51 protein-coding genes, 1 tRNA gene and 1 other RNA gene (1 of these 53 running past the window's edge) are annotated in these 57671 nt (G+C 68.2%); 31 read left to right on the top strand and 22 right to left on the bottom strand.

Annotated elements, in window-relative coordinates; translation table 11 throughout:
* The 9 genes from IU459_RS11720 to IU459_RS11680 all read left to right on the top strand — a co-directional run.
* Positions 1-594: the 3' portion of a hypothetical protein gene (locus IU459_RS11720; RefSeq protein WP_195129518.1), read on the top strand. It extends 432 nt beyond the left edge of the window; the window shows 594 of its 1026 coding nt (coding positions 433-1026); its start codon lies beyond the left edge, outside the window; its stop codon occupies positions 592-594.
* A gap of 63 nt (positions 595-657) precedes the next feature.
* Complete coding sequence (locus IU459_RS11715; protein ID WP_195129517.1) at positions 658-1140, top strand: hypothetical protein; 483 nt, start codon at positions 658-660, stop codon at positions 1138-1140.
* Positions 1137-2945: a hypothetical protein gene (locus IU459_RS39300; protein ID WP_195129516.1), complete on the top strand. Its 1809-nt coding sequence runs from the start codon at positions 1137-1139 to the stop codon at positions 2943-2945. The genes IU459_RS11715 and IU459_RS39300 overlap by 4 nt, the downstream gene beginning before the upstream one ends.
* 12 nt (positions 2946-2957) lie before the next feature.
* A complete protein-coding gene (locus IU459_RS11705; RefSeq protein WP_195129515.1) occupies positions 2958-3320 on the top strand; it encodes a hypothetical protein in 363 nt (120 codons plus the stop codon).
* An 85-nt stretch (positions 3321-3405) separates the two neighbouring features.
* Positions 3406-4698, top strand: a complete 1293-nt coding sequence (locus tag IU459_RS11700; protein ID WP_195129514.1) for a peptidoglycan DD-metalloendopeptidase family protein — start codon at positions 3406-3408, stop codon at positions 4696-4698.
* Complete coding sequence (locus IU459_RS11695) at positions 4695-4925, top strand: hypothetical protein (protein ID WP_195129513.1); 231 nt, start codon at positions 4695-4697, stop codon at positions 4923-4925. The genes IU459_RS11700 and IU459_RS11695 overlap by 4 nt, the downstream gene beginning before the upstream one ends.
* Complete coding sequence (locus tag IU459_RS11690; protein WP_195129512.1) at positions 4925-5365, top strand: hypothetical protein; 441 nt, start codon at positions 4925-4927, stop codon at positions 5363-5365. Before IU459_RS11695 ends, IU459_RS11690 begins: the two co-directional genes overlap by 1 nt.
* Positions 5352-5801 carry a hypothetical protein gene (locus IU459_RS11685; protein ID WP_195129511.1) on the top strand — a complete coding sequence of 150 codons (450 nt, stop codon included), beginning with the start codon at positions 5352-5354 and terminating at the stop codon, positions 5799-5801. Before IU459_RS11690 ends, IU459_RS11685 begins: the two co-directional genes overlap by 14 nt.
* Entirely contained in the window at positions 5794-6156 is a 363-nt protein-coding gene (locus IU459_RS11680; protein WP_195129510.1) for a hypothetical protein, read from the top strand. The genes IU459_RS11685 and IU459_RS11680 overlap by 8 nt, the downstream gene beginning before the upstream one ends.
* A gap of 44 nt (positions 6157-6200) precedes the next feature.
* On the opposite strand, the gene IU459_RS11675 is transcribed toward IU459_RS11680, so the two are convergent.
* Positions 6201-6869, bottom strand: a complete 669-nt coding sequence (locus tag IU459_RS11675; RefSeq protein ID WP_195129509.1) for a hypothetical protein — start codon at positions 6867-6869, stop codon at positions 6201-6203.
* A 126-nt stretch (positions 6870-6995) separates the two neighbouring features.
* On the opposite strand from IU459_RS11675, the gene IU459_RS11670 reads away from it, so the two are divergent.
* Complete coding sequence (locus IU459_RS11670) at positions 6996-7937, top strand: recombinase zinc beta ribbon domain-containing protein (RefSeq protein ID WP_195129508.1); 942 nt, start codon at positions 6996-6998, stop codon at positions 7935-7937.
* Here the strand turns inward: IU459_RS11670 and IU459_RS11665 are convergent, their stop codons facing one another.
* The 3 genes from IU459_RS11665 to IU459_RS11655 all read right to left on the bottom strand — a co-directional run bounded on the left by IU459_RS11665 (position 7938) and on the right by IU459_RS11655 (position 10164).
* Positions 7938-8732 (bottom strand): hypothetical protein, encoded by a 795-nt coding sequence (locus IU459_RS11665; RefSeq protein ID WP_195129507.1) that lies wholly within the window; start codon positions 8730-8732, stop codon positions 7938-7940. It abuts the gene before it with no gap.
* Positions 8733-8802: 70 nt separating this feature from the next.
* Positions 8803-9942, bottom strand: coding sequence for a tyrosine-type recombinase/integrase (locus IU459_RS11660; RefSeq protein WP_195129506.1), 1140 nt, complete (start codon positions 9940-9942; stop codon positions 8803-8805).
* Positions 9943-10076: 134 nt separating this feature from the next.
* Positions 10077-10164: transfer RNA gene (locus IU459_RS11655), tRNA-Ser, on the bottom strand.
* A 128-nt stretch (positions 10165-10292) separates the two neighbouring features.
* On the opposite strand from IU459_RS11655, the gene ffs reads away from it, so the two are divergent.
* The 4 genes from ffs to IU459_RS11635 all read left to right on the top strand — a co-directional run bounded on the left by ffs (position 10293) and on the right by IU459_RS11635 (position 12539).
* An RNA gene (gene ffs, locus IU459_RS11650) (signal recognition particle sRNA small type) lies at positions 10293-10387 on the top strand.
* A gap of 178 nt (positions 10388-10565) precedes the next feature.
* Entirely contained in the window at positions 10566-11855 is a 1290-nt protein-coding gene (locus IU459_RS11645) for an aminotransferase class I/II-fold pyridoxal phosphate-dependent enzyme (RefSeq protein WP_195129505.1), read from the top strand.
* A 64-nt stretch (positions 11856-11919) separates the two neighbouring features.
* Positions 11920-12144, top strand: a complete 225-nt coding sequence (locus IU459_RS11640) for an antitoxin (protein WP_195129504.1) — start codon at positions 11920-11922, stop codon at positions 12142-12144.
* A complete protein-coding gene (locus tag IU459_RS11635; RefSeq protein WP_195129503.1) occupies positions 12141-12539 on the top strand; it encodes a TA system VapC family ribonuclease toxin in 399 nt (132 codons plus the stop codon). Before IU459_RS11640 ends, IU459_RS11635 begins: the two co-directional genes overlap by 4 nt.
* A gap of 40 nt (positions 12540-12579) precedes the next feature.
* On the opposite strand, the gene IU459_RS11630 is transcribed toward IU459_RS11635, so the two are convergent.
* Positions 12580-13020 carry an SRPBCC family protein gene (locus IU459_RS11630; protein WP_195129502.1) on the bottom strand — a complete coding sequence of 147 codons (441 nt, stop codon included), beginning with the start codon at positions 13018-13020 and terminating at the stop codon, positions 12580-12582.
* Between the two features lie 9 nt (positions 13021-13029).
* The gene (locus IU459_RS11625; RefSeq protein WP_195129702.1) at positions 13030-13836 is read right to left on the bottom strand and encodes a methyltransferase domain-containing protein; all 807 of its coding nucleotides are present in this window, start codon (positions 13834-13836) and stop codon (positions 13030-13032) included.
* Between the two features lie 213 nt (positions 13837-14049).
* On the opposite strand from IU459_RS11625, the gene IU459_RS11620 reads away from it, so the two are divergent.
* The 3 genes from IU459_RS11620 to IU459_RS11610 all read left to right on the top strand — a co-directional run bounded on the left by IU459_RS11620 (position 14050) and on the right by IU459_RS11610 (position 17078).
* Positions 14050-14625, top strand: a complete 576-nt coding sequence (locus tag IU459_RS11620) for an HhH-GPD-type base excision DNA repair protein (RefSeq protein WP_195129501.1) — start codon at positions 14050-14052, stop codon at positions 14623-14625.
* 125 nt (positions 14626-14750) lie between these two features.
* Positions 14751-15461, top strand: coding sequence for a hypothetical protein (locus IU459_RS11615; RefSeq protein WP_195129500.1), 711 nt, complete (start codon positions 14751-14753; stop codon positions 15459-15461).
* Between the two features lie 342 nt (positions 15462-15803).
* Positions 15804-17078, top strand: coding sequence for an ROK family transcriptional regulator (locus tag IU459_RS11610; RefSeq protein ID WP_195129499.1), 1275 nt, complete (start codon positions 15804-15806; stop codon positions 17076-17078).
* A 63-nt stretch (positions 17079-17141) separates the two neighbouring features.
* On the opposite strand, the gene IU459_RS11605 is transcribed toward IU459_RS11610, so the two are convergent.
* On the bottom strand, positions 17142-18773 hold the full coding sequence (locus IU459_RS11605) for a DUF2207 family protein (RefSeq protein WP_195129498.1): 1632 nt from the start codon (positions 18771-18773) through the stop codon (positions 17142-17144).
* A gap of 156 nt (positions 18774-18929) precedes the next feature.
* On the opposite strand from IU459_RS11605, the gene IU459_RS11600 reads away from it, so the two are divergent.
* Positions 18930-20051, top strand: a complete 1122-nt coding sequence (locus IU459_RS11600; RefSeq protein WP_324198838.1) for a neutral zinc metallopeptidase — start codon at positions 18930-18932, stop codon at positions 20049-20051.
* A gap of 64 nt (positions 20052-20115) precedes the next feature.
* Here IU459_RS11600 and IU459_RS11595 read toward each other — a convergent pair whose 3' ends face one another.
* From IU459_RS11595 to IU459_RS11585, 3 genes are all read right to left on the bottom strand, one after another.
* Positions 20116-20805 (bottom strand): TetR/AcrR family transcriptional regulator, encoded by a 690-nt coding sequence (locus tag IU459_RS11595; protein WP_195129497.1) that lies wholly within the window; start codon positions 20803-20805, stop codon positions 20116-20118.
* Positions 20802-23048, bottom strand: coding sequence for an MMPL family transporter (locus tag IU459_RS11590; protein ID WP_195129496.1), 2247 nt, complete (start codon positions 23046-23048; stop codon positions 20802-20804). The genes IU459_RS11595 and IU459_RS11590 overlap by 4 nt, the downstream gene beginning before the upstream one ends.
* A gap of 82 nt (positions 23049-23130) precedes the next feature.
* Positions 23131-23952 (bottom strand): hypothetical protein, encoded by an 822-nt coding sequence (locus tag IU459_RS11585; RefSeq protein ID WP_195129495.1) that lies wholly within the window; start codon positions 23950-23952, stop codon positions 23131-23133.
* Positions 23953-24392: 440 nt separating this feature from the next.
* Between IU459_RS11585 and IU459_RS11580 the strand changes: the two genes are divergently transcribed.
* The 5 genes from IU459_RS11580 (at position 24393) to IU459_RS11560 (ending at position 36329) form a co-directional block, all read left to right on the top strand.
* Entirely contained in the window at positions 24393-27185 is a 2793-nt protein-coding gene (locus IU459_RS11580; protein ID WP_195129494.1) for a DNA polymerase III subunit gamma and tau, read from the top strand.
* A 292-nt stretch (positions 27186-27477) separates the two neighbouring features.
* Complete coding sequence (locus tag IU459_RS11575; RefSeq protein WP_195129493.1) at positions 27478-28692, top strand: acetyl-CoA C-acetyltransferase; 1215 nt, start codon at positions 27478-27480, stop codon at positions 28690-28692.
* Positions 28693-28808: 116 nt separating this feature from the next.
* Positions 28809-30959, top strand: coding sequence for a 3-hydroxyacyl-CoA dehydrogenase NAD-binding domain-containing protein (locus IU459_RS11570; RefSeq protein WP_324198837.1), 2151 nt, complete (start codon positions 28809-28811; stop codon positions 30957-30959).
* An 82-nt stretch (positions 30960-31041) separates the two neighbouring features.
* Entirely contained in the window at positions 31042-32136 is a 1095-nt protein-coding gene (locus tag IU459_RS11565; protein ID WP_195129492.1) for an esterase-like activity of phytase family protein, read from the top strand.
* Between the two features lie 605 nt (positions 32137-32741).
* Positions 32742-36329, top strand: a complete 3588-nt coding sequence (locus IU459_RS11560) for a serine/threonine-protein kinase (RefSeq protein WP_195129491.1) — start codon at positions 32742-32744, stop codon at positions 36327-36329.
* 4 nt (positions 36330-36333) lie between these two features.
* On the opposite strand, the gene IU459_RS11555 is transcribed toward IU459_RS11560, so the two are convergent.
* Entirely contained in the window at positions 36334-37650 is a 1317-nt protein-coding gene (locus tag IU459_RS11555) for a class I SAM-dependent methyltransferase (RefSeq protein WP_195129490.1), read from the bottom strand.
* Positions 37647-39089 (bottom strand): FAD-binding oxidoreductase, encoded by a 1443-nt coding sequence (locus IU459_RS11550; RefSeq protein WP_195129699.1) that lies wholly within the window; start codon positions 39087-39089, stop codon positions 37647-37649. The genes IU459_RS11555 and IU459_RS11550 overlap by 4 nt, the downstream gene beginning before the upstream one ends.
* Positions 39090-39411: 322 nt before the next feature.
* Between IU459_RS11550 and IU459_RS11545 the strand changes: the two genes are divergently transcribed.
* Positions 39412-39846: an SRPBCC family protein gene (locus IU459_RS11545; RefSeq protein ID WP_195129489.1), complete on the top strand. Its 435-nt coding sequence runs from the start codon at positions 39412-39414 to the stop codon at positions 39844-39846.
* A 66-nt stretch (positions 39847-39912) separates the two neighbouring features.
* Here the strand turns inward: IU459_RS11545 and IU459_RS11540 are convergent, their stop codons facing one another.
* The 3 genes from IU459_RS11540 to IU459_RS11530 are packed head-to-tail and all read right to left on the bottom strand — an operon-like array spanning position 39913 to position 41811.
* A complete protein-coding gene (locus tag IU459_RS11540) occupies positions 39913-40263 on the bottom strand; it encodes a VOC family protein (protein WP_195129488.1) in 351 nt (116 codons plus the stop codon).
* A 14-nt stretch (positions 40264-40277) separates the two neighbouring features.
* Positions 40278-41090, bottom strand: a complete 813-nt coding sequence (locus IU459_RS11535) for a MerR family transcriptional regulator (RefSeq protein WP_195129487.1) — start codon at positions 41088-41090, stop codon at positions 40278-40280.
* Between the two features lie 49 nt (positions 41091-41139).
* Complete coding sequence (locus tag IU459_RS11530; RefSeq protein WP_228837769.1) at positions 41140-41811, bottom strand: hypothetical protein; 672 nt, start codon at positions 41809-41811, stop codon at positions 41140-41142.
* A 192-nt stretch (positions 41812-42003) separates the two neighbouring features.
* Here IU459_RS11530 and IU459_RS11525 point away from each other — a divergent pair, with 192 nt between their 5' ends.
* From IU459_RS11525 to IU459_RS11515, 3 genes are all read left to right on the top strand, one after another.
* Positions 42004-42336, top strand: a complete 333-nt coding sequence (locus IU459_RS11525) for a YbaB/EbfC family nucleoid-associated protein (protein ID WP_195129486.1) — start codon at positions 42004-42006, stop codon at positions 42334-42336.
* Between the two features lie 13 nt (positions 42337-42349).
* Positions 42350-42958 (top strand): recombination mediator RecR, encoded by a 609-nt coding sequence (recR, locus tag IU459_RS11520; protein WP_195129485.1) that lies wholly within the window; start codon positions 42350-42352, stop codon positions 42956-42958.
* Between the two features lie 62 nt (positions 42959-43020).
* Positions 43021-43638: a LysE family translocator gene (locus IU459_RS11515; RefSeq protein WP_195129484.1), complete on the top strand. Its 618-nt coding sequence runs from the start codon at positions 43021-43023 to the stop codon at positions 43636-43638.
* A gap of 42 nt (positions 43639-43680) precedes the next feature.
* On the opposite strand, the gene IU459_RS11510 is transcribed toward IU459_RS11515, so the two are convergent.
* A complete protein-coding gene (locus IU459_RS11510) occupies positions 43681-44325 on the bottom strand; it encodes a hypothetical protein (protein WP_195129483.1) in 645 nt (214 codons plus the stop codon).
* Positions 44326-44856: 531 nt separating this feature from the next.
* Here IU459_RS11510 and IU459_RS11505 point away from each other — a divergent pair.
* From IU459_RS11505 to IU459_RS11495, 3 genes are all read left to right on the top strand, one after another.
* On the top strand, positions 44857-47511 hold the full coding sequence (locus IU459_RS11505; protein ID WP_324198836.1) for a circularly permuted type 2 ATP-grasp protein: 2655 nt from the start codon (positions 44857-44859) through the stop codon (positions 47509-47511).
* The gene (locus IU459_RS11500) at positions 47508-48416 is read left to right on the top strand and encodes a transglutaminase family protein (protein WP_195129481.1); all 909 of its coding nucleotides are present in this window, start codon (positions 47508-47510) and stop codon (positions 48414-48416) included. The genes IU459_RS11505 and IU459_RS11500 overlap by 4 nt, the downstream gene beginning before the upstream one ends.
* Before the next feature lie 181 nt (positions 48417-48597).
* Entirely contained in the window at positions 48598-49122 is a 525-nt protein-coding gene (locus IU459_RS11495) for a hypothetical protein (RefSeq protein WP_195129480.1), read from the top strand.
* 19 nt (positions 49123-49141) lie between these two features.
* Here IU459_RS11495 and IU459_RS11490 read toward each other — a convergent pair whose 3' ends face one another.
* From IU459_RS11490 to IU459_RS11470, 5 genes are all read right to left on the bottom strand, one after another.
* On the bottom strand, positions 49142-49852 hold the full coding sequence (locus IU459_RS11490; protein ID WP_195129479.1) for a type 1 glutamine amidotransferase: 711 nt from the start codon (positions 49850-49852) through the stop codon (positions 49142-49144).
* A gap of 43 nt (positions 49853-49895) precedes the next feature.
* Entirely contained in the window at positions 49896-51134 is a 1239-nt protein-coding gene (locus IU459_RS11485; RefSeq protein ID WP_195129478.1) for a MurT ligase domain-containing protein, read from the bottom strand.
* A 65-nt stretch (positions 51135-51199) separates the two neighbouring features.
* The gene (locus tag IU459_RS11480) at positions 51200-51841 is read right to left on the bottom strand and encodes a pyridoxamine 5'-phosphate oxidase family protein (protein ID WP_195129477.1); all 642 of its coding nucleotides are present in this window, start codon (positions 51839-51841) and stop codon (positions 51200-51202) included.
* An 80-nt stretch (positions 51842-51921) separates the two neighbouring features.
* A complete protein-coding gene (locus tag IU459_RS11475) occupies positions 51922-53697 on the bottom strand; it encodes a hydroxysqualene dehydroxylase (RefSeq protein ID WP_195129476.1) in 1776 nt (591 codons plus the stop codon).
* A gap of 242 nt (positions 53698-53939) precedes the next feature.
* A complete protein-coding gene (locus tag IU459_RS11470) occupies positions 53940-54887 on the bottom strand; it encodes an EamA family transporter (RefSeq protein ID WP_195129475.1) in 948 nt (315 codons plus the stop codon).
* A gap of 111 nt (positions 54888-54998) precedes the next feature.
* Between IU459_RS11470 and IU459_RS11465 the strand changes: the two genes are divergently transcribed.
* Positions 54999-55925 carry a LysR family transcriptional regulator gene (locus IU459_RS11465; protein WP_195129698.1) on the top strand — a complete coding sequence of 309 codons (927 nt, stop codon included), beginning with the start codon at positions 54999-55001 and terminating at the stop codon, positions 55923-55925.
* 66 nt (positions 55926-55991) lie between these two features.
* Here the strand turns inward: IU459_RS11465 and IU459_RS11460 are convergent, their stop codons facing one another.
* Entirely contained in the window at positions 55992-57614 is a 1623-nt protein-coding gene (locus tag IU459_RS11460) for an AAA family ATPase (protein WP_195129474.1), read from the bottom strand.
* Between the last annotated feature and the right edge of the window lie 57 nt (positions 57615-57671).

Genomic DNA, 57671 nt, shown 5'->3' with positions numbered 1-57671 from the left:
CACAAGGCGCTCGCCGCGGCGATCGTCACCGGTGGGCACTCGCCCGACTGGGTCAATACCGGGCTCAAACTATTGGCGAACGCGATCCTCGGCTACATCGGCGCGATCTTCGGCAACCCGGGCCTTACCTTGGGGATCTTCGATAGCCAGCTCGAAGACGTTGTGCTCGCGTTCCATCGTGTGGGTAATCCGATTCGGTTCTCGCAGATGGGTATCCGCGGCCCCGCCTATGGCGAGTACTGGGAGTCCACCGGCGGTACCGGCGCAAGTCTGTCTGCGCTGCAAGCGATCCGGACCGGATTCGATCGGACGAAGGCGTACCGGTCCTACAAAGTGTCGGTCGTCAATGGGTCGCCCTATTGGGTCGGTAGGCACTTCGATGTGGGCGACCGCGTCGCCGCCGAAGTCGGCCGCAACGGCCGCTGGTACGTCGACCACGTGTACGCGTTGAAGTACGTGATCGGCCGCGACACCCCCGCGCACTGGGAGATCAGCATTGGCGATGACCGCGCCGAGGATCAGCCCGGTGCGATGCTGGCCCGCCAGATCGCGCAGGTGAAGAGCATCGTGCAAATGATCGGCGTGAGTTCGTGATCGAGTAAGCATGGATACAGTCACACAGTCACCAGTGTCGAGTGTCGAGTGTGGAGGTTGGGTATGGCGAAGCAGCAGCGTAGGCCGCGGCGGTCCTGGTCGGAACGCGCCGATGCGCTCGACGGCATCCGCCGCGACAAGGCCACTGGAATCGTGCTCGCGCGTGAGCACCGGCATCCGCTCGCGGACTGGTTCCGGTCGGTGCCGATGGGCACCGGCCTGCCCGGGATGCAGATGCCGCCCGAGGCCGAGCACCTGCTCGCCATCCACGTGTTCGACAACCTGCGCCTGCCCGCGCCGAAGAATCCGCTGTACAAGCCGCGCGTGGACAGGGAGGCGAGGCGCGGCGCGGGAATCGAGGCCGTGATCTGGGTACCGGTCGGTGCGCCCGAGGAAGACGCGACCGAAGCGCTCGCCGAGCCGGTGGAGGTCGTCGACATCTCCCATTACAGCCCGGCGCAGCTGGAGGCGATGAAGGCACAGATTCGTGACGTCGAGGTGACGCGGAAGCTGATCGAGCAGTCCGACACCGGCGGCACGATGTGACCTCGCCCGACTTCCCCGACGCCCCACTGCCGGCGAAAACCTGGACTGCCTCGACCGTCTTCAATCTCCAAAACGTCGACCCCGAACAGTGGGCGATCGACGACAACCAAGCGACCTACGACATGGCCGAGGCTGCGCGGCAGGCGTTCTTCACCGTCATCTATTCGGCGGTCGAGCAGATCCCGATCATCGGCGGACTGATCGGCGACGTCATCGAGATCATCACCGGCGTCGAGGACGGCGACCTCGATGACCTCGCGTCGTGGATCAACAACCTCGGCGACTTCGTCGACAGCTTCATCGCTGCCGCGCTACACGCCCTCGCTGAACTGCTCGACATGGTGCCGCTCGTCGGCGACACCCTCGCCGAGATCATCGAGGGAATCGCGGACGGGATCAACGGCACCAACGAGACAGCGACAACGGCGCAGGAACAGGCCGCCGCCGCAGCGTCGAAGGTCAACTTCACCGAGATCTACAACTTCGAGACCGCAGCGGTCCGGGACAAGTACCCCGCCAACACCGCCGCCGGGTTCTCGTATGTGAACGATTCGACCATCGCCGCGTCGGGGAGTTGGGTGCTGCGGCTCGACCCCGATGCAGGTTATGCGGCGTACGCGAACCAGCCGCTGAGTCAGAAGGTTGATGTAGCGGCTGGTGAGGCGCTGTATGTCGAGTGGAAACAGCGCCGGTTCGGCTCGCCGAATTTTCGGGCCGCGGTGTTGATGTATTTCTACGACGCGGCCGATACGTTCCTGGCCTACGCGAACACCTCGGCCGTACCGGCGCTCGACGTTCCGGTCGACGAGTGGGTGACCTACGCCGCGCAGATCACTCCGCCCACGGGGGCGGTCAAGGCAGATGTGCGGGCGATCCTCTACGAGGACGCCGGGCTCACCCCGGCTACGGGCGGCTGGGATTTCGACGACGTGGTCGCGGGCCGCATGGTGGCGCAGGCCGGCGTGAAGGGGCTCGAACAGGATCTCGCCACCACGCGTGGGATCGCCGAGGCGGCCAACGCCGCGGTCGCTGGACAAGAGACCGTGGTCGGCGACCACGAGAACCGGATCACCTATCTCGAGTCCGGCAATCAGATCGCCGAATTCGCCCTGGACGGGACGTGGACCAAGCCGTCGGGCATGTCGTACCACAAGCCGATCCTCATCGGCGGCGCTGGCGGCGGTTGTGGCGGCTGCACGGCCGCAGCGGCACCGCGCGGGTACGGCGGCGGCCCGGGTGGATGGGCCGAGCAGGTGTTGACGAACGCGTCGCTCCCGGCGACAGTGCCGGTGACCATCGGCGTCGGCGGCGCTGGTGGCGACCGGCGCTCGGGCAACACCCCGGACTACGGCGACTCGGGCACCGCCACCTCTTTCGGGTCGATCCTGACCGCGGGCGGCGGTGGTGGTGCCAGTAACAACGCTCCCGCGACGGCGGGAACCGGTACGCGCACCGACTTCCAACCGTTCGGCGGGCGCGGCGCTGGAACGTCCGGCAATGGCGACCCGGGCTCGAATGGGTATTTGTCCGAGGCCGGTGCAGGTGGAACCGGCAACGGTGGCCGCGGTGGGAATGGGGTGTCTCCCCCTCCCGGACAGAGGGGAATCGGGTCGGGCGGCGGAGGTGGCGCCGGCAACAGCGGCGCTGGCGGAGACTGCCGAGGTGGGGATGGCGGATACCCGGGCGGTGGCGGTGGCGCCGGGGGTGGCGCGATTCCGTGGTTCGGCACCGAGCAGGGCGGCGAAGGCGGTAAGGGCGGCAACGGCAAGGCGTGGGTTATCTCCTCGCCCGGATTCCTCTCGTGAAGAAGGAGTGAAATGGCCACGGCAGTAATGATCTTGGACAAAGTGCCCGGATACCCGGGTTTGGCTCGGGTGTACAAGCTGGATCCCCCGCTGGTCTACGACAACCAGGAGCGGGAGTATGCGCTGATCTGGGTACCGCAACCGTCGCCGCATGTGGATGTCACGGTGAGCGTGATCCCCTCGACGCGGACCGGAGTGCCGATCGAGGGCAGTATGCGCGCCAGGCCGGGCACGTTCGTCGCGCACGGAAACCCGTTCGCGCGACCCGATTACCTGGAGGGCTGTTTCGCCTGGGCGCTCGCCGGTGCTGGACAGGCCGCCGTTCTGGGCGCGGGCTCAGGCGAGGGATACACGATCGCGCAAGGCGAGGTATGAGCACGCCGTAACTACAGGGGGATATCCTCGCGGTAGTGCTGCTGGCCTCGGGCCGGGCTTGGATCCCCGCCGTCAGGAGCGCCGTATGCCGACCCGGTACCTGCCGCTGGCTGTCGGCACCTACACGATCTCCTCCCCGTACGGGCCCCGCGAGGACGGTTTCCACTACGGTCTCGACTTCGCCGCCCCGAAGGGCACCCCGTTCTACGCGCCGCTCGACGGGATCGTGGTCGAGGGCGCCGAGCGCACCGGCGTGCAGGGGTTCGGGCGGTGGGTGTGGCTGGACTGCCAGCACGCCGCTGGCGTCGACATCATCATCGGCCACGGCGACCCCGCCGTCCGCAGCGGCGACTCCGTCCGGGCCGGGCAGCTGATCGGCTACGTCAACTCCCACGGTCAAAGCAGCGGCCCGCACGCGCACCTCGAGTTGTGGACCCCACCCGGCCGCGTCGGCGGCCGAGCTGTCGACCCTGCAACGTGGTTCGCCCATGCCCTCGACCCCGGCGCCGCCACCGGAAGGACGCGCATGGACAGACCCGTCACCCGCACCGACCTGTCGCCCAACTGCCACGGCGGCGGCCGCGATGTCGATTGGATCGCGATCCACACCCAGGAGGGGCGCGGCAAAGCATCCGCGATCATCCGGTATCTGAAGGACCCGGCACCCGCCGGTGACCCTGGCCGGGCCGTGTCTTACAACGCCGTGGTCGACGACCGCGAGACCGTGCTCGTGGTCCCGTGGGATCACAACCCCTGGTCAGCCTCCAACGCCAACAACCGTGCCGATCACATCCTCATGGCCGGGACGTTCGCCGGATGGTCGCGCGGCAAATGGCTGGAGACCGACACTGCCGACGGTGTCGACGAAAACCTGATGCTCACCCGCACAGCGGCACTCGTGGCGTGGCGGTGCACCGAGCGCGGCATCCCGATCGAGTACGTCGGCGGCACCGGCAGCAGCGCTCCACCGCGGCGACCAGGTATCTGCGGGCACGTCGACTTCGGGCAGTGGGGCGGCGGACACACCGACCCCGGGCGTGATTTCCCGTGGGACGAACTGATCAGGCGCGCCCGCGCTTTCGCAGAAGGAGACGACATGTCAGCGATCCGGTTCACCAACTACGAAGGCACGGAAGTCGACGCGGCGACAGCGCTGAAGTTCATCGACCAGCGGGTCTGGCAGAACGAACGCATGCTGATGGCGGTACTCGATCAGCTGCTCGGCAAAGGCGCCGGAAAGAAGATCCGCGACGACGCCGCCGCCGAGTTCGAGGCATGGCCGCAGAATGGCGGCCGGTCGCTCAACGACATGGCCGCGGCCATCGGCGCGCACGTCGGCGTCCCGAATGCCGTCGACAAGAAAGCGGTGACCAAGTGATCCAGTTGACGAAACTGCCTGAACCCGCGCTGATTCGATCAGCGGGCATCACGATCACCGGCATCGCCGCCTACCTGCTGGGCCGCGAGGTGTCGACCGAGTGGGTCGAGACCGTCACCACCATCTACGGCCTGATCGCCCCCCTCGTCGCCGGATACTTGATCCGCCGTGTCGTCTCCCCGACCCCGGAATACATCGGGAAGCACCGGCCGAAGGAACTGCAGTGATGACCACAATCACGAGAGTGCAGCGACCGGACATGAATCCTTTTGTCGCGGTGACTTTCACGCGATTCGTCGCGATCGTGCTACTGCTGTTCGCCTCGGTCTACGGTGCGATCACCATCATCGGCGGTGCGTCGCGCTGGTCGAGCCCAGCCTACGAGGTGGCCCTGCAGGTGCCCGGCGCACCGGAGTCCTGGGGCGCGGCGTTGCTCGGTGCCTCGGTGATGGGGCTAGTCGGGTTCGCGACCCGCGTCCTGCCGGTCATCGCGGTCGGGTTCGGTGCATGCGCGGCATGGTCGACTGCCTTCGCGTTCTCGATCGGCGTAGTCGCGGCCCGCAACCCGGGCGTCGGCTGGGGCGGTGTAGCGACGTGGGTGTTCCTCGCGCTGCTCTACATGGCATGCACGGCGGCCGGGGCGGGCCGGTTCCATGCCCCTGCGTAGAGCGCGGCGGCTGCTACTGGACGACGAAGGCGTGCGGTCGTATCAGACGACCATGTACGCGTTCATCCTGCTTGCTGGGCTGTGGGCGATCCGCGCCGGGGAGATCCCCACGGCGGTATCCCAGATCCTCGGACGGTGGGCGCATTTTGGGTGGGTCGGCCTGCTGATCGTCGGGCCGCTGATGGTTTTCGCCGGGATGGCGTTGGAGCTGCGGCGCCCGGTCGGGCTGTGGTTGCAGCTGTTCGGCAACACGGCGGTCGCGTTCGCGCTGGCAACATACGTGCTCGCGCTGTCGCGGACCGTGTATGCCGGGCGCGCGACGTTCGCGCTGTGGGTGGTGTTGGGGTTGGTGGTATGCGCGTGCCGCCTGGTCGTGCGCGATGTGCGCAAGGTCCGGGTGGTCGCGAGGGTGGTGAGGAGATTAGACGGTGACTAGCCTGCCGGCCATTGGCAACCTGCTGGTCGGGGGTGGTGTGTCCACTGTCCTGGTGGCGTTGATTGTGGGGTTCTTCGCGCGCTCGACTCGCCGCAGCGACTATGCGCGTGCGATCGTCGAGGCGTCCGGCGAGTTCGCCGACCGCGCCGACCGGCGCAACGAGATCGCCGAGGCCAAGCTCGAAACGGCGTACGCCCTCCTGGATCGGATGCGGGATCGACTGTGGAAGTTCTCGGATCTGATGCGTGCGGCGATCCCGCTGTTGCAGGCCGACGGGCATCACGCGCTCGCGCGGCGGATGCAGGCTGCACTCGATTCGGGGATGCCGCCACCGGACGACCCGTCGGCGGGCTGATTCCGGCGCGCCGACCGGTGACAGTAGAGGGCTTCGGTGTCCAGCTAGCTGAACGCGGGCATCAGTTGCAGGACGGCTTGCGCGAGCTCCTGCCCGGCTGCACCGCCTGCTGCCCCGGTCAACGTGCCGATCAGGGATAAGAAGCTCGCTTTGATTCGGGTTCGGTTGTTGTCCGGATCGTTTGCCGCGTCGCTGAGCTCGTCGGCTTGCCGACGCACCTCGTCCGCATCTTCCCCGCCGTTGTCGGCGTGGGCGTACAACGCCTCGATCAGCGATTGCAGCTCATCAATCGGAGTGCCAACTGTGTTCGACTGACTGAAGTGGTGGCTGTTCACCGCCACCGGACCATGCCCGTGGTGAGTGATGGTGGTGTTGTAGGTATTCGTCACGCCGGTGGTGTTTGCTTCCCGTTCCACGCCCGGCCGAACAGACCGGCCGGACGCTGCCTTTTCCTCACCCTTGGCGGTGATGCTGGGCCGGGCAACGCCGGATCCCCACCCCGCGCTGCCATCGATGTAGCCCGCGGCGCGCAGGTATCGGGTGGCTTGGTCCCAGTCGTAGGACGTGATCGGAGCCGCTGCCCATCCGACGGTCTCACCGACCCTGGCCAAGTTGTAGCGGGGTAGAGGGTTTCCGGCGATCTTCTCTCGGTACAGCCACAGCAGGATCGCGTCACGGGCATTCCACACCCGATCTTCGTCGGCGGATGTCATACGTCAGTCTCCATGTACTCGATGGGATGGAGCGTGCGGGATCAACCTAGAGGTGTGCGCGAGAAATAGAAAGCTCACGTACGCTGTGGCCCGGAGGTAACAGTCCCAGATGGGAGAGGGTGACAGTTGTCGCGTGCGTACGGGTGGCAGCCGGACGGCAAGACGATCGAACCGGCCGAGGCCGATGAGATCCGCCGCTGGGCTACCTACCTACTCGACCAGGACACCGACCCGCCGCCGTCGCTGCGGGGGCTGGCCGCTGACCTGAAAGCTCGCGGCGTCGCCACCGTTTCCGGGGCGCAGTGGAATCCGACCGTGATCCGCCGGTCCCTAGTCGCGCCCCGCATGATCGGCCGCCGCGTCGACGACACCGGCGACCTCGTCGACAGCGATATCGAACCGATCCTCGATGAGGACACCTGGACCGCGTTGCGCGAGCAGCTGCTCCACCCCGACCGGCAGAAGTTCGCGCCTACCCGAACCAACGTCTACCTAATGTCCGAGGGCTTGGCTCGTTGCGCCCTGTGCGCACATCACCTGACCTACAACACCGCAGGCGGCAGGACCCCGTACTACGGGTGCAGCCTGGCCGGTGGTGGATGCGGGAAGGTCACGATCTCCGCGCCGCTACTGGAGGCGGACATCACAGAACGCGTGCTCGCGCGGCTCACCGACCCGAAGTACCGTCGCAAGTTGGGCAAGGCTATGGCCGCGACGGGCACCGTCGCCGACGCCGAGGCCGTACTCGCCGATCTGCGGGAGCGGTACGCGGTGCTCGGCCGCGATTACGCCGACCGGCTCATCCAGCGGGACACGATGCTCGCCGGGACTGAGAGGGCGCGGGCGAATATCGCTGCGGCCGAGCGGAAGATCCTCCAGTTGCAGGCACTCGACGACATGCCTGGCCCGTCCGTCGACGAGGTGCTGGCGTGGTGGGAAGCGGCCTTGGCCGACCGGCAGCACCGGATCGTGGCCGCGCTGCTCAACCACGTCGTAGTGCGATCCAGCGAAGGCCGGTCGGTGATCGGCGCCGACCGGCTCGAACTGCACTGGCACACCTTCAAATAGTCACCGCGGCGCCAGGGCCCCGCCGGGCAGGCACTCCGGGGCGAAACCTTTCGATCCGTCGGCGTAGATGCCGGTGCCCGGCTGGTAGTTCTCATCGGCACACGCGACGACCGCACCGCCGCTGCCGTTCGGCCTGCCTTCGGAGTCACGGCCGGTCGGCGGCGCGGCCGGTGTCGGCCGGACCGCGCTGGTCGACGAGGACGGTGGGACGGCTGCGAGCGGGTCGGGCAGGTCGATGGTTACCGTGGCCGGGCTGACCGTCAAGAACTTGATGTCGGTGTAGCTCGAGGACTGATCGCTGACGAGAGGCGAGTACATCAGCGCGGCGGGCAGAATGGCGACCTCGAACGCGATCCAGCCTTTCACCTTCCCGCCGACCGGCGCGGACACCGCTTCGGGGTAGTCGGCATCGCACCCGTAGATCGCGGCGGGCTCCACCTCGTGTGTCACGCCCTCGGAATCGTTGTACTTCAGTGCGTATGCATCGGGCACGGGCAGTTTCTCGCCCGGAGCGTTCTCGATCTCGATGCGGATGGCGAGGATGGGTTCGGTGCCTGGTTCCACCAGGCAGGTGGCCGGTAGTTCCCGGGCATCGGTGAACCGGAGCGTGCCGATGCGCGCGCCGGTGTCGGTGCGGGTGAACTCGATGGTCTGGCCTAGCTGTAGCGCCGACGGCCGGGCCGCGCCGGCCGGTGTCGACACGGTCGTCGGCGTGCTGCTGGTGTCGCTGGTCGAGCACGCGGACAACGCCGCCACCGCGGCGGCGAGCAGAGCAGTGAGGGCACGCTTGGTCATGAGTCCCCCTGACTGGTCACGGATTCGGGCGCCGCCACGCTAACACCAGCGCGGCGGCGCCTGGGCCGGATCAGGCGACAGCGGCCAAGTGCGGTTTCGGCTTGGTCAAGCGCTTGCCGATCGCCGCGGCGGCACGCTTCCCGGCGTCACGCGAGCAATGCCCGTATCGGTCCTTGGTCGTCTGGATGGATTCGTGCCCCATGTGCTCTTGCACATCGCCGATCGGCACGCCTTCGTCGAGCATCCACGAGGCGCAGGTGTGGCGCAGGTCGTGGATGCGCGGTGTCTTGCCGTGCAATGGGTCGGCGGGGTCGGTCGCCAATCGTGCGAGTGTGGGCACCCATACCTGCTTGTAGAACGTGCTGATCTGGATGGCGTTGCCCTGCCGGTTCGTGAACAGCCACGCCCCGTAAGTCCGCCCGGACAGCGGGAGTTCCGCGATCAGGTCGGGGTCGACGTTGATGGTGCGCTTCGATTTCTTCGTCTTCGGTGCGCCGAGGACCCGGGCGCCGCCGGTGTACTTCCATGCCCGCCGGATCCGGATCGTGTTGTGTCGCCGGTCGACGTCGCCGACGCGCAGCGCGGTCGCCTCACCCCAGCGCACACCGGAGGCGACGAGGAACCGTACGAGCAGTCGCCATTGTTCGGGCAGCGCTTCCTCGAGCGCGGCGAATTCATCGGGTTCGAGGAACGTCATTTCGGCCTGGTCGACGCGCGGCAGCTTCGTGCCCTCGCACGGATTCTTGGTGATGATGCCTTGGCGGCGCAGTGAATCCATGAGTCCGAACAGGTATCCGTGTTTGTTGGCAACGGTTTTTGGTGCGTTGCCGACAACGCGCGACAAGTGGTTAATCCACTTCACTACGAGTGCCTCGGTGATGGCGTCGACCGGAAGCGCCGAGTTGAAGAACGGCTCGATGTCATTTCGCATATACGCCCGATACCGATTGCGGGTGCCATCCTCGGCACGCGTGAGGCTGTCGATGTATTCGATACCGGCCTCTTTCAGCCGGACGCACGGGCTGTCGCTGTTCTCGATCCGCAGCATCTCAAGCGCAGTGGCCGGGCCGAGGTCGTTGAAGCGGTCCCGCCATTTCGCCGCGTCGGCGTAGTCGGCGAATTCGATGCTCGGTTGCCGCCCTTCGTGGCGGTACTGGAGTTGGTAGGAGGTGATGCCGTCGCGGCTCTTGCGTGTGCGGATGCTGGCCATCAGCGTTGTCCTTCGGTGGTCGGATCAGTGTCCGCCGACATCCCCTCAGATGTCCGTTCTCGACCGCTGTTGCCGTAGCTGTTGCCAGGAGGCCTGGTCAGGGGCGGCGAAACCGTCCCTGACCAGGCACTTCGTGGCGGAGGATAGGGGATTTGAACCCCTGAGGGCGTTAACCCAACCCGCGTTCCAGGCGAGCGCCATAGGCCACTAGGCGAATCCTCCGTGGAGCAGCATACCGGTAGGCCCCGGCCGGTCGCCAAATAGGGGGCGGGGGATGGTGTGAAGTGCCTGGTCAGGAAGAGTGGCAGACCCGGGCGATGGGGGTTGGGGCGGGAACCGGTACACTGGCCGACGGATCCCGCGCGGCGCGCATCCTGTGAACTCCCCCAGGGCCGGAAGGCAGCAAGGGTCAACGGGCTCTGCCGGGTGCGCGGGGTCCCCTTTAGAGGGCTCGCGCGGACGGGGGATCCGCAGTCGGATAACGCCTCCAATTCCGGGCAACGCACGGGTAACGTGAACACCGTCCGCGGATGCACGTGCGTCCGCACGACACATGTTCGGCCGCCGCCGCACATCGGTCCGGCCAACCCATCGTCCCTTCGCTGCTTGAAAGGCTGCCCAGGATGCCCCGGCAAACGCAGATCGGTTTGATGAGCCATGAGGAACTCGTGCACGAGCACGACACCCAGACCGCGAACTACGCGACGCTCAAAACCGAGAAGCTGACGCTGGACCTGACCCGGGGGAAACCTTCCCCGGAACAACTCGACCTGTCCGCGGCGCTGCTCGACCTGCCCGGCGCGGGGGATTACCGCGACGGCACCGGCACCGATTGCCGTAACTACGGTGGCCTGCACGGTCTCCCGGAGCTGCGGGCGATCTTCGGTGAGCTGCTCGGCATCCCGGTGGACAACCTGCTGGCGGGCAACAACGCCAGCCTCGAGCTGATGCACGACGTGATCACCTACGCGATGCTCTACGGCACCAACGACTCCGAGCGGCGCTGGGCCGCCGAGGACACACTGAAGTTCCTGTGTCCCGCCCCCGGCTACGACCGGCATTTCGCCATCACCGAGGCGCTCGGCTTCGAGATGATCCCGATCCCGATGCGCCACGACGGCCCCGACGTCCACGCCATCGCCGAACTGCTGGCGAGCGATCCGCAGATCAAAGGTCTGTGGGCGGTGCCGAACTACTCCAACCCGACCGGCGTCACGTTCTCCGAAGAGGTTGTCCGGGAACTGGTTTCGATGCCCACCGCGGCACCGGACTTCCGGCTGTTCTGGGACAACGCCTATGCGGTGCACCCGCTGACCGACACCGCGGCCCCGGTGTTCGATGTGCTCGGCATGGCCGCCGCTGCCGGAAACCCGAACCGTCCGTTGGTGTTCGCCTCCACCTCGAAGATCACCTTCGCCGGCGCCGGCGTGAGTTTCATCGGTGGTTCGACAGCCAATCTGGACTGGTATCTGAGCCACGCGGCGAAGAAGAGCATCGGCCCGGACAAGATCAACCAGCTGCGCCACCTGCGTTTCTTCAAAGACGCCGACGGCGTGCGGGCGCACATGCAGAAGCACCGCGCCATCCTGGAGCCGAAGTTCGCGCTGGTGCGGAAGGTCCTGGAAGACCGCCTCGGCGCGTCCAAGGTGGCGTCGTGGACCGAGCCGAAGGGCGGCTACTTCATCAGCCTGGACGTGCTGGAGGGCACTGCGGCGCGGGTGATCGCGCTCGCCAAGGACGCGGGCATCGCGCTGACCGCGGCGGGCTCCGCCTTCCCGTACCGGAACGACCCGGAAGACAAGAACATTCGCATCGCGCCCAGCTTCCCGAAGCTCCCCGAGCTGGAGAAGGCGATGGACGGGCTGGCCACCTGCGTGCTGCTCGCTGCCACCGAGAAGCTGCTCGGGCGCTGATGCTGCCTGGCGGTCCGCCGCGATGGGCGGGCCGCCGCCTGCATCATGATGATATGATGCGTATATGCGCACCACGATCGATCTGCCCGACGACCTGCATCGACAGGCGGTGTCGATTGCCCGGGACACCCACCGGACGCTGAGTGAGACCGTCGCACTCCTCATCCGGCGCGGGCTGGGGCAGACCAGCGCTGGTGAGCAGGTTCGCAGCGTGAAGACCGGGCTGCGCACGATCGCACTCGGCAAGGTGATCACCTCGGAGGACGTCCGGTCATTGGAGGATGAATGACGGCACTGCTCGACGCCAACGTCCTCATAGCGCTGGTTGTCACCGATCATGCGCATCATGATGCGGCGGAGAGGTGGTTCGGCGGTTCGGGTGACAACTTCGCCACCTGCCCCATAACTCAGGGCAGCCTGATGCGTTTGTTGATCCGTGAAGGGCAGAGCGCGCGTACCGCCATAGAAATCCTCACCGGAGTCACCGAACACGAACGCCATGAGTTCTGGCCCGACTCACTCCCTTTCGCTCGTGTCCGAATGGATGCGGTCGTTGGACATCGTCAGGTAACTGACGCCTACCTCGCGCAGCTCGCGCGTTCGCAGCAAGGACGACTCGTTACATTCGACCAAGGCATGGCCGCGGCGCACCCGGATGTCGCCGACCTTCTGACGTCTGGATAGCGAAGTCGAGGCTGCCGTAAATGCGAAGGCCCCACAGTCCTTATCCGGTTTCCAGCAACGCCTTGAGTTGCGCGAGGTCGGCGCGGTTCGCCCGGCGGATCGCCGCCTCCAGCAGTGGCGCGGCGAGTTTCCCGAACCCGCTGGGCTCGCCGCGGTTGCGCAGCGTCATGCGGGTGCCGCCCTCCGGGGTGTCCGCCCAGGTGTAGGTCGTTTCCATCGGGAACGGGCCCTCCGAGGTGCGCATAACCAGCCGCTTGCCGGGCACGTAGTCCACGACCTCATAGGTGTAAGCCAGCCGACGCCCCAGGAAGTGGGCGACGAATGACATCCGTGAGCCGACCCGCATCGGCGGCTCCGTCTGCCAGGTGACGCTGCGGATGCGCGAATACCAGGCGGGAGCATGGGCCGGGTCGCCGGCAAAGGCCGCCACCAGCTCGCGTGAGCGGTCGATCTCGACTTCGGTCAGGACGTCGACGGCCATCGGGCCGGCTCAGCGTGGTTTGTGCGCGAGGACGGCGAACATGGTGACCGAGAGGTGGATATCGCCGCTGGCCGCGCCCGCCTCCAGGTCGGTGAGCAGTCGATCGCGCTCCGCCTCCGTGATCGCGCCGCGCGCGACCGCCATCGCCGAGATCCTGGTGACCAGCGAACCGGCGCCGACGCTGCGATCCTGCACCAGGGCTTGCGAGCCGATGTCGTCGACCACCAGACCGGCCTTGGTGAGCAGGCCGGGGATGCGGCGGCCGGACAGCGGGTTGGTGGTCGCCGATATGAGCGTGTCGATCACCTCGCGCACGACCCGCCGGTCGCCGGGGTGCATGATCGCCGTGCCCCAGTCGCTGTCCACCACCACGACGCGTCCGCCGGGACGCAGCACGCGCGCGATCTCGTTGGCCGCGCGAGCCGGTGCGGTGAGGTGCTGCAAGACGCGCTCGCACAGCACGGCGTCGAAGCTGTCCGAGCCGAACGGCACGCCGTAGGCGTCGCCGGAGTGGAACTTGGCGGTCGAGCCCGCCTCGGTGGCCCGGCGTTCCGCGGAAGCGAGCAGGTGCGGGTCGGGCTCGACGCCGACAGCGCTGCCGTCCGGGCCGACGGCTTCGGCGAAGGCGATGACCTCCGTGCCGGTGCCGGAGCCGATGTCCACGGCATGTTCGCCGGGTCGCAGCGCGAGCGCTTCATGCGCCCAGGTGCGCAAGCGGCGGATACCCGGTAGCGCGGCCTGCAGGTCGCGCACGTCGACAAGCTGGTCCTGACCTGCTCGGTCGAACCGATCTGGGCGCAATCCGTAGGTGTTCATGGGCCCGTGTCCGTCCCTGGCCGTTGCCGTCGTGTCTGTCGGGGTCGCCGTCATCTGAGGCATGGCCTGGAGCCTACGCGGCGTGTCGTCTACCCGCGCGTAGGGCATGTGACTCGCGTCACTCGACATGGTCGATGAACTGGGCGTTCCCCGGTCGTCGGCACTGGTGGGATGATCGAACCGGTCCGGAGTACACCGAGCAGGAGGTAGGCGATGTCTCGCACGCTGTGTCTGGCGCAGGACGCCGAGGCGGACAAGCTTCTGACCGAGGACCACTTCGCCACGCTGCTCGGGATGCTCCTCGACCAGCAGTACCCGATGGAGCACGCGTTCCGCGGCCCGAAGAAGATCGCCGACCGGATGGGCGGGTTCGACGTCCACCGCATCGCCGAGGCCGACCCGCAGGAGTTCGAGGACCTCGCCGCGACGCCGCCCGCCATCCACCGCTACGGCCGTTCCATGGCCCGCCGCGCCCAGGAGCTGGCCCGCTACGTCATCGAACACTACGACGGCAAGGCCGAGAACATCTGGACCGCGGGCGACCCGGACGGCAAGGAGGTGCTGCGCCGCCTGAAGGATCTGCCCGGCTACGGCGAGCAGAAAGCCAAGATCTTCCTGGCGCTGCTCGGCAAGCAGCGCGAAGTGCGGCCCGAGGGGTGGCGCGCGGCGGCGGGCGCGTACGGCGAGGAGGGTTCGCGCCGATCGGTTGCCGACGTGACCGACGCCGAATCCCTCGCGCAGGTGCGGGAATTCAAGAAGCAGGCGAAAGCGGCCGCCAAAAAGACCTAGCGAAGCGGCCGTAACTCGCAGGTTGCCTATTTGAAATCTTCCTGCGTTTTTCCCTCGTTCTTGCGGAGTTTGTGCCCGATGCTTTCGGCTGGAACGGCTCCACCTGAGATGAGGGATTGCAGGACATGAGGATGAGGAAGCTCGCCGTGCTCGCGGCGCTGGTGACCGTCGCGACCGGAGTGGCCGCGGGGACGGCCGGTGCCGCACCGGCGGAGGAAACTAGCGAGAGCGCGATCAATTTCACCGCGCACGCGACCGATACCCAGTCGATCATCGAAACCGACGCGGGTTCGCTGGTCGTCGAGGACGAACTGTTCAAGGTGAAGGCCTCCAACGGTACCGTGGTGGCGGCCACACCGCTGCGGTTTCAGCTCGACGATTTCGAATTCCCGATCGCCGCACAGATTTCCGGCCGCAGCGCCACGCTGACCCCGATCTTCGACCGGGAGCACGCGGTCTACAAGCCGGTCGCCCTTCCGTACGAGGACAAGGCGCCGTGGAAGACCGAATACGACCGTGAGGTCGCCGCGTGGACCCGCCTGACCAGCACGATCAGCGCGGGCGCTACCATCGGCACGCTCGTCGGCGGACTGGCGGGCGGAGCCGTCGGGTGCGTGCTCGGCGGCATCGCAGGCGCGACCGTCGCCTCCGCGGCGATCATCGGCCTGTTCGGCGCGTTCATCCCGGCCGCCGCAATCGGCTGCCTCGGCGGCATCATCGCCGTCGGTGCGCTCGGTACCCTCGCAGGCCAGATCCTGATCACCGCCCCGGTGGCGATCGGCGCCGCGATCCAATACTTCACGACGATCAATCAGCCGTTCGTCGCGCCGAAGTAATCCGTCGCGTGAAAAGACCCCGTTCCGAGGGCTTCTCGGTGGATCGGGGTCTTTTTCGCGTGCTCGCGACCTGGGGAAACAATGTGCCGGCGCGCACAACGGCGAGTCGGGGGTTGGTGCGTCGCGGATGTCGGTGTTAATTTTGATGACATGTCTGCCAGCCGATGGAACCTCCCGCGGGTCACTTATGTGACCGCCGCGCTGGGCCTGCGGCTGCCTTTGACGCGCGAACTGTGTCGCCTTTCTTGCTGCAGCTGAGCCGCTTTTCCTGCTCATTTGCTGCCTCGTCGCCCATGTAGGCAAGTCCTGTTGGATAACAGGACTTCAGCAAGGATCTGCACAATGTCCCTTCCTACCCTTGACCGATCCGTTTCCAGGGTTGCCAGCGGTCGTGTCCGAGTTCAGCGGCCCGTGGTCGCTCCTGAGCTCCGTATCGGCGACAACCCGGCGGCCGCGGTGCTGCGCGCCGCGACCGGCGGCCCCGTTTCCCGCGACAATGCCGCGCGCACAACGGGCTTGAGCATCGCGACGGTCAACCGCCAGGTTTCCGCGTTGCTCGCCGCCGGGCTGCTGCGCGAGCGTCCCGACCTGACGGCCTCGGGCGCGGTGGGGCGCCCCCGCGTCCCGTTCGAGATCGACCACGACGCCTACCTGACCATCGGCATTCACATCGGCGCCGCGGTCACCAAGATCGTGGCCGCCGATCTGCGCGGCCGCATTCTCGGCGGGCTGGCCATCGCCACCCCGCAGACCGGGCAGGAGTTCGCCACCACCACAGTCGCCCGCAGCGCGAAAGCGTTCTTGCAGCGCTGGCATCGGCGCAAGGCGTTGTGGGCCGGCGTGGCGATCGGCGGCCGGGTCGACCCGCTCACCGGTGTCGTCGATCATCCGAAGCTGGAATGGCATGGCGCACAGCTCGGTTCGGTGCTCGGCGAGGTACTGGAGCTGCCGGTGTCGGTGGCGCCGCATGTCGAGGCGATGGCCGCATCCGAGCTGCTGTTGCCCACCGGCGAACCGAAGGACCAGGCCCGCATCGAGCGCGGCAGCAGCCTGTACTTCTATGTGCGCGAAACCGCCGGTGTCGCGGTGACTTTGGACGGTCGCGTGCACACTCCGAGTAACGGCCCCGGCTCGATCGCGCACTTGCCCACCGGCTCGAACGTCGAATGCGCCTGCGGACGTCGCGGCTGCTTGGAGGTGACCGTGGGCGATCGCTCGCTGCACTCCAGGGCGGTTGGTCGCGGCATCATCCCGGCCCACAACGGAACCGCGGGCTCGACCATCGCAGACCTGTACCGGGCGGCGGAAGCGGGGTCGGACCCCGCGCGCGAACTGCTGGCCGAACGAGCCACCATCCTCGGGCACACCGTGGCCATGGTCCGCGACATGCTCAACCCGGATCGGGTCGTCCTGGGCGGCCAGGCCTTCACCGCCTACCGGCCCGCGGTCGCCCATGTGGCTCGCGCGTTCAACCAGGGCTCCACTCTGCCGCCGACCGATATCCGGATCAGCGGATTCGGCGGGAAAGTACAGGAATTCGCCGCGGTGGTGACTTCGCTGAGCGTCCTCTACGCCGATCCGCTCGCCGCCATCCGGCGTACCGTATTGAGCGACTGAGCGATAGAGAAAGGGCGACCAGCCGCGTGGCTGGTCGCCCTTTTCGGGTGTGCTCGCCAAGCGCTAGCGGTGCGGATCGCCCGCGCTCGCGAACAGCCCTTCCAGCGCGGTGATGAAGAACGGGAAGTGGCTTGCGAAGCGTTGGAGGTTGCGCTCGCGCTCGAAGCCGGCGAACCAGTACAGGCCGGGTTGCGCGTCGGCCGACGGATCGAGGTCGCGGAAGACGCGGATCCAGTTGTCGACGCGCCCGCCGATCACGGTGAACGGCAGGGCGCGGGAGAACACCGTCTCCTGGTCGATCGGCGGGATCTGTTCGCGCCGCGTCGCTTCCAACCCGCGTTGCAGCGCGCGGATCTGCCGGGTGAGCTCCAATCCGCGAGCCGTGCGGACCGGCAGATACTTCGGCAGCAGCAAGGTCGCGACGCCGCCGAGGGCGATGGCGACGCCGACCAGGGCGTGCCCGGCGGTCAGGGCGAGCGCGACGGTTGCGGCGATACCCGCGACGACCAGCGCACCGCCGACCCACACCGCGGGGCCCGGGCGGCGGCGATCCAGGAAGTTGCCGCGAGCGACGGCGTCGGCGACCAGCGCGGTGCGTACCGGTCCAGCGGCGACACGGCCCGGCGCGCGCAGCTCGGCGAGCGTCACCGCGTCGCTGCCCGCGGGCAGCAGCGCTTGGTAGACCGCCTTCTCGTAGTCGCGCAGCTGGTCGTCGGGGGCGTTCACGCGGGTGATCCGCCAGTCCCGGTCGCTGAGCGGAGCGAGCCGGATGTACCGGCGCACCGCGAGATCCACCACGGTGGCGGCGATGTCGATGGGGTCGACATGCCCGTCCAGCAGCAGGCCCGCCTCGCCGGGCAGCACGCCGTCGGGCGAGGTGAACTGCACGCGATCGCTCTCGCGCAGCAACGGCTCGATCGTCTCCGAACCGCTGCCCGCGGCGGCGTCCTGACGACGGGCGCGCAGCACGAACGCGGCCAGGCCTGCCAGAGCGAGCAGCAGGACGCCGAACGCCACGAGCACCGGGGCAGTGATGGAGAAGGGCCCCGCGGCGCCGCTGTCGCGGACGTCGGCGTTACTCGGCACGGTGCCGGGCGGCAGCTGCAGGGTCAGATCGATCGCGTCGCCCTTGTGCAGGTCGGTCTGCTCCAAGAAGAGCACTCCGTCGGCTTCGACCTTGACGTCGGCGCACGGCCGGGTGTTGCCGGGCGGGCCGAGTTTGCAGTCGACGATGCCCATTTCGAAGCTGGGGCTGATCAGCGTCGCGCTGATCGCGGCGATATCGGCGTTGAGCACGCCGAGCCAGCGGAACACCTGGGTGCCCGGCGCGTCGCTGACCGTGTTCCGCACCGAGTACTTGAAGGTGGATTCGCCGGGCTTCGCCTCGATGGTGAACTGGTCGTTCGCCACCGTCGCGGTGCCGGCGCCTTCGGTATCCACGTCGGTGACCTGGAAAACGCGCTCGGCGTCGTCACTCACCTTCAGCCGCAGCGGAAGTGACATCCGGAACGAGCCGTCCGGCGGCACCGCCACCTGCTCGACCACCTCGAGGACGCCCTCGCGGTTGAGCTTCAGATCGGCGGTGATGGTCACACCGCTCGGTGCGGGCTCCGTGTGGGCCACCGGGGCCGACGCCAGCAATCCCGCGGAGGCGAGTAGTAGCGCGCCTACGGCGGCCCCCCGAAAAGTCAGCATGGCTGCCTACTCTAGACAGCTTGCTATTCTGCGTCAGCGGCTGTCGGCTAACACTGAGACGAGGGGTTCGGGGGCGTGACACAACCACCGTACGGACACGGGCCGGTCCCGCATGGCGGGCGCCCGGTTCCGCCGCAGCCCGGCTACGGTGCGCCCGTGGGCTCGCAGCCGGGTTACGGCCCGCCTCCTGCTTACGGCGCTCCGCCGGGATATGCCCCGCCGCCGGGTCACGGCGCTCCGCCGGGATACGCGCCGCCGCCGGGATACGCCCCGCCGCCGGGATACGCCCCGCCGCCCGGATATGGCCAACCGCCCACCTTCGGTGCGCCGGGTCATCGCCCGCAAGTTCCGCCGCCGATGCCCTATGGTCCGCCTGGACGTCCGCCCTATCCGCCGCCGCGCAAACGCGGTGGTGGCGGCTGGGTGGTGCTGCTGGTCGTGATCGTGTTCCTGGTCGCGGGCGGACTGGTGCGCAACGCGATCACCGTCGGACGCGGCGACAGCGACGCGTCGGGCCCCCAGCCCAGCTTCACCTTCGACTCCCAGCCGGATGGCTCGACCGGACCCTCGGAGACCGGCGACAACCCGCTGCTGACCGACCCCAACGCGACACTGCTCCCGGCGCGGTGCACTTACTCCCCGTGGAGCACCGAGGTGGACGCGGCGCGCAAGTTCTTCGAAAGCGCCGCGTCGTGCCTGGAGGCGGCGTGGAAGCCGGTGCTGCGCAAGGCGAATCTGCCGTTCCAGCCGCCCACGCTGAACGTCAGCGCCACCACGTCCGGCATCACCACGCCGTGCACCGGCTCGACCAGCAATTTCGCCGCGTTCTACTGCCCGGCGAACAAGACCATCTACATGCCGATCAGCCAGCTGCAGACCGACTACTTCAAGGACAACTGGGTGGTCTACCTGTCGGTCTTCGCACACGAGTACGGACATCACGTGCAGGCGATGTCGGGAATCCTGCGCCGGGCCAACAGCGAACGCGCCGACGTGGGGCCCCGCAGCGCCAAGGGGCTGGAATTGTCGCGCCGAGTCGAGTTGCAGGCCAACTGCTTCGACGGCATGTACCTCTCGTCCTCGTCGGAGGGCGGCTCGCTGACCGATTCGCAGCTCACCCTCGCGCGCAAGGACGCCTACGGCCGTGGCGACCAGGCGGGGGACATGCGCGACCACGGTTCGTCCGAGAACGGCGGGCAGTGGTTCGAGACGGGGCTGGACAAGAATCGCGCGGCACAGTGCAATACGTTCACCGCGTCGGCGAACTCGGTGAGCTGATCCCGTCGCAGTACAACGGCCTGCGGCCCGAACACCTGCGCGGGCTGGAGCACCGGAGGTTCGGTCAGTCCGGGATCGGATCCTGGCGAAGGCGCTGTACCCAGGCGGTGACCGCGTCCGGTGTGGGTGGATCCGCGCCGACCAGGTCGAACACGCTGTAGCCGATGCACGCGGCACTCATCACGCGCGACGCGACCGCTTCCGCGTCGCCCCAGGGCAGGAAAGGTTTGGCGATCAGTAGCGAGGCGATGCCGTGGGCAACCGACCAGAGCTCCAGCACGACGGGCAGCGGGTCGCGGCTCGCCATCGTTCCGTCGTCCATGCACTTGCGTACGGTGGCCGCGAAATGCTGGAACGCTCCGCTGGTGAGGACTTGGTCCACCGCGCCCGAGGTTTCGGCGGGTGCGGTCGCCAGCCGGTACTGCTCGGGATGGGCCAGAGCGAAACGGACGTAGGCCATACCTTGGTCGCGCAGCTGGGTCACCGGTGAGGTCGTTGGATCGGTGGCCGCCCGCATCGCCTCGGCCAGGTCCTCGAAGACCTGGGCCACGACGGCCTCGATGAGCTCGTCCTTGTCCGCGAAGTGCCGATAGATGGACGGCGCGCTCACCCCGACCAGCTTGCTCACCGCCCGGATCGAGACGGCGTCGGCATGGCCGGTCCTGGCGAGCAGTTCGGCGGTGGCGCGCAGGATCTCCTCGCGCAGCTGGGCTCCGGAACCGCGCGGCGATCGCGGACGTCGGCCACCGATCATGCCCGTCCCGCGGTTTCCAGCGTGCGGGACGCGGCGATCTCCTCACCCTCGGTCAGCCCGATCTTGGCGTGCAGGCGCGCCAAGGGTTCGGGCGCCCACCAGTTCGCCCTGCCGAGCAGCCGCATGAGTGCGGGCGCGAGCAGGCCGCGGATGATCGTGGCGTCGGCGAGCACGGTCAGCGTCAGGCCGAGGCCGAGCAATTGCATGAACGACACCTTGGAGGTCACCAGGGCGCCGAGCACGATCGCCATCAGAACGGCGGCCGCGGTGAAGATCCGGCCCGTGCGTGCCACGCCGATGGCGACGGCGCGCGTGTTGTCGTGCGTGGCCAGCCATTCCTCGCGCACCCGCGACAGCAGGAACACCTCGTAGTCCATCGAGAGGCCGAAGGCCAGGCAGAACATCAGGATCGGCATGGTCGGCACAAGATAGCCGACCGGAGTGAAGCCGAGCAGCCAGGACAGATGGCCCTCCTGGAACACCCACACCATCGCGCCGAACGCCGCTGCCAGCGAAAGAGTGTTCAAAACAAGGGCTTTGATCGGCAGCACCACGCTGCCGGTGAACAGGAACAGCACGATGAACGTGGTCAGGGCGATCAGCGCGAGGGCGAGCGGCAGCCGGGCGGCCAGTGCGTGCAGCGAGTCGGCGTTGGCCGCGGCCGCGCCGCCGTAGAGCGCGGGGCCCGGCGCGGGGATCGCCCGGATCTCTTGCAGCTGCCGGTCACCGGCCGGCGAGAAGGGATCGAGCTTGGTCGCGACGCTCAGATATGTCCCGGTGTCGTTGGCCATGCCGGGTGGAGGCGGGGCCAAGCGGGCCCCGGACACGTAGGTCCCGGCGCTGGACAGCACGCCCGGAACGCCGTCGACCCGAGACAGCTCGGCGGCATACGTGCCGATCGCGGCGGTGTCGCCGCGGTATCCGTCCAGCACGATCGTGGTATTGGCGACCGGGTCGGCCTGCGGGAACTGGGTCCGCAGTGCGTCGCCGACCTGGCGACTGGAGGCGCTGGTCGGCAGCACCCGGTCGTCGGGGTAACCGAACATGACCGAGAGGAACGGAGCGCCGAGCGCAAGCAGCACGGCGATGATGACGATCGCGACCGGCGCCGCGTGCCGCATCACCCAGCTGACCATGCGATACCAGCCGGTGTCCTCCGGGGCCCGCGGGCCGGGCGCGGGAGCGCCGCGGCGGAACAAGCGCCGCAGCGGAACCCGCAGATCGAGGGAATTCACCCGGGGGCCGAGCAACACCAGCGCGGCGGGCAGGACCACGATCGAGGCGGCCGCCGCCGCGACGACGACCGCGACGCCCGCGTAGGCGAAGGACTTCAGGAAGTACAGGTCGAACACGCTCAGCACGGCCATCGAGAGCGCCACGGTCAGCGCCGAGAACAGCACGGTGCGTCCGGCGGTCTGTACGGACCGGATGGTGGCCGCGGTCGTGTCGAGGCCGTTGCCGAGTTCCTCGCGGAAGCGGCTGACGATGAACAGGCTGGCGTCGATGGCCAGCGCCAGGCCCATTGCCGTCGTCATGTTGAGCGCATAGATCGAGACGTCGGTGAACAGCGTGAACAGCCGCAGGATCGCCAGTGTGGCGAGGATGGCGAACACGCCGATGGCCAGCGGCAGAGCCGCGGCGACCAGGCTGCCGAACACCAGGATCAGCACGATCATCGACAGCGGCACCGCGACGCCCTCGGCGAGGGCGAGATCTCGGGTGGTCTGCTCGGTCACGTCGTGATAGATCGCCGCGATACCGCCGAGGCGGACCGTGACGCCACCCGAGTCCGCGGCGAACTGCTTCTCCAATTCGCCCGCGGTCTGCTGAATCTGGGTTTCGTCGCCGTCCAGGAAGGCGACGACCAGTGCTTTCTTGCCGTCGGTGCTCCGCAGCGCGTTCGCCAACGGCGGCGGTGCGGTCCAGTAGGACTGGACGCCCTGCACACCCGAGCGCGCCTTCAGCGCGTCCACCAGTCCGATGCCTGTCGCTTTGGCGGCCGGATCGTCGGCGCCTGCCTCCGAGCTGACCAGCAGCACGAAGTTGGGTGCGGCGCCGCCGAAATTGTCGGCGATGAGCTGGGTGACCCGGGCGGATTCGGCGTCGTCGGAGGTGAACCCGCCGGACTTCAAATGGGTGGCCGCGGTCGCACCGAAGACGCCGAACAGCACGGCAAGGGCGAACGCCGTCGCGAGCACGACGCGCGGGGAGCGGGTAATGAGTCTGGCTATCCGGGTCAGCATCGCGGCTTCTCCTCGGTAGGTTAACGGCGTTAGGGTAACGCCGCTAACCAATCGTTGTCGAGGCCGCCGGACGAGCCTGAGGTCAGCCGCGGGATTTGCGGATCGCCCGCAGGCCTCTGCGTCCTGGCACGGGGAGATCGTCACGCATGGCGACCCACTCCGCGGTGGTCAGCCAGAGCTGCTGGGCACGGGCATCGGCGGTGTTGTGGAAAATCCGGCGGCCGCGGTCGTCCCGCAACTCCTGTGCGACCACCGACCACCGCGGCGCGCGGCCGTGCTCGGCCAGATAGTCGGCGAGGTAGGTCGCGATGGCGGTGCCGATGGTGTTCACCGGCCGCAGCGATACTCGATTGCCGTACTGGGCGGCGTAGAAACGCCGTGCGGCACAGAGCGATCGGGGGTTGGCGTTGGAGGCGATCCAGCCGGCGCGCTGTGCCCGTTCGATCAGCCACAGATGCTTGACCGCCGAGGGTGCGATATCGCCGACGCGAGTGCGGATCAGTGTCATGATCTGCTCGCTGCACAGCACGTCGCGGCGGGTGGGTCCGTATCCGTACGTGGTCCAGTGCGCGTCGGCGAGTTTGGCGAGCGCCCTTCCGAAGTCGTCGATGCTGCGTTGCGCGCGACGGCCGAGGCGTTCGATGCGTTCGGCCTCGCGGCGCATCTCGTTCTGCGCCGTCAGGGTGCGGATCGCGGCCATGGTGGGGACCTGGCCGCGTTCGAGGAGTTCCAGGATGGCGGCGGAAGTGGCCGGATCGGCCGCCGCGGTCACCGGCAGCGAATCACGCTTGATCGCGAAATCCTGCGGGCTGATCGCGCGACTCAACAGAGCTACGGCGGAGCGGTCGCCGGCGAAATCGGTGCTGGACAGCCAGGCTGCCGCGATGTCGTCACACGACGGCACGGTGGAAGTTCCTCCGGTGGAAGTGTGGGAATTGGCGCTGGTCACCCGTGGGCCGAGCTTTTGGTTGTGCCCCGGTCGGGATGAGGGACCGGCCGGGGTCACCAACCTGATGAAGGTTTGGCTACCGAAGTTGCCGACAGCCACGTTAGCCAGCGGATTGCATTGTGTCACTCATGGTGACGGATTCGTTATCTCCGAAAAGTCGGCGTCAATCGGGGTGCACGTCCATATTTTCGTGGTCAGGAGGGGTGATCTGGCGACCGACTTCCGTATTGCCCCGTGGCGCATTTGTGATTGCTAGATTATTGCCATCTGATAAGGCGCAGTTGATCGCCGAAGAAGGCGCGTGGCATGTTGTGACATAGATCACACACGCGGCCTGGAATCCGTCGTACCGGGCGGGCATGTCGTTTGTCGGTGTGCGCCGGTAACCTCTGGCCGTGGCTCTGTACCGGAAGTACCGACCGGCAACGTTCGCTGAGGTGGTGGGTCAGGAGCACGTCACCGACCCGCTGAGTACCGCGCTCGACACCGGGCGGATCAGTCATGCCTATCTGTTCTCCGGTCCACGCGGCTGCGGCAAGACCTCCTCGGCGCGCATTCTCGCCAGATCGCTGAACTGCGTGCAGGGCCCCACCTCGACGCCGTGCGGTGTGTGTCCGTCGTGTGTGGCGCTGGGTCCGGGCGGTCCGGGCAACCTGGACGTGATCGAACTCGACGCCGCGAGCCACGGCGGCGTCGACGACACCCGTGAGCTGCGTGATCGCGCCTTCTACGCGCCCGCCGAGTCCAGGTACCGGGTGTTCATCGTCGACGAGGCGCACATGGTCACCACCGCGGGCTTCAACGCGCTGTTGAAGATCGTCGAGGAACCGCCGGCCCATCTGATCTTCATCTTCGCGACCACCGAGCCGGACAAGGTGCTGCCGACCATCCGCTCGCGCACGCACCACTATCCGTTCCGGCTGCTGCCGCCGGCCACCATGCGCGGCCTGCTCGGCCGGATCTGCGAGCAGGAGCAGGTGCCGGTCGAAGAAGCTGTGTACCCCTTGGTGATTCGCGCGGGTGGCGGCTCCCCGCGCGACAGCCTGAGCGTCCTCGACCAACTGCTCGCGGGCGCGGGCTCCGAGGGTGTCACCTACGCCAGGGCGGTCGCACTGCTCGGCGTCACCGACGTGGCGCTGATCGATGACGCCGTCGAGGCACTGGCCGCCGACGACGGAGCCGCGTTGTTCGGCACGGTGGACCGGGTGATGGAGGCGGGCCACGATCCGCGCCGTTTCGCCGTCGACCTGCTCGACCGTTTCCGCGATCTGATCCTGCTGCGCGCGGTGCCCGACGCCACCGAGCGCGGTCTGGTCACCGGCCCCGGCGACGTGCTCGACCGGATGCGCGATCAAGCCGAGCGCCTCGGCCCGGCCACGCTGACGCGTTACGCCGAACTGCTGCACGAAGGGCTCGGCGAGATGCGTGGCGCCACGGCGCCGCGACTGCTGCTCGAGGTTGTCTGCGCCCGCATGCTGCTGCCCTCGGTGTCCGATGGGGAGTCCGCCACGCTACAGCGACTGGAACGGCTGGAGCGGGGGTTGGCCGCCGGTTCCTTCGGTGCGGCGACTGACGCATCCTCGGCAGCGCCTGGCGCGCCGTCCCAGCCCGGGCCGGCGGGTGTTTCGCCGTCGGAACCGCCGCGGCGCCGGGGTGCGGAGGCGCTGGCCGCGATTCGCCGCGAGAACCGTGGGGGTGCCGCTACGGGCCCGGCTCGGGCATCCGGCTCGACGGGTGCCACGGAGACGGGTGTGCCATCCGCTGTTGATGCGGCGCAGACCCGCGGTGCCGCGAGTGCCGGCGATGTGGTGCCCGATGGCGGTACGGCCGCCGAAGCCGCAGTCGCCGATCACGCGGCGACCGTCGGTGACAACGCGGCACGGGACCGTTCGGCCTCCAGCGAGTCCGGTTCCGTCACCGCCGTACCCAGCGGTGACGTGCGCGCTGCCGAGGCGGCATCCGCTGGTCGGCAAGCGCCCACCGGCGCCGCGGAATCCGGCCGGGGTGGCGCGTCGCCCAGCAGTGCGGAGTCGGCGGGCAGATCGAACTCGGCCGCGCAGGCGGATGCCGCGCATGCTCCGCAGGCCGGGGTGGGCGATCCCGCCGGTACCGTCGCGTCCGCAGGCAGGTTCGAGTCGGGCGGGCCCGCGCACGGTGCGGCGGGACAAAGCCCATCCGGTTCGTCCGTTTCGGAACAGGCTGCTCCGCACAGGGATTCCTCTGATGAGGTAGCTGGCTCCCGGGCTCCCGCGGCTGCCGGGGATTCGGCTTCCGCGCGGACCGCCGAGGCGGCCGGTGCGCGTTCCGACGTTGCCGAAGGCGGCCACGGTGCCGGCCGAGACGATGTGCGGGGGTCTCGTGCCGCCGACGCTCAGCCCGCAGGCGTGCCACCGCAAGCAACCGCGCAACCGGCATCCGCCGCTGCGGGAAGTGACCTGCTGGGCGAGGTGGAAGCCGCCTGGGGCGAGATCCGGTCCAAGGTGCGGGAGTTCGGCGCGGCCGTGCAAGCGATGCTCGCGGGTGCGTCGGTCGCTCGGGTCGAGGGCGACGTCATCGTGTTCGCGCATCAGCACGCGCCACTGGCGCAGCGGTTGTCCGATCCGCGGAATCTGGAGGCGGTCCGGTCGGCGGTCCGCGCGGTGCTCGGGCGCGATCACGATGTGCGCTGGGAAGTGGGCGGCGCCCCGCCGCGCCCCGCCGCTCCCCGGTCCGGTGGCTCGGCGAACCGCCCGCGTACACCGGGCAACCAGACGGCGGCACGTGAATCGGGCGACGCGCCAGGACGCGCGCCGGACGCACCCGCGCCGCCGCGGTTCTCGCGACCGAGCCAGTCCAGGAACGCGGGCGCGGACCGGTCGGCCGATGCGGGCCGTTCGCGCTCGGCCGGCGCGAACCCGCGCCCGCAATTCGCCGACGACGACATCCCGCCGCCCGACTACCCCGACCTACCCGACGACCCCGGCCCGGCGGACTACCCGTCGCATGACTCGGAGCCGCCCGGGAACAGCGCCGTGACCAGCAGGGGCCGGGACCATGACGGGGTTGTCCCCGCCTCCACGCCGGAGGAGGAGCAGGAGATGATGGCCGCCGCGGCCGATCCGGTCGCGCCCGGCGACCGGCGCGACCCCGACGAAGTCGCCCTGGAATTGCTGAAGAGTGAGCTGGGTGCCACACGGTTGGATGGTTGACAACCACTGTTCCGACGACGTTAAGTTAACCGGAGTTCGCATACCACGGTAGTATGAACGGGTAGCCGTGAGCTTCGGAACGACGACGTTCTATGGTATGCCCAGGCGTACGGGCGACCGGGACGTGCGTCCGCTGTTGCGTACCTGGTTTTGTACAGCGTTAGGAACGGTCGGCCACAGGGCCGGTCGGCGAGGTCAGCCGCAGCCATGCCGCAGACGCGGTGTCGCCGCACACCAGCGCTCGGACGGACGAAGGTCCGGCCGCCGCACCGTAAGGAAGGAACACTCCGATATGACCACAGAGGCCTACATTTACGAGGCCATCCGCACTCCGCGCGGCCGCGGCAAGAAGAACGGCTCGCTGCACTCGGTCAAGCCGATCGACTTGACTGTTGGTCTGATCCAGGAGCTGCGCGGCCGCTTCCCGAACCTCGACGAGGACCGGATCTCCGACCTGATCCTCGGCGTGGTCATGCCGGTCGGCGACCAGGGCGCCGACATCGCCCGCACCGCGGTCACCGCGGCCGGTCTGCCCGACACCGTCGGCGGCTTCCAGCTCAACCGCTTCTGCGCCTCCGGCCTCGAGGCGGTCAACTTGGCCGCCCAGAAGGTCCGCTCCGGCTTCGACGACCTGGTTCTGGCCGGTGGCGTCGAGTCCATGTCGCGCGTGCCGATGGGCTCCGACGGCGGCGCCTGGGCGATGGACCCGGCCACCAACTACGACACCTACTTCGTCCCGCAGGGCGTGTCCGCCGACCTGATCGCCACCATCGAGGGCTTCACCCGCGACGATGTGGACGCCTACGCGGTGCGCTCGCAGGACCTGGCCGCCAAGGCCACCACCGGCGGCTACTTCGCCAAGTCGATCGTCCCGGTCAAGGACCAGAACGGCATCGTCGTGCTGGACAAGGACGAGCACATGCGTCCCGGCACCACCGTCGAGGACCTGGCCAAGCTGCAGCCGTCCTTCGCCGTGATCGGTGAGATGGGCGGCTTCGACGCGGTGGCGCTGCAGAAGTTCCACTTCGTCGAGAAGATCAACCACGTGCACCACGGCGGCAACAGCTCCGGCATCGTCGACGGCGCCGCGGTCGTGCTGATCGGCTCCGAGGAGGCGGGCAAGGCCTCCGGCCTGACCCCGCGTGCGCGCGTCGTCGCGACCGCCACCAGCGGCGCCGACTCCACCATCATGCTCACCGGTCCGACCCCGGCCGCCAAGAAGGTGCTGGCCAAGGCGGGCCTGACCCTCGACGACATCGACCTGGTCGAGATCAACGAGGCGTTCGCCTCCGTGGTGCTGAAGTTCCAGAAGGACCTGAACATCCCGGACGAGAAGCTGAACGTCAACGGTGGCGCGATCGCCATGGGCCACCCGCTGGGTGCGACCGGCGCGATGATCACCGGCACCATGGTCGACGAGCTGGAGCGCCGCAACGGCCGGTACGCGCTGATCACCCTGTGCATCGGCGGCGGCATGGGCGTGGCCACCATCATCGAGCGGGTCTGATTCCCAACCGACAGCTGAGAATTCACGCGGCGTGAGCGTCAGGCCCGGAGGAGGCAGCTTGCGTAACCACGCAGGGCCCCGCGAGCGCCGCAATTAGACACAGGAGACACAGAGCTGTGAGCGAAACCAACATGATCGGTTGGGAGCAGGATTCGGACGGCATCGTCGTGCTGACGATGGACGACCCGAACCAGGGCGCCAACACGATGAACGAGCTGTACAAGAAGTCGATGACCGCGACGGTCGAGCGGCTCGAGGCGGAGAAGGACAACATCACCGGTGTTGTCATCACCTCCGCGAAGAAGACCTTCTTCGCCGGCGGCGACCTGAAGAACATGATGAAGGTCGGCCCGAACGACGCCCAGGCCCTGATGGACGAGCTCGGCGAGATCAAGGGCGCGCTGCGGCGCCTGGAGCAGCTGGGCAAGCCGGTCGTCGCGGCCATCAACGGCGCTGCGCTCGGCGGCGGCCTGGAGATCGCGCTGGCCACCCACCACCGCATCGCGGCGGACGTGCCGGGTTCGCAGATCGGTCTGCCGGAGGCCACCCTCGGCCTGCTGCCCGCGGGCGGCGGCGTCATCCGCACCGTGCGCATGCTCGGCCTGCAGAACGCCCTGATGCAGGTGCTGCTGCAGGGCCAGCGCAACAAGCCGGCCAAGGCCAAGGAGATCGGCCTGATCGACGAGCTCGTCGGTTCGGTCGAGGAGCTGCTCCCGGCGGCCAAGGCGTGGATCAAGGCCAACCCTGAGGGCGGCGTGCAGCCCTGGGACAAGAAGGGCTTCAAGATCCCCGGCGGCACCCCGTCCTCGCCCGCCTTCGCGGCGAACCTGCCCGCGTTCCCGGCCAACCTGCGCAAGCAGATCAAGGGCGCGAACATGCCCGCGCCGCGCGCCATCATGGCGGCCGCGGTGGAGGGCTCGCAGGTCGACATCGACAACGCGTCGCTGATCGAGTCCCGCTACTTCGTGCACCTGCTCACCGGCCCGGTCGCGAAGAACATGATCCAGGCGTTCTTCTTCGACCTGCAGACGATCAACAACGGCGGTTCGCGTCCGAAGGACGTGCCGAAGCAGGAGATCAAGAAGATCGGCGTGCTCGGCGCGGGCATGATGGGCGCGGGCATCGCCTACGTCTCCGCCAAGGCCGGCTACCAGGTCGTGCTGAAGGACGTCTCGATCGAGGCGGCCGAGCGCGGCAAGAACTACTCCGAGAAGATCGAGGCCAAGGCCCTCTCCCGCGGCAGGACCACGGAGGAGAAGTCGAAGGCGCTGCTGGACCGGATCAAGCCGACCGCGGACGCGGCCGACTTCGCCGGCGTCGACTTCGTCATCGAGGCCGTCTTCGAGAACACCGAGCTGAAGCACAAGGTGTTCCAGGAGATCGAGGACATCGTCACCCCCGACGCGCTGCTCGGCTCGAACACCTCCACCCTGCCGATCACCGGTCTCGCGACCGGCGTGAAGCGCCAGGAGGACTTCATCGGCATCCACTTCTTCTCGCCGGTCGACAAGATGCCGCTGGTGGAGATCATCAAGGGTGAGAAGACCTCGGACGAGGCGCTGGCCCGGGTGTTCGACTACACCCTCGCGATCAAGAAGACCCCGATCGTGGTCAACGACAGCCGCGGCTTCTTCACCTCGCGCGTGATCGGCACCTTCGTCAACGAGGCGATCGCCATGCTCAGCGAGGGCATCGAGCCCGCGACGATCGAGCAGGCCGGTCTGCAGGCGGGCTACCCGGCCGCGCCGCTGCAGCTGTCGGACGAGCTGAACATGAAGCTCATGCAGAAGATCGCCAAGGAGACCCAGGAGGCCGCCGCGGCCGGCGACACCACCATGGGCGCCAAGCGGCACCCGGCGCAGGACGTCATCGACTACATGGTGGCCGAGGGCCGTCCGGGCCGCCTGGAGAAGGCGGGCTTCTACGAGTACGACGAGAGCGGCAAGCGCACCGGTCTGTGGCCGGGCCTGCGCGAGCACTTCAAGACCACGGCGGACTTCACCGTCCCGCTGCAGGATCTGATCGACCGCATGCTGTTCGCGGAGGCGATCGAGACCCAGAAGTGTTTCGACGAGGGCGTGCTGACCTCGACCGCCGACGCCAACATCGGCTCGATCTTCGGCATCGGCTTCCCGGCCTGGACCGGTGGTGTGCACCAGTTCATCGTCGGTTACCCGGGCGGCCAGGAGGCCTTCGTGGCCCGCGCCGACTACCTCGCCAAGACTTACGGCGAGCGCTTCGAGGTTCCGGCCTCGCTGCGTAAGTAGTCTCCGCGCCGAAACGAACGACGAAGCCCGCCATCGCTTTCCGCGATGGCGGGCTTTCGTTCGCGCGGATAAGTTACAAGCCGTGTCCAAACGTAGTCACCGCGTCCTGATCGCCAGTTGTGCTCTCGCGCTCGTGCCCGCGCCGATCGCCGCCGCCGATCCGGCGGCGAGTCCATCGGTGCGGCTGCTAGGGGAACAGGTGATCGCGAACGATCTGGATTTCGAGGGCACCACGGTGGGCGGGCTGTCCGGGATCGACTATCTCGAACGCACCGGCGAGTACGTGCTGATCAGCGACGACCGGTCGAACAAGAATCCCGCGCGGTACTACACCGCGCGCATCGAGGTCGGTGAGCGCGGGGTCGGTCCGGTGGCGTTCACCGGAACGCGTCCGCTGTCGACCGCGACCGGCGCCGCCTACGCGCCGAATTCGGTGGATCCGGAGGAGATCCGGGTAGATCCGTGGACCGGCGACTACTACTGGACGCAGGAGGGCGAACGGCTCGACACCGTCCTCGCGGACCCGTCGGTGCGCATCGCCCACCCCGACGGCTCGTATGCGGGCGAGTTGCCGATACCGGACAACGAACGGATGCGCCCTGGCTCCGGCCCCAGGCAGAACCAAGGGCTGGAGGGCGCGACCTTCGCCGCGGGCGGCACGCTGTTCCTGACCTCGACGGAGGGGCCGCTGCTGCAGGACGGTCCGATGGCGACCGCGACCAGCGGCGCGACCGCCCGGATCACCGTCCAGGCACGCTCCGGACAGCTGCTCGCCCAGTTCGCCTATCCGATGGAGCCGGTGCACGCCGAGTCGCGGCCGGAACCGGGGCGCGGCGGAACCGGGATCGCCTCGATCCTGGCCGATCCGCTGGATCCGGCCAAACTTCTTGTGTTGGAACGTTCATTCGTGCCGGGCGTGGGCAACAAGATCCGTGTCTTCGAGGCCGATCTCGGCGTGGCGACCAATATCCTCGACGCTGCGGTCGGCGCCGCGCGTCCGGTGGCCAAGCGGCTGGTCGTCGACCTCGACGACGTCGGGCTTTCCGCCGTCGACAATGTCGAGGGCATGACCTGGGGTCCCCGCCTGCCTTCGGGGGCTCGAACCCTTGTGCTGGTCAGCGACAACAATTTCGACGGTGATCAGGTCACCCAGGTCATCGGGTTGGCCGTCGGCTAGTCGGCGAGCGCGCCGGTCGGCCGGGCCCGGCGCGCCGAGCATGTACCCGACTTTCCAGTGGATCGGTCGTGTCGTTCGGCCCGCGGTCCAGGTCGCTGCGCGCGCCGGGGTTCGTCCCGGCATTACCGTCCCGGTGAGTTCGAGTCGCAGCCGCTCGGCGGGGTTGTCCTCGGGTATTGACACCGGCTCCCCGACGCATAGTTTTTTCTTCAACGAAACCGCGGTCGTACACGCGGCGTGTTCGCCGGATTCTCGATGGCTCCCGATTGGCCGACTCCTGCGTGGGTACCCGTTTGCAGGTCCGGACATGGGCGGGCCGCTGGCAAGACGACATGCACGAGGTGAGCGCGCCCGGGATGTCGGCTGGCAAACCATTGGCGTCTACAGAAGATAAAGCGCCAGAACGTGAGCCTGTCGCCGAGCGCTGACGGGCGCGAAACGCCCGGGCCGGCGACACGCTCCATCCGGTACCGAAACACCTCCCGCGTGGTCTCCCGCCGCGCTACGTTGGAGTAAGCGCAGACATATCGGACACCGCGGTGTCCGGCTTCGGCGCGAAGTTGGCCGCCGGTGACGCCGATTCGATGTGGGATCGAGGTGATCACATGAATCCACAGACGCGTTCGGGCCGGGTGGGCTCGGAATCGTCTGCGGCCGAATCGGATACCCAGCGTCAGGCGCCCATCGACATCGGCGACGAGCTGGAGGCGATGGGCCTGTCCGGCGCGGTGGAGATCGGTCGCGGCGGGTTCGGGGTGGTCTATCGGTGCATCCAGACCGCACTGGACCGGGTGGTCGCGGTGAAGGTGCTCTCCTCGGAGATCGATGCGGAGAGCCGGGAGCGCTTCCTGCGGGAAGAACAAGCCATGGGCAGGCTGTCCGGCCATCCGAACATCGTCGACATCCTCCAGGTGGACGTCACCGCCACCGGTATGCCGCTGATCGTCATGCCGTACTGCACACGCGGGTCGCTGGAGCGGCTCATTCGGGATCAGGGCCCGCTGACCTGGTCGGACTCGCTGCGCGCCGGGGTGAAGCTGGCGGGTGCGATCGAGAGCGCGCACCGGGCCCACATCCTGCACCGGGACGTGAAACCGGCCAACGTCCTGCTCAGCGGCTACGGCGAACCGCAGCTGACCGATTTCGGCATCGCCCGCATTCCCGGCGGTTTCCGTACCTCGAGCAGCATGATCACCGGCTCACCCGCGTTCACCGCGCCCGAGGTGCTCAAGGGCGACGAGCCGACCGTCCGCTCCGATATCTACGGCCTCGGCTCGACGTTGTTCGCGCTGCTCACCGGGCACGCGGCCTTCGAACGGCAGGCGGGCGAGCGGGTGGTCGCCCAGTTCCTGCGGATCACCACGCAGCCCGTGCCCGACCTGCGCGAACAGGACATTCCGCCGGACGTGGCCGCGGTCATCGAACATGCCATGTCCCCAGATCCGCGCGATCGCCCGGTCACCGCGTACGAATTCGGCGAAATGCTGCGCATGGTGCAGCGCGACCACGATCAGTTGCCCGACGAGATGGCGCTGCTGGACACCACGCCCGAACCTCAGCCGACCGCCTCCACCGACGTCGGCGATCCCACCGCGGTGTGGACCGGTACCCAACCCGCGGTCACCCCGCGGCGCAGCTGGCCGCTGACGCTGCGGCCCGCGGTCTCGCAGCACCCCGGTACACCGGGGGCGATCACGATGCCGCCAACGGCGGTAACCAAATTCCGTCCGCCGACGCCCACGCGCGCCCCGGTGCCACGGCCGCGTCTGCTGGATATCCTGCGTGCGGGTGGACGGCGCAGGCTGGCGGTGATCCACGGGCCCGCGGGCTTCGGCAAGAGCACGCTGGCCGCGCAGTGGCGCGCCGAACTCGCCGAGAGCGACGCCGCGGTGGCCTGGATCGGCATCGACCGCGACGACGACAACGAGATCTGGTTTCTGGCCCACCTGATCGAGGCGATCCGCCGCGTGCGTCCGGACGTCGGCAATGGCCTGGAGCAGGTACTGGAGGAGCGGCCCGCCGACGCGGCCGCGTTCGTGATCCCCACGCTCATCGATGAGATCCATGCCGCGGGCCAGACGATCGTGGTGATCGTCGAGGACTGGCATCGGATCACCGACGCCGGCGCGCATCGCGCGATGGAGGCGCTGCTGGACAACGGTTGTCACCATCTGCGATTCGTGGTGACCAGCCGGGAGCAGTCCGGACTGCCGACCGCCCGCATGCGCGTGCAGGACGAACTGGTCGAGATCGGCTCGGCCGCGCTGCGCCTGACCGAGACGGAGACCAGGCAGATCCTGGTGGAGCGCAACGGGTTCGCACTCACGCCCGAACAGGTCACCGAGATCCACACGGCCACCGACGGCTGGCCCGCCGCCATCCAGCTGGTCGGCCTGTCGCTGCGCGGCAACACCGACCCCGCACAGCTGATCGCGACGCTGTCCGAGGGCGACCACGGCATCCGGGAATACCTCGCCGAAAACGTGCTGGACACACTGGAACCGAGGATGCTCGAGTTCCTGATGTCGATCGCGGTGACCGAGCGGGTGAGCGGCTCGCTCGCCGCGGCGCTGTCCGATGAGGCGGACGCCGACCAGCTGCTCGAGCAGGCCGAACAGCGCGAACTGTTCCTGCGGCGGATCGAGCACGATCCGGACTGGTTCCGGCTGCAGCCGCTGTTCGCCGAGCATTTGCGGACCCGGCTCGAACGTGTCCACCCCGGTAAATCTAAGGCATTGCACCGCAAGGCTTCTCGGTGGTACGCCGAGCACCAGCTGCTGCGTAAGTCGGTGGATCACGCGCTGGCCGCGACCGATCTGAAGATGGCGCTGGACCTGCTGGAGAGCGGCGGCATGGACCTGATCGACGGTTCCCGTCTGGCCACGCTGCTCGGCAGCGTGTCGAAGCTGCCGATGCAGCAGGTGGCTTCCCGGTCGAAGCTGCTCATGGCGGTGGCGAGGGCGAATGTCAACCTGCAGCAGTCCGGCGCGGCGCGCAACGCGCTGGGCAGGCTGTCGAACATCCTGGCTCGCGGCTCATCCAGCGACGACGACGTGCGCGTGCAGCGCTGCCAGGCCGTGGTACTCGCTGCGGCGGACCAGATCGCGCGCGACCAGACCGAAGGCGTGCTGGACCGGGTCGCCGACTGTCTGCGACATCCGGATGAACTGCCGCCGTGGACGGTCTCGACCGCGGCGAACCTCACCACCTTCGTGCGGCTGTGCGAGTTCGATTTCGAGGGCGCCAGGAAGGTCCAGGAATGGGCCGAGGAATACCATGAGCGTTCCAAGGATCCGCTCGGCATGGTCTTCGGCCGGTGCGGCCAGGGCGCCGCCGCCTACGAGCAACTCGACCTCGCGACCGCCACCAGGTGCTTCCAGCAGGCATGGGAGGCCGCGCGGGAGCGCTCGGGTCCGCGTTCGCACGCGGTGCGCGTCGCCGCCGCGTTGCTCGGCGAGTTGAGTTACCGCCGAGGCGATCTGGGCAGCGCCGACCCGTTGCTGGACGAGAGTCACGAGCTGGTCACCCGGATCGGCCCGGTGGACTTCCTGATCTCGACGTTCGTCGTCGGCGCACGGGTCAAGGCGGTCCGGGGCGACCTGTACACCGCGGCCACCCGGCTGGACGAGGGCGCCCGCATCGCGGTCGACAATCGTCTCCCCAGGTTGAGCGCGCACATCCGGGCCGAACGGCTGCGGCTCGGTCTGCCGCCGGATGCCGCGGACCGCCGCTACACCGATATCGCCGAGTACACGCCGCTGCAGGCGGGCCACCGGCTGACCGGTGCGGCCCTGCTCGCCGCCGAGGCCGAGGAACTGGCCGTGATCCGCGCGCTGCTTGCCGAACACCGCCTCGGCTCCGACGATCGGGCGGTGCGCCGCGCCCGCGCGTTGTACGGTCACACGCTCGACAAGCACCGTCCCCGTGCGCAACTGGACGCCGCGCTGCTGCTCGCGGAATGCCTGGCCACCTCAGGTTGGGTCGGCGAGGCCACCAACCTGCTGCTGCCCGCCGTCGCCACTTGCGCCGAGCTCGGCTGGACCAGGCCGCTGCTGGACGCGGGTCCCGGTGTGGTCGGCATCCTGCGCGTGCTGCGCGCCGATCTGCCCGCGTCGGGACAAGTCGCGGACACCGAACTGCCCGCCCTGTTCCTGGACGAACTCCTGGAGGAGGCGGGCAGTCAGGCTTTTTAACCGATTACGGCTGCCACCACGGACGCAGCGGTACAGTCCAGTCGCCGTCGGCGGGCAGTTTGACGCCGAGTACCTGATGCAGCTGAACCACGTTGCGCTGGAAGCCGAGCCGACAGCCCGCCATGTACAAGCCCCACACCTTCGCGGTGCCCTCGCCGACTTCCGCGACGCAAGCGTCCCAGTTGGCGACCAGGTTCTTGCACCATTCCTGCAGGGTGAGCGCGTAGTGCTCGCGCAGGTTCTCCTCGTGCAGCACTTCGAGTCCGATGTTCTGGATCTCGGAGATGATCCGGCCGGAACCGATCAGTTCGCCGTCGGGGAACACGTAGCGGTCGATGAAATCGCCCGCCTTGGTGGTGCGGGTGTTGTCCGGGCGAGTGATGCAGTGGTTCAGGAACAGGCCGCCGTCGCGCAGCTTGCTCTTGATGAAGTCGAAGTAGAACGGGTAGTTGTGCACGCCGATGTGCTCGGTGAGACCGATCGAGGACACCGCGTCGAATTCACCCTCGGGCACGTCGCGGTAGTCGGAGTGGCGCACCTCGGCCAGTTCGGTCAAGCCGTCCTCGGCGATCTTCTGCTGCGCCCAGTCCGCCTGCTCGGCCGACAGCGTCGCGCCGATGACCTTGACGCCGCGCTTGGCGGCGTAGCGCACCATGCCGCCCCACCCGCAGCCGATGTCGAGCAGCCGATCGCCTTCCTTCAAACGCAATTTCTCGAAGACAAGGCGGTATTTGTTCTCCTGCGCCTGCTCCAGCGACCAGTTCTCGTCGCCGTAGACCGCGCAGGTATAGGTCATAGACGGTCCGAGCACGTACTCGTAGAAGGCATTCGAGACGTCGTAGTGGTGGTGGATGGCTTCGGCGTCCCTGGCCTTGGAGTGCAGCAGGCCCTCGAAGGCGATGCGGCGCCAGCGCGGCAATGTTTCCTGCGGCGGCGGGGCGACCGGCTTGAGCCGCTCCCAGCCGAGCGAGCGCGCGATGGTCACCAGGGCCAGCGCGGACGGACGACGGAACTTCAGCCCGTCCATCGCCCGCAGGAGTTCGTACGGATCGCCGGGGTGTACGCCGCTGGCGGTCAGGTCACCGGCGATGTAGGCGCGGGCCATACCCAGGTCGCCAGGGGCCGTCGCCAGGTAGTTGATGCCGCGCGGTGTCGTGATGTCCAGCGCGAACTCCGAATCCTCCGGTCCGGCCGCGCTGCCGTCGTAGGCCGTCAGGCGGATCGGCACGTCGCCCTCGACGAGGGTCTCGAAGATCTCGGCAATGCTGAGCTTGGTTCCGAGGTCAGCGAAGACATCGGAACGGTCCCGGAATGTAGTCATTTGCGTTGCACCGCCTTCGAATACAAATCCAGCAAGCGCTGGTCTGGGTCGTAGCGTTTCTTGAGTTCGGTGTAGGTGCTGCCGCCGTAAAGCGCGGCGAACTCATCTTTGTCGTAGAAGGAATCCGAGTACAGCGACTTATGTCCGTCGAACTCGGTCACCGTGCGCTCGATGGCGCGGTTGGCCGCACCTTCTTGCTGCCCAGGGGCAGTGGGGACGGCCGACCAGAATCCGACGTTCACGTAGGTTCGGCGCGGCTCCAGGGGATACAGCGGCCACGTGCGGCCGCCCGCCTGGTGCTCGTCTCCGGTTTCGCGCAATCGCAGCGGGCACAGCCAGATCGGCTCGATCGGAATTTCGCGCAGAAACCATTCCACGAAGTCGGCGGTACGCTCCACCGGTACCTCGATGTCCTGCACCACCCGTTCACGCGGCGGATTGCCCTTGCGGGCGTCCAATTTGTCGCCGATGTGGTATTTGTGGTCCAACGCGACCAGCTTCCAGTAGAAGCTGCTGCGCCGGTAGCGTTTCGGCCAGAACCGGCGGATCCTCGGGTTCTGTGTGCCGAATGCGCGGGAGCACCAGAACCAGTCGGTGTCCCAGCGCCACAGATAGTCGTGGATGGTGAGGCGGTCGCGTTTGGGCGTGCCCGCGTCGTGCTGGATGGACCGGTAGTAGATGTCCATGCCGGTGTAATCGCTGGTCGGGCCCGGCTCGTCGGTCTGGCGGCCCAGTGTCAGGTAGCTCTCTTCGGCGGAGAACACGACGCCGTCCAGATAGTCGACCCGCTCGCCGGAGAAAGTCCGGTCCGTCACGATCGTCGCGAGGGTCGCCTCCAGCTCGCGCAGATCGCGAAAGCGCACGTGGCGCAGGGCGACGTAGGGTTGCACCTGCTCCAGCTCGATCTTCAGCCGGACGGTGTACCCCAGCGTGCCGTAGGAATTCGGGAAGCCGCGGAACAGATCGGCGTGCGCACCCCCCGGCGTCGCGGTGATGATCTCACCCGCTCCGGTCAGCACGTCCATCTCCAGCACCGACTCGTGCGGCAAACCGCTGCGGAACGAGGTGGACTCGATGCCGAGCCCGGTGACCGCTCCGCCCAGCGTGATCGTCTTGAGCTGCGGAACGACCAGCGGCGCCAGCCCGTACGGCAGGGTGGCGGCCACCAGCTCCTCGTAGGTGGTCATGCCGGCGACATCGGCGGTCCTTGCGACCGGGTCCACCGCGATGACCTCGGTCAGGCCGGAGACGTCCAGACCGGGCGCGTGGTTCTCGGCCCTGGCGCGGAAAAGGTTCGAGGTCTTCTTGGCCAACCGGATGTTGGCGTGTTCGGGTATCGCGCGGTAACTCGCCAAGAGGCGGTCCACGCCCGCTCGATGCGCGGCAAATCCTGATTCGCGTGTGGCCGGTGCGTGTCCGGCCTTCCCCAACAGACTCACTGCCACCCCTCGACGCTAGTACGCACCGTGACCTACAGCCACCGAGAAATGATTGATCCGGGAGAAAAGTCACGCGAATGTTGCATCGGGAATACCGTGCGTTCGACGTGACAGTTCGCGCCGGGGCATTAGTCCGATTCAGTGCGGCGGATAGCCCGGCGGCGGGCCGTACTGCGGCCCCGGATGGCCCGGCTGGTTGCCGTACTGCGGCGGATGACCCATGAACCGGAGCATAACAAGGCGAGGCTGGACGGCGAACCCGTACGGACGCGAGGCAGGATAGGGAGCGGTCGAGACACAGCACCCGGACAAGGAGCTCATTGTGGGACAGGTCAGCGCCAGCAGTTCGATCGTCGTTGCGGCGGATCCGCAGCGTGCACTCGAGGCAATCGCCGACTACGACTCGGTGCGTCCGCGCATTCTCTCCTCGCATTACCGCGACTACAAGGTGGTCGAAGGCGGTAAGGGAGCGGGCACCGTCGCGGAGTGGACGCTGCAGGCCACCGAGAAGCGCACGCGCAATGTGCACGCGGTCGTCTCGGTATCGGACTCGATTGTCACCGAACGTGATTCGAATTCGACGATGGTGAACACCTGGACCGTCACCCCCGAGGGCTCGGGCGCGCGGGTCACGCTGCGCACCACCTGGACGGGCGCGGGCGGCATCGCCGGCATCTTCGAGGGGATCTTCGCGCCGCTGGGCCTGAAGAAGATCCAGGCCGAGGTGCTGGGCAACCTGCAGCGCGAACTGGCCTGATCGGCTGACCGCGACAACGGCCCGGTACCGCGTTCGGCGCCGGGCCGCTGCCGGCATTGCGCCGGTTCACTCGCCGCCGATGTCGAAGAGATTGCCTTCCGGGTCGGCCAATGTCGTCCACTTCGTGCCGTACATGTCGAAATCGCCTCTGTGCTCGGCGCCGAGGTCGATCGCTCGCCGCACCTGTTCGCGGCGGTCGGCTGCGTGCAGGTCCAGGTGGATCACGTTCTTGCCCGGGTTCTTGTCCGGCACGCGGATGAACATCAGCACCGGCGTGGCGCCCGCCGTCCGGCCCACGGTGGCGAACTCCGCGGTGGCATCCGGGTCGACCGGCTGCTCCAGCAGGCGCGCCCAGAATTCGGCGAGCGCACCGGCATCCGCGCAATCGACGGTCACGTGGGCGATCGAGAGTGCCATGGATATCTCCTCGTTCATGGCTGGGCAATGGGCCAGCACACTTCGGTCCGGTAGGTGGTGGGATCGTCGGCTTGGTCCGGGCCCCACAGGTACATCTCCCGAATGGGCTCCGGCAGGGCGACGTCATGCTCGGCGACATGACTGCCCAGCGCGCCGTAGGTGCGATCGAAATCGTCGAACGGACCGTCGTGCACCGCGACGGCGAAACGGCGCTCGGGCAGCTCGATGGCCGAAAGCCCTTGCGGCAGCACGATGCCGGTATCGGCGATCGGGACGAACGTGACCACCTCGCCCTCGTCCTCTTCGAAGAACTCGGTGCCGAATGTGGCGCCGCTGATACCCGCGGGCGCGATGTCGGCCGCGGCCAGTGCTTCGTACAGCGCCCGGAACGTCGAGCCGCACCACTCGCCGATGTGTTCGCGCGCCACGATCGCACTGACGGCGGCGGCCGGGAAGGCCGGGACCGTGCGATGCTCCACCGTGATCGGCGCCGCGGGCGTCAGCAGCGACCGCAAGGACGCCACGACCGCGCGGGTGCGGATCAGTTCCTCCTCCATGCGCGTCAGATGTGCGCGCAGCGCGGCGTCGCGGGCGTTCTCGTCCGGCGCGGCGAGCACGGCGCGGATCTCCGGGAGCGGCATGTCCAATGCGCGCAACCGCCGGATCAGCTGCGCCTGCTCCACCTGTGCGGTCGAGTACCGCCGATAGCCCGAACTCGCGTCGATTCCGGCCGGAGTGAGCAGGTCTATCTCGTGGTAGTAGCGCAAGGTCTTCACGCTGAGGTGGCTCAGCCTGGAGAACTCGCCGATCGGGACGGTCGCCGTCATGGCCTCAGCCAACACCCTCCAGTGACAGGAGGGTCAACCGCATCCGGCGCTACGCGAGGGCGAAGGTCAGCAGCAGGGTGGTCTGGAAGGCGCCGCGCCACCAGGAGTAGCCGAACCACACGCCCGGGGTGACCTCGCGGATTTCGTCGTACACCTGCGGCGACGGCGACGGTGTGTAGTTGAGCGCCCAGGTGGGGCCGCCGTCGGTGAGGGCAGGCGCGGCGTAGACGTCGGCACGCCAGCCTTCGATGCCTGCGCCGGTGAGACGGTTCATCAGGTAGCCGCCGTCCGGTCCGGTGTAGAAGGTCTTGCCGATCCAGAACGGGGGCGCGAGAGACTGCATGATCGGCGGGCGGGTCACCCAGCCGGCCTTCACGCCCATCGGGACCGCGCCGAGCGGCGCGTCGCGGAAGATGGCGTCCTGCTGTTCCGGCGAGCAGCGAAACCGCAGCGAGGCGATGGTGGCCGCTTTGTCGGCCGGGTAGAGAACGCAGCCACCGCCGTAGTCGGCCACGGCAGGAACGGCTTCCGCATCGATGACTTCCGCGTCGAGCACCTCGGCATCGGCGGAAGCCGCGGGCTCGGCGTCGATGACCTCCGCGCCGGGGACTTCGGCTGCGGCCGCGGCGTCGGCGGATGCCGCCGGGCTCGCGGCGACGAGAAAGACGCCCGGAAGGATCGACGTGAGCAGCACGCTGCCCAGAAAACGGTACGCCCTCATCGCTGTCTCCAGACTCGCCGCCTCGGTCGCCGACCCAGTTCGATGCTAGGACGAGCGCGATCTCTCTTCACGGGAACTACCCAACCTGTTACCGGCAACGCTTCGAACACCTCGGACCATCGGGCCGCGCCGGACATCCGGTGCGGCAGGACTAGGCTGGCCGATGACACCTTCTCCAGAGAGGACCCTCCCGTGCAGCCAGGTGGTCAGTTCGATATGCAACAGTTACTCGCCCAGGCGCAGCAGATGCAGCAGGCGGTGATGGAAGCCCAAGCCGAGATCGCGGCGAGTGAAGTGGACGGCGCGGCGGGCGGCGGGTTGGTCCAGGTCACCATCAAGGCGACCGGTGAGGTGGTGTCGCTGACCATCGACCCGAAAGCCGTCGACCCCGACGATATCGAGACCTTGCAGGATCTGGTGATCGGCGCGGTCAACGACGCGATGGCGAACGCGCAGCGTCTCGCCGCGGAACGGCTCGGGCCGTTGTCCGGGGGTTTCGGCGGCGGTTCGCTGCCCGGTTTCTGAGCCGAGGTAGCAGTTGTACGAGGGTCCGGTCCAGGATCTGATCGACGAGTTGGGCAAGCTGCCCGGCGTCGGTCCGAAGAGCGCGCAGCGCATCGCGTTTCATCTGCTCCAGGTGGAGCCGCCGGAGATCGATCGGTTGCAGGCCGCACTGCAGAAGGTGCGCGACGGCGTGCGGTTCTGCGTGGTCTGCGGGACGGTCTCCGACGGCGAGCTGTGCCGCATCTGCGCCGACCCGCGGCGGGACCGCACCATGATCTGCGTGGTCGAAGAGCCCAAGGACGTGCAGGCGATCGAGCGCACCAGGGAGTTCCGCGGCCGCTACCACGTGCTCGGCGGCGCGCTCGATCCGCTCAGCGGTGTCGGCCCTGATCAGCTGCGGATCCGGGAGTTGCTGGCGCGCATCGCGAATCAGGAGGACGGCGTCGACGTCACCGAGGTGATCATCGCGACCGATCCGAACACCGAGGGCGAGGCCACCGCCACCTACCTGGTCCGGATGCTGCGCGACTTTCCCGGCCTGAGCGTCACCCGACTGGCCTCGGGCCTGCCGATGGGCGGCGACCTGGAGTTCGCCGACGAGCTGACCCTCGGTCGCGCACTGTCCGGGCGGCGCGCGCTGTAGCCGCCGATCGCGCGAGCCGCAAAGGGATTGCGCCGCGGCGAGCGTGGGTTACTGTGTCGGGGATGAGCATCGAATTCGTGCTGACGACGCTCGTCATCGTCGCCACTCCCGGTACCGGTGTGCTGTTCACACTCGCGGCTGGTCTGTCGCGAGGCGCCAAGGCCAGTGTGATCGCCGCCTTCGGCTGCACGCTCGGCATCGTTCCGCACATGGTCGCGGCGATCACCGGCTTGGCCGCGGTGCTCAACGCCAGCGCGGTCGCGTTCCAGACGCTGAAATACCTCGGCGTCGCCTACCTGCTGTACATGGCGTGGACCACGTTCCGGGACAAGGGCGCGCTCGCGGTCCCGGAGCAGACCGGGCACGCCGCACCTTCGGCGCGCAAGGTGGTCACCTCCGCGGTACTGCTCAATATCCTCAACCCCAAGCTGACCATCTTCTTCTTCGCGTTCCTGCCCCAGTTCGTGCCCAGCGGCGCGCCGAACGCGTTGGCGCGCATGCTGGAACTCAGCGGAATTTTCATGCTCGCCACCTTCGTGGTGTTCGCGATCTACGGCGCCTGCGCGGCGGCGGTGCGCGACCAGGTCATCTCGCGCCCCGCCGTGGTGACGTGGATGCGCCGAGCGTTCGGCGCTTCATTCGTCGCCCTCGCAGGCCGTCTTGCCACCCAGAACCAGTGATCGGGCTGCCACGGAGCGGAAGCACACGCGGCTGTGGGCGGTTCAGAGTTCGACGCGGGACCAAGGGAGGCCGGGGAAGCGAGTCCGGTTGTCGTTGGCCCAGTCCCAGATGACGGCGGCTACGGTGGCCGGATCGGCGACGGTGGTGCCGAAGTGCTTGTCGGAGGAGCCGTCCCGGTACTCGACGGTGTAGACGCCGGTGTTCTCGCGGTAGGTCTGGATATAGAACTGCTCGCCGCGCTCGACGACGAGGTATGGGTTCGGCGGGCTCAGCTCGGGAATCCACTGCTCGGCAAGCGCTTTGGTGAGATAAGGGAACTCGCCCGCGCCGCCGTGGGTGACGGTGGCCGGGATGTGCCCGGCGGGATCGATCAGCCAGGCCAGTTGCGGGTCGTAGACGGCGTAGTTCAGTGGTGTCGCGAGTTCGAACAGCAGGTGGCGCACGAAGCCGATCGCGTCGTACGGGCACGGTACGTACAGCGCCGCGCCGGTCGCGGCGCCGCCCACCGGGACAGTGCTGAGAAAACTGTCCTCTTCGGGTAGCTCCGCGTTGCGTCTGTTGAGCTCGGCCGCGATCTGCGCGACCACCCCGGTCTCGGGGATGCCTTGCTGGGTGGTCAGGTAGGCGTCGACCTGCGCGATCGACGACGCGACACCGGAAGGCAGCAACACGTGGTCATAGCTCACCTCGGCCAGGGTACGGAACTGCGAAAACCCGCCGACGGGTCGCGTCGCCTTCCGTGCACCGGCAGCCGCCCGCGAGATCGCCGCAATCGATGACGAAGTCGTGTCGAGCATGAGCGGGATCAATGCACCGGTCGTCGGTGCATTCGGAAATCCGGCCCGCATGCACGATCAAGGTTCCGTGGCAGTGGTCGAACGCGGAATCGCAGGACGAACAATCTGTTGTGCGCATGTGACCTCCTGGAGAGATAGGAGTTGTCATTCGGTGATATCGGCGCCGCAATGGGTGCGGCGAGACCATTGTGGCCCGTGTTGCCGCACTTTCTCGATCATTCAGCAATCATGTCGCAACTTTTTCTTTGTGGCGGGTCTCGCTCCCCGACCTCTCTGCTCCCAGGGCTGTTACGTGCGAAAATGGCAGCACAGTCCACCGATTCCAGTGCGCCGGTGCCGCTCGATACGCGTTCGATCGGAACGGATAGAGATTTCCGGCGACTGTTTAGCATCCTTGATGGCGGAAGTGAGGTCGGCGCGGTGGCGGTGCCCGATGAGCCGCAGGAGACGGCGACCGGTGCGAATGCGCGCGAGCAATTCGCGCGTTACCGCGCCGAGGGTGTCGACACCGCCGCCTACGACGAATGCGGCAGGCCCACTGCGGGTTACTACGACGAATTGGTCGATGCCGAGGGCAAAGTGCGGCCGATGTGGCGGGCGCTGTCCGCCGATTTCGTGAACCTCGGCAGCGACGGACTCGACCGGCTGGACAGCCGGGTGCGCAGGCTGGTCGACGACGACGGCATCACCTATTTCGAGGCCGGCGCGTCGGCCGATGGCACGGCACCGAGCCCGTGGCGCCTCGACCCGATCCCCCTGCTGGTCTCCGCGGACGACTGGACCCGGCTGGAGGCGGGCCTGGAACAGCGTTCCCGGGTACTCGACGAACTGCTCACCGACATCTACGGCCCACGCAGGACGCTCGACTCGGGACTGCTCGCGCCGGAAGTCGTGTTCGGCAACGGCGGTTACGTACGAGCCGCGCACGGCATCACCGTGCCTGGGCGGCATCAGCTGTTCCTGCACGCCTGCGACCTCAGCCGCTGGAGCGACAGCCGGTTCCGGGTGATCGCCGACTGGGCGCAGGCGCCGTCCGGCGGCGGGTACGCGCTGGCCGATCGCAGGGTGGTGGCGACCGCGATCCCGGAGTCGTTCGAGCACGCCAATCCGCGGCCACTGACGCCCTTCGCCAGGGCGATGCGCGCGATGCTGATCGAGTCGGCACAGGCCGACGACGACGAGCCGGTGATCGTGGTGCTGAGCCCAGGCGTGCATTCCGAGACCGCGTTCGATCAGGCGTATCTCGCCTCGACGCTGGGCTTTCCGCTGGTGGAAAGCGCGGATCTGGTGGTGCGCGACGGGTCCTTGTGGATGCGGTCGCTGGGGAGGCTGAAGCGGGTGGACGTGGTGCTGCGGCGGGTGGACGCCGAGTTCTCCGATCCGCTCGACCTGCGCCCGGATTCCCGGCTCGGCGTGGTGGGACTGGTCGAGGTGCTGCGGCGCGGGGCGGTGACCGTGGTGAACACGCTGGGCAGCGGGCTGCTGGAGAATCCGGCGCTGTCCGGGTTCCTGCCTCGGCTCTCGCGCTCGCTGCTGGGGGAGGACCTGTTGCTGGAGAGCGCGCCGTCGTATTGGGGCGGCGACGACCGGGAGCGCGCACACCTGCTGGCGAATCTGGACACACTGATCATCCGCTCGGCGATCGACGGCGCCACGCTGCTCGGGCCCGAACTGAGCCGGGAGCAGCGTGCCGACTTGACCGCACGGATCGACGCGTGCGGATGGCAGTGGGTCGGTCAGGAACCGGCGCAGTTCTCGATCGCGCCCGCCGTGCGTGAGCGTGGTGGTCTCGCCGCGGCTCCGGTCGGTATGCGGCTGTTCTCGCTGGCCCGGCGCGGCGGCTACACCGTGATGTCCGGTGGTCTCGGCCAGGTGCGTGGACGCGTGGCGCCCGACCGCGCGGTGATCAAGGTAGCCGCCAAAGACATTTGGGTGCGGGCCGCGCCGACGACCGCCGCCGCGGTCGGCACCGAGCCGCCGCGTGAGGAACGCGAACGGCCCACCGTCCCGGTCGTGGAAGCGATCAGCTCGCCGCGTGTCCTCAACGATCTGTTCTGGATGGGCCGCTACGGCGAGCGCGCCGAGGCCGCCGCGCGCCTGCTGATCGCCACGCACGAGCGCTATCAGGAGTTCCGCTACCGTCCCTGGCTGGAGGGCGCGGACGCGCTGCCGGTCCTCCTGGCCGCCGTCGGCCGGACCACCGCCACCGCCGCGCCGACCGACGGGACGATCGGTCCAGAGGCGCAAGAACTTGCGGCGCAGCAGGATTCGGCCTCGCGCGAGGGACACGACTACCTCGTCGCGCTGACCATCGACCGGGAGCTGCCCGGGTCGCTGGCCTTCGCGGTCGACCGGTACGGCATCGCGGCGCGAGCCGTGCGCGACCAGCTGTCGGTGGACACCTGGATGATCCTCAGCGCGGTCGACCGGGCACTGGCCGACTACCGAGGAACGGCCGGAGATCAGGAGGCGGAGCTCTCGCAGGTGCATTCGCTGACCCTGGCCGGTCTGCTCGCGCTGTCCGGCATCGACGCGGAGTCGCTGGTGCGTGAACCCGGCTGGTACGTCATGGACATCGGCAGACGCATCGAGCGCGGACTCACGCTGACCGCACTGCTGTCGGCCGCGCTGGTCCAAGAATATCCGGAGGAGACCGAGCGTGAGGTCACCGAATGGGTGCTGCGGGTCGCGGAGTCGTCGGTGAGTTACCGACGCAGGCACCGGGATTCGGTGCGGATCGCCGCCGTCGCCGGGCTGTTGCTGTTCGACACCGGCAACCCGCGATCGCTGGCGTATCAACTGGACCGCCTCGACGCCGATTTCCGCGCGCTGCCCGGCGCGGCGCGATCGTCGCGCCCGCGGCGGCTACTCGCGGACGCGCAACGCATGTTGCGGCGCTTGGACCCCGACGACCTCGAAGTCACCGACACGGACGATCGGCGCACCGAACTGGCCGAGCTCCTGGAGGGGGTGCAGGTGCGATTGCGCAAGCTGTCCGAGTCGTTCGAGACCACCACGCTGTCGCTGCCGGTCGGCATTCAGCCGCTCTGGGGCAGCGCGCAGGTCGTCGGATGATCGTCGGCGGCGCGGCCCGGCGCTATCGGGTGGAGCACCGCACCACATATTCGTATTCCGGGGAGGTCATCAGCTCGTATGGACGCGCGTTTCTGACGCCGCGTGACCTGCCTGGTCAACGGTTGCTGGCACACGACATCCACATCGAACCGGCGCCGTCGGACCGGTCGGTCGGCGCGGACGTGTACGGCAACACCACCTCCTTTTTCCACGTCACCACCCAGCACCGCATCCTCGCCGTCACCGGTGCGTCCCTGGTCGAGGTCGACGTGCCCGTTCGCGATCCGGCCGCTACCGCGCAGCTGTGGGAAGTTGCGCGTCCGACCGGTGCGAACGGACCGCTGGCCACGGAGTTCACCCTCGACCTGCACCCGCGGGAGATCACTCCGGAGATCGTCGCGTACGCCGCCGAGTCCCTCCGGAAGGGCAGGCCGCTGCTGGACGCGGTCGCCGAGTTGAACACCCGCATCTTCACCGATTTCACCTACATGTCCGGAGCCACGACGGTGTCGAGCAAGGTGGCCGACGTGTTCGCCGCCCGCGCGGGCGTCTGCCAGGACTTCGCGCGGCTCGCCTGCGCCTGCCTGCGGTCGCACGGTCTCGCCGCCAGATACGTATCCGGCTATCTGGCCACCGATCCGCCCCCGGGCAAGGAGCGGATGGTCGGGGCCGACGCCACCCACGCCTGGGTGTCCGTATGGCTGCCCGGCTCCGGCGAACACGACCGCACCGGCCACTGGATCGACTTCGATCCCACCAACGACCAGTTCGGCGACGAGCGGTACGTCACGGTGGCGTGGGGCCGCGACTACGCCGACGTACCTCCGCTGCGCGGCATCATCTACACCGACGCGAAAGACAGCGCCATCACCGTCTCCGTGGACGTTTCCGAGGTCGACGGGTGATCACCGCGCGCACGGCCCGGCCCGCTGTCTGGCTGGTCACACCCTCCGCTCTCGGCGTGCGGGCAGCGGGAACTGTGGAAGCATCGTAGGTAACCCGTAGTCGACCGTCCGGCGACGCCGTGGCGCCAGCCGGAGTTTTCGGGAACTGACGCCGGAATGGGGACGAATGAACAGCGAGCACATGACCGACACGTGGGCAGCGGACGAGCTCGGATTCCGGCCGGACGTCTCGCATGAGCACCTGCGCAAGCTGGTGGAGCAGATCCGGGCGGAAGGTCTCCCGGATGCGCTGTGGCTGATCCTGCGGCCGTGGACCGCCGAACCACGGCGGTGGCACCCGGAGGTGTACGGCATCGATGTGCCCGAGGCCGAGACCGGCCCGTGGGTCTGCGAGCTCAACGCGCCGGTCAGATGGCACTCGCTGATCGGCGGCCTGGAGTCGGTCGAGTGGGTGAACAATCGTCCGACCGCCGACGAATTGGGCCGGGCCTGGGACACGCTCGAAGCGGCCGGCCTGCGTCCTTCGGTCTGCGTCAACCTCGGCCCGGCCGGGCACAGGGGCCGCTGGTTGGTGCACGTCGTGTCGGTGTCCGCGCTCGGCAAGATCGACGACGACACCATGAGCGATGTCGGCGAGACCCTCGGTGGACGACTGGGGTACTGGTCGATGAACCCCGAGTGGATCTTGTGGCGAACCGATAACTGATTCTCGACCGGCCCTTCGCTCAGGCGCGCAGGCGCTCGCGGCGGAGCTGGTCGACCTCGGGGAGGTCTAGGGGAGCCAGTTCGGTGACGCCGAGGGCGCGCATCAGCAGCAGGTCGGCGAGTTCGGGATTGCGGGCCAGGACGGGGCCGTGCATGTAGGTGCCGATCACCGAACCCTGGACGACGCCCTCCAGACCGTCGCCGACACCGTTGCCGACCCCACGGGAGACCCGGGCCAGGCCGGTCGCGTCGCCGCCGAGTTTGGTTCCGCCGCGGTGGTTTTCGAAGCCGGTGAGCGCCGCGGTGAGCCCGTCGAGCAGCGGAGTGGTCGTCACCTCGCCGATGGCGCGCTTGGTCTGCGGCGACGTGGTGACGTCGATCATGCCGACGCCGTCCACCCGCTCGCCCGCCGAGGTCTCGTACCACTGGCCGAGCACCTGGATCGCCGCGCAGATCGCCAGCACCGGAGCGCCTTTCGCGGACGCCCGCTGCAAGCCGGGGTAGCGCTGCAGGTGCCGGGTGGCCAATCGCTGTGCGGAGTCCTCCGCACCGCCGAGGGTGTAGATGTCCAGCGAATCGGGCACCGGGTCGGGCAGCGTGATATCGACGATCTCGGCGTCGTAGCCGCGCATACGCAGCCGCTGGCGCAGCACGAGCGCGTTGCCGCCGTCGCCGTAGGTACCCATCACGTCCGGCAGAACCAGGCCGATGCGAATGGTCGATTCACTCATAGTGTGTCCTTTCTGGCCTGTGCGGAGCCCTCCGCGGTATCCCTCATGCCGTCCGCTGCTCGAGGTCGCGGTTGAGGTCGCGGAACGCGGTGTAGTTCGCCAGCACCTCGACGTGGCCCGCCGGGCAGGACGCGATCGCGCGCACAGGGTCGGGCACCGTGGTGTGCGCAACGCCCGCGTAGGTCAGCCGCACCGCGAGGTCGGTGGCGCGTTCGCCCGCCGCGACCACCTGCACGCCTTCGAAGTGCTCGAACCGCACGTCCCACAGCCAGGAGAGGTCTTCGCCGTCGGGCACCTGGCCGTTCACCGCGATCACCAGGCCCGCCGAGGTCGGGTCGATCATCGACAGCGCCTCCTGCCACCCGGCCGGGTTCTTCGCCAGCAGCAGCCGCGCGTCGTGCTCGCCGACCTGCACGGTGCGGTAGCGACCCGCGATCTCGCGCACCGTGCCCGCGGCCGCGACAGCCTGCGCGGCATCGGCGCCCAGCGCGACGGCGGCGGCCACCGCCTGTGCGGCATTGCCGCGATTGGCCCGTCCCGGCAGTGCCAGCCGCAACGGGAAACGCGCGCCGCCGGGACCGAGCAGATCGTCGCCGTCCAGCGACCAATCCGGTTCTGGCCGTTCGAAGTCCGCGCCGGTGCTGCGCCAGTGCGCGCCTTCCCAGATGATCGGCTCACCGCTGCGCGGGCAGCTGGTCGCGTCCATCGCCCAGCCGCTGCCCGCAGCCACCCACACCACATTGGGGTGGTCGTAGGCGATCGAGGTGACCAGCACGTCGTCGCAGTTCGCGATCACCACGGTGGCCGGGTGCTTCGCCAGCCCGGCGCGCAGCTTGCGCTCGATCATGTTGATCTCGCCGACCCGGTCGAGCTGGTCCCGGCTGAGGTTCAGCAGGACCACCGCCGAGGGGTTGAGCGAGTCGGTGACGTGCGGCAGATGCAGTTCGTCCACCTCGATCGCCGCCAGTGGCGCGCGCCGGTGGGCGTTCAGCGCGGCGACGATGCCCGCGTCCATGTTGGCGCCGTCGGCTTGGGTCGCGACCTGGCCGAGCGTGCTGAGCGCCGCGGTGGTCATCCTGGTGGTGGTGGACTTGCCGTTCGTGCCGGTGACCAGCACGGTGCGCCGCTGCCGTCCGAGCTGGTCCATGACCGTCGGATCGATCTTCAACGCGATCAGGCCGCCGATCATCGAACCCTTGCCGCGACCCGCTTTCTGCGAGGCCCAGGACGCCGCACCCGCCGCCGCGAGCGCGAGCCGTCCGCGCACCGATATGTCTGCCACGTCGCGAGTCTATGTTCGCCCCGCGATCCGGGCGCGGCGCGGTCCAGTGGCGTGGGCCACCCGGCTCAGTCGCGGTAGAGCTTCGCCTCGTAGTTCTCCGGCGAGTAGTAGCGCTCCAGCTCCTCGACCGTCTCGGTGATATTCGTCTGCACCTCTTTGACCAGGCAGGCTGCGCTCGGCAGGGTGTCGAGGGGCCACTGCTCCGGCTCCCACAGATGGCTGCGGATGAACGCCTTGGCGCAGTGGAAGAAGATCTGCTCGATGTCCACCTCGACGGCGAGGATCGGGCGATGGCCGCGCACCACCATGTCGTCGAAGTAGGGCGCGTCACGCACCAGCCGGGCTCGTCCGTTGATCCGCAACGTCTCGCGGCGGCCCGGGATCAGGAACAGCAGGCCGACGTGCGGGTTGCCCAGGATGTTGAGGTAGCCGTCGGCGCGCCGGTTGCCGGGACGCTCCGGGATGGCGAGCGTCGTGTCGTCGAGCACGCGCACGAACCCAGCCGGATCGCCCTTCGGCGAGGCGTCGCAGTTGCCGTCGCCGTCGCTGGTGCTCATCACCAGGAACGGGGAGTTCGCGATCCACTCCCGGTCCCGCGCGTGCAGGGCGACGCGCTCCTTGGTGGCGGCGCGAGGCATCACGTCGCCGAGCAACTGCCGCAGGTCCGCCGGGTCGGTGATCTCGTTCGGGTCGGTGCTCTCGGGCATACTCCGATTCAAGCACCGCCCGGGACGATATGGCGATCGAATTCCGTTCCGGCGGGTGCGGATCGATCGCCTGGCTGGGATCAGACCGGCACGTCGAACATGTTTCGCTGCCCGGCCGCGTAACGGTCGGCGTCGATCAGGCGCAGCGGTTCCAGTTCCGGCGCCCGGTACAGCGTGAACAACCGGCAGCGCTCCGCGTTCGAACCGGCCACGTCCAGTAGCGCGTTCACCGCGGCGCGCGCGGATTCGTTGGCGCCTTCCATGGTGGCCAGATCGACGTTCGTGCGCACGTAATCGCCTGCCAGGAACAGGTTTTCCAGCGCGCCGTGCGGGTCGGGCCGATACTTCCAGGAACCGGCCGTGTTGATCAGCAGCGGGTCGGCGTTGGCATTGCGCCGCGGTCCCTCCTGCCAGCTGATGCCCGGGTCGAGGAACCAGGAGTGTAGGTCGGCGTCGCGCAGCAGCTCACCGCGATCGTCGAGGTGGGCCTTGATCTGGGCCCACGCCTCGCGAGCGATCTCCTCGTGCGTGCACTCCTTGGCGGGTTTGCCGAACATAATGCCGGGGGTGTTCCAGTCGGAGATGTCCACCGACAGGCAGTCCTGCACGCTGCCGTCGCCGAATTCGCTGAGCTTGCCGCGCCACAGCTGATTCTGGCTGATCGAGGTGAGCGACCACGGCGCGTCGATGTAGGCGGTATGGCCGCGCGAGATGTCGGCTGGTCGGCGCAGGTAGAACTGGATGCCGTTCATCCAATCGGTGACGAGCTGGTCCATCGCGGCCAATTCCGGCCGCGCCGCCAGCACCTGCGGCGACCACAGTGTGCGGGCCCGCTCGGCGGGCAGCGCGACGACGAAGTAGTCGGCCTCGATGGTCCGCTCGGCGCCGGTTCCGTCCACCGCGCGGGCGGCGGTGATCCTGCCGTCTCGCACCTCCAGCCCGCGCACTTCGGTGCCGAGCACGAATTCCGCGCCGAGCTCGCGGATTCGCCGCATCCACGGCTCGATCCATACCGCGTTGGTCGGGCCGTTCAGCACGCGGTCCAGGCCGCCGTCGTTGCCGATCTCGAAGGGATTGCCGAGGAACTGCTCGCCCATCGTGCCGATGGTGCGCACGCTCGCCAGGTTCTCCTTCGCGGCGACCATGATGCTGGTCAGTGTGCGGGACAGCAGCGCGCGGAACTCGTGCGAGCGTGCGTGGCCGCCGACGAAGTCGTGCCAGGAGGTCTGCTCCCATTGACCGAGGCGGCGGGCATCGCAGCTGGAATTGAAGACCAGCAGGCGTTCGGCGAAGTAGATCCCTTCTCGGGGCGACATTTTCAGCGTGGTCGCCAGGGCGGCGCCGAGCGTCTCCCGGAAGCCTTCCGGGGTGAAGCCGGCGCGGGCGCGCGGACCGAGCGGCACGCGGAAGTCGTCGCCGCCGCGCCGGGCGAAGCGCGCCTCCGGCACCGCGACGAGGTTGTCCCAGACGCCATTCGGATTACCTGGGAAGGGGATTCGGCGCATGGTGTCCGGCACGTGTTGATAGAAGCCGGGAAAGAAGCGAAATCCGTGTTCTCCGGGGAGATCTGGCCGTCCCCCCGCTCCGGTGCCCGGCACACCGACGCTGCGGGCCTTGCCGCCCCATGCGCGTCTTTCGTAGATGGTGACCCGGAATCCACGCTCGGCTAGCTCATGCGCCGCGGTCAGACCGGCGACGCCGCCACCGAGAATCGCGACCCGCGGACCACCAGGACTCGCCGCCACCGGCGCGGGTCTCGGCGCACCCGCCGTCAGTCCCCCCGCCGTTGCCACCGCTGCCACAACCGTGCCACGAAGCAGTGCCCTTCGCGAGACGGTCCACTGATGTTCTGCCATGCGCCGATCTGCTGTCTGACTGGGACCAACTTCCACGCTCGGGCACTACTGTAAAGCGACAGGTCTTCCTGGTCGCATCGACCCCGCAAACCGGCATAGGGGACAGGTCGTCCTATCGGTGCGGGTGAGCGATACCGGGTTTGCCGAGCAACCGCCCGCCCATGGAGGACGAGCGGCGCTCGACCGGTCATCCGTGTCGACCGGCTCATCAGCCCTTGGCGGGAGCTGATCATGCCGTTTGTTCAGGCCCCTGGTCGCCCCGCGCTTACCAGGGCTTCCGCCGACGGGGCGGCGGCGTTCACGGGTGTCTTTCGCGGCTTGCTCGACGTCGCGGCAAAGGCCCCTGTGATCACCACGACACCACCCACAAGCGACAGCAGAGTAGGGGTCTCGCCCAGGAATGCCCAGGCGGCAGCTATCCCGACGACCGGAACCAGCAGCGAAAACGGGGCGACCGTGCCCGCCGGGTAGCGGCCCATCAGATAGGTCCACAGTCCGCTGCCGACGACCGTGGCCAAGATGGCGATGTAGGCCAGCGCCACCAGGGCGGGCCAACCAGCGAGTGAGAAGGAGTCGGCGAGGGCGTGCAGGCCGGTGGTCGGCCCCTCGGTGAACACGGACAGCGCGAACATGGGCAGCGGCGGAATGGCCGTGGTCCACAGCATCAGGTGCAGCGGATTGACTCCGGGGGCCTCGGTACCGGCCGAGCGTGCACCGATATTGCCGAATGCCCAGCCCAGCCCGCCCGCCAGCGTCAGCAGCACGGGAAGCAGAGTGGCGTGTTCCAGCCGGTCCCATCCGATCACCGCCATTCCGGCGACGGCGACGGCGATGCCCGCGATCTGCACCGGCCGAATCCGCTCGCCCAGCATCAGCGCACCGAGCACCACGGTGAACGGTGCGGAGGATTGCAGCACCAGCGAAGCGAGACCGGTCGGCATTCCCACCCGCATGGCGGTGAACAGGAATGCGAACTGCAAGATGCCGAAACCGGTGCCGTACAGCAGGATCCAGCGGTTCCGCACCGGTGGGCGCGGAATGAACAGCAGTGCCGGAATCGCCAGCACCGCGAAACGCAGTGCCGCGAAGAAGAACGGCGGGAAGTGATCGAGCCCCACCCGGATGGCGAGGAAATTCAGGCCCCAGAGCAGGACGACGGTGCAGCCGAGCAGGCGATCGCGAGTGGTCACGTGTTTCATCGTGCGGTCGCCGAACCATCAGAACAATCGAATATATATGGATTAATAATGTAGTGTCACTTAATGGTTTCCGGATCCGAGAAGGCCGCGCCAGGCCCGCCCATGGCCGTGGAAAGGCTGCGCGTACTGCGTGAACTCGCCGATCGCGGCACCGTGGCCGCCGTCGCCGCCGCGTTGTCGATGACTCCCTCCGCGGTTTCCCAGCAGCTCAAGGTGCTGGCCAAGGAAGCGGGCGTGGCCCTGCTGGAACCCGACGGCCGACGCGTCCGGCTCACCGACGCCGGGCGGGCGTTGGTGGTGCGCGCCGACGAGGTGCTCGCGGCTATGGATCGCGCGGTCGCCGAGATGGCGCACTATCGCGGCTCTCCGCGCGGCAGGGTCCGCGTGGCGGTGTTCCCTTCGGGTGGCGCACTGTTGCTACCCCATGTGCTGGGCGGCATGGCCGACAGCGGTGTGGACGTGGTCGCGCGAGACGAGGACGTGCCCCCTTCCGAGGTGGCACGACTACTCGCCGACTATGACGTGGTGCTGACCCATCGAGACGAACGCGCCGCGCCGATCGCCGATCCCCGTGTCGCGACTCGGGTGCTGATGCGCGAGCCGATCGACGTGGTCGCGGCTGCGACGCATCGGCTCGCCGGCCGCTCGGCCGTCGCGCCGGAGGAGCTGGCCGACGAGACCTGGCTGAGCGTGCGCGGCGGCTTCCCGGTCGACGACGTGCTGCGCTCCATCGCCACCGTGACCGGCGTGCAACCGCGGATAGCTCAGCGGCTCAACGATTTCCGCGTCATAGAGACGCTGGTCGCCACCGGCTACGGCGTCGCGCTCATGCCGCGCTACGCGGTGAGCGAGCCCACACTCGCGGTGATGCGCCTGTCCGGCGTGCGCGCCGCCCGGATGTACGAACTCGCCACCCGGCCGCGCGCCGACGCCCGTCCGGCCATCGCCGCCGTGCTCGCGGCCTTCGAGTCGGCCGCCGCGCTGGCGACCGCCGACTCCGCGAAAGCGACCGATACGACTTCATCCTGAGCCGTGACGACATCACCGCGCCGCAGCGGAGGTGCTTGTCCTACCGAGTACTGCCCGGCGTACCGATCACATTCCTGGCGGCCCGGGGTAACGGTAAGGGTGCTGGGACTGCGTGCTGACGTAGTTGAAGTCGTCCGCGACCATCGCGGCCAGCTCGAGCAGCGCCCGCCGCGTGGGCTTGCCCACCAGTTCCAGATCGATCTCGGCTCCCTCGGCGAGGTGGTCGTCGAACGGCACCACCTGCACCGCGCGGGTGCGGTCCAGGAACAGTTTGCGGAGCTGGTCGAGATCCACGGTGGACGCGCCGCGCCGGGAAGCGTTCACCACCACGACCGTCCGCTCCACCAGCTTGCCGTAGCCGTGGTGGTCGAGCCAGTCCAAGGTCGCCGACGCGCTACGCGCGCCGTCGATGGCCGGAGAGGTGACCAGCACCAGCGAACTGGCCATGTCGAGCACGCCCGCCATCGCGGAGTGCATCAACCCGGTGCCGCAGTCGGTCAGGATGATGTTGTAGAACGACTGCAGGATGCCGATCGCCTTGCGGTAGTCCGCCTCGCTGAACGCCTCGGAGACCGCCGGATCCTGTTCGCTGGCAAGCACTTCCAGGCGGCTCGGCGCCTGCGAGGTATGCGCCCGCACGTCCGAGTACCTGGAGATGTTCTGGTCCTCGAGCAGATTGCGCACGGTGGAGCGGGTCTGGCGCGGCACCCGGTGCGCCAGCGTGCCGAGGTCGGGATTGGCATCGATCGCGATCACCCGGTCACCCCGCTGCGATGCGAACGTGGAGCCGAGGCCGACCGTGGTAGTGGTCTTGCCGACGCCACCCTTCAGCGAGAGGATCGCGATCCGATAGTCGCCGCGCACAGGCTGGTTCACCCGGTCGACCAAGTCCTGAAAGACGACGTCGGCGGCCGACTCGCCCGGGTTGATCATGCCGCCGGAAACCTTGTGCACCGCACGGCGCCACCCACTGCGCGGCGCCCTGCGGGCCCGCCGGAGCAGATTCAGATCGTTCACCGAGTGCCCCGGCTGTCCGGGTTGCGGCACATGCTGCGGCTGGAAGGGCTGTGCGGGATGGTGCGGATTCGGCTGGCCCTGCCAGCCCGGTACCTGGGGTTGCCCGACCGGAGCTGGGGGCGGCGGCGGTTGGTAGGCGGGCGGCGGTGGCGGCTGATGCGTCACCGGTGGAGGCGGTGGTGCCCAGCTGTAGATCGGTCCGCTGGGATCGGGCTGCGGCGCAGAGGGTTCCGGTGGTAGAGAGTCCACGGGACCGCGCCGCATCTCCTCGCCGATCTCGTGGCGGTACTCGCCATAGCCGGGATCATGCCCCGGCATGGGAATCGGGTGGCTACCACTGGTGTTCGGCGGCGGTTGAAACGCGCCGGTGGGGAACGGCTCCCCGGGAAACGACGGCGGCGCATACGCACCGGGGCCCGGAGCAGCGTAGGGGCCGTACGGCTCCGCGGGCGGCCCGGACGGCGGCGGACCGTAGGACTGTGCGGGCCCGGCAGCATGCGGGTAGACAGTGGTCTGCTCGGTCGAGCCTTGCGGCTCCGGCTGTTCGGGCTGTGCGTCCGGCTGATCCAGCCCATCCGCCACGTCGGTTTCCTTCGCTTCCACGCCCCCGGTGTGCTCGGCCGACGGGTCGGTGGCCGATGACTCCGCCTCGGTGACTTCGGCCGTGTCCACGGAATGACTCTGCAGCCAGGGCGGAGAGGTCGGATTGTGGTCGTTTGTTGTCACGGT

The sequence above is a fragment of the Nocardia amamiensis genome (genome assembly GCF_015477605.1).
In the GTDB taxonomy this organism is placed as follows: domain Bacteria; phylum Actinomycetota; class Actinomycetes; order Mycobacteriales; family Mycobacteriaceae; genus Nocardia; species Nocardia amamiensis_A.
Note: the sequence above shows the minus strand (reverse complement) of the source record. Positions and strands in the feature narration are given on the sequence as shown.

What these genes read in the sequence shown, in the direction of transcription:
- IU459_RS11665 (WP_195129507.1), bottom strand. Translation starts at nt 8,732, where the DNA reads ATGACCAAGCGTGCCCTCACTGCTCTGCTCGCCGCCGCGGTGGCGGCG.
- IU459_RS11575 (WP_195129493.1), top strand. Translation starts at nt 27,478, where the DNA reads ATGACCACAGAGGCCTACATTTACGAGGCCATCCGCACTCCGCGCGGC.
- IU459_RS11535 (WP_195129487.1), bottom strand. Translation starts at nt 41,090, where the DNA reads ATGACGGCGACCGTCCCGATCGGCGAGTTCTCCAGGCTGAGCCACCTC.
- IU459_RS11480 (WP_195129477.1), bottom strand. Translation starts at nt 51,841, where the DNA reads ATGCCCGAGAGCACCGACCCGAACGAGATCACCGACCCGGCGGACCTG.
- IU459_RS11625 (WP_195129702.1), bottom strand. Translation starts at nt 13,836, where the DNA reads ATGAACACCTACGGATTGCGCCCAGATCGGTTCGACCGAGCAGGTCAG.
- IU459_RS11700 (WP_195129514.1), top strand. Translation starts at nt 3,406, where the DNA reads ATGCCGACCCGGTACCTGCCGCTGGCTGTCGGCACCTACACGATCTCC.
- IU459_RS11500 (WP_195129481.1), top strand. Translation starts at nt 47,508, where the DNA reads ATGATCGTCGGCGGCGCGGCCCGGCGCTATCGGGTGGAGCACCGCACC.
- IU459_RS11540 (WP_195129488.1), bottom strand. Translation starts at nt 40,263, where the DNA reads ATGGCACTCTCGATCGCCCACGTGACCGTCGATTGCGCGGATGCCGGT.
- IU459_RS11495 (WP_195129480.1), top strand. Translation starts at nt 48,598, where the DNA reads ATGACCGACACGTGGGCAGCGGACGAGCTCGGATTCCGGCCGGACGTC.
- IU459_RS11615 (WP_195129500.1), top strand. Translation starts at nt 14,751, where the DNA reads ATGAGGATGAGGAAGCTCGCCGTGCTCGCGGCGCTGGTGACCGTCGCG.
- IU459_RS11620 (WP_195129501.1), top strand. Translation starts at nt 14,050, where the DNA reads ATGTCTCGCACGCTGTGTCTGGCGCAGGACGCCGAGGCGGACAAGCTT.
- IU459_RS11530 (WP_228837769.1), bottom strand. Translation starts at nt 41,811, where the DNA reads ATGAGGGCGTACCGTTTTCTGGGCAGCGTGCTGCTCACGTCGATCCTT.
- IU459_RS11690 (WP_195129512.1), top strand. Translation starts at nt 4,925, where the DNA reads ATGACCACAATCACGAGAGTGCAGCGACCGGACATGAATCCTTTTGTC.
- IU459_RS11595 (WP_195129497.1), bottom strand. Translation starts at nt 20,805, where the DNA reads ATGATCGGTGGCCGACGTCCGCGATCGCCGCGCGGTTCCGGAGCCCAG.
- IU459_RS11630 (WP_195129502.1), bottom strand. Translation starts at nt 13,020, where the DNA reads ATGGCCGTCGACGTCCTGACCGAAGTCGAGATCGACCGCTCACGCGAG.
- IU459_RS11675 (WP_195129509.1), bottom strand. Translation starts at nt 6,869, where the DNA reads ATGACATCCGCCGACGAAGATCGGGTGTGGAATGCCCGTGACGCGATC.
- IU459_RS11490 (WP_195129479.1), bottom strand. Translation starts at nt 49,852, where the DNA reads ATGAGTGAATCGACCATTCGCATCGGCCTGGTTCTGCCGGACGTGATG.
- IU459_RS11645 (WP_195129505.1), top strand. Translation starts at nt 10,566, where the DNA reads ATGCCCCGGCAAACGCAGATCGGTTTGATGAGCCATGAGGAACTCGTG.
- IU459_RS11590 (WP_195129496.1), bottom strand. Translation starts at nt 23,048, where the DNA reads ATGCTGACCCGGATAGCCAGACTCATTACCCGCTCCCCGCGCGTCGTG.
- IU459_RS11705 (WP_195129515.1), top strand. Translation starts at nt 2,958, where the DNA reads ATGGCCACGGCAGTAATGATCTTGGACAAAGTGCCCGGATACCCGGGT.
- IU459_RS11475 (WP_195129476.1), bottom strand. Translation starts at nt 53,697, where the DNA reads ATGGCAGAACATCAGTGGACCGTCTCGCGAAGGGCACTGCTTCGTGGC.
- IU459_RS11685 (WP_195129511.1), top strand. Translation starts at nt 5,352, where the DNA reads ATGCCCCTGCGTAGAGCGCGGCGGCTGCTACTGGACGACGAAGGCGTG.
- IU459_RS11715 (WP_195129517.1), top strand. Translation starts at nt 658, where the DNA reads ATGGCGAAGCAGCAGCGTAGGCCGCGGCGGTCCTGGTCGGAACGCGCC.
- IU459_RS11605 (WP_195129498.1), bottom strand. Translation starts at nt 18,773, where the DNA reads ATGCTGACTTTTCGGGGGGCCGCCGTAGGCGCGCTACTACTCGCCTCC.
- IU459_RS11560 (WP_195129491.1), top strand. Translation starts at nt 32,742, where the DNA reads ATGAATCCACAGACGCGTTCGGGCCGGGTGGGCTCGGAATCGTCTGCG.
- IU459_RS11465 (WP_195129698.1), top strand. Translation starts at nt 54,999, where the DNA reads ATGGCCGTGGAAAGGCTGCGCGTACTGCGTGAACTCGCCGATCGCGGC.
- IU459_RS11640 (WP_195129504.1), top strand. Translation starts at nt 11,920, where the DNA reads ATGCGCACCACGATCGATCTGCCCGACGACCTGCATCGACAGGCGGTG.
- IU459_RS11635 (WP_195129503.1), top strand. Translation starts at nt 12,141, where the DNA reads ATGACGGCACTGCTCGACGCCAACGTCCTCATAGCGCTGGTTGTCACC.
- IU459_RS11660 (WP_195129506.1), bottom strand. Translation starts at nt 9,942, where the DNA reads ATGGCCAGCATCCGCACACGCAAGAGCCGCGACGGCATCACCTCCTAC.
- IU459_RS11555 (WP_195129490.1), bottom strand. Translation starts at nt 37,650, where the DNA reads ATGACTACATTCCGGGACCGTTCCGATGTCTTCGCTGACCTCGGAACC.
- IU459_RS11610 (WP_195129499.1), top strand. Translation starts at nt 15,804, where the DNA reads ATGTCCCTTCCTACCCTTGACCGATCCGTTTCCAGGGTTGCCAGCGGT.
- IU459_RS11515 (WP_195129484.1), top strand. Translation starts at nt 43,021, where the DNA reads ATGAGCATCGAATTCGTGCTGACGACGCTCGTCATCGTCGCCACTCCC.